Below are 57671 nucleotides of genomic sequence, written 5' to 3'. Positions count from 1 at the left end.
CCTTGGCTAGGTCCGTATGTATGAACAATACTTTTAATCGTTTGTACCTTTGCAAGGTCAGCTTTCCCAACAAACGCAGCGGTTAATACATCCCACAAATAGTAAGTAGAGTTCGTTGAAAAGTGAACGAGAGGAGGAACCATCGCATAGCATTGACCAAGGAAATCAACACCAATATATTTACGCTCTTTTGCCCACTGTTCACGTATGTCTATTGTTAACGGAACTTGATTTGTACTTTCTAGTGTTACTAAGTCGATTTCAATCTTCGCCTCCCATACACGATCTACTGCTTCAGGGTCCCAAAACGAATTCCACTCAGCCGTTCCATCGTGTTCCGGCTCATGTACATTGCCTGCAGTCCGAAATGTACCGCCCATCCAAACGAGACGTTCAATTTTATCTTCGATTATAGGAGCCTCATATAATGCACGGGCTAGGTCAGTTAGCGGCCCTGTAAATAATAAAGTTGTTTTTCCTTCCGTTTGTAGAAGAGTTTCTATTAAATGATGATGCGCAGGTTTGGCTGCTGCAGGTGTTGCAACTTTTCCATACTCATTTAAAATGGGTAAAGCATCTACATAAAATGCATGCATTCGCCAGTCTTTCGGAAATGGATTTTTTCCACGAGAGTTTGACGCTGCTACTTCGATATTACCTTTGCCGAAGCGATCAATAATTTTACGACTTGCAGACATTGCGGGTTCTAAATAACAATCTGCAGGGATAACTGAAACACCTGTAAGTTCGACATTACCCATCTGGAGTAATAAAAATAGTGAAATTAGATCATCTACACCACCATCATGATTGAAGTACACCTTTTTCATCATTGTAATCTCCATTCTCTAATATTTAGCCAAGAATTAAATTTTAATTTTGGAAAAATCATCGATAATTTCCACCACATGAATTTTCCCATTAATCAGTAGCTCAGGTAATTCGCTTTTGCTATTTCCTTTCCAATAGTCTCTAGCCTGTTCAATTTTTCTGGAGAAAGAAATACCATCTTCTTTTGGTAAAAGATTTCCGTCGCTTTCAAAAGAATTCCCACTCACTAGTAGCTTAACAATCTGTAAAACATCTCGGTTGTAAGAATCAAATAACGCTTTCCATTTCAAAGCATCTTCATAGCTTTTAGAAGCATATAAGCAAGACAACCTTGAAGGGTATTCAGGATATTCTTGCAGCCTAACCATTTCGACAATCGTTTCCCTAACAGCTCTAATTGTTTGATCTGTATAATTCATAACTACTTGAGCATTTTCATTATTTATATGTAGTTCGTTATTTATATAATTGCTTTTTAAAATTTGAATAGAATCTTCGCCAGTAGCATTTAATTGTTCTCTTTCAAAAAAGAAGTGATATAAAGTATTAGTTTGATTTTTATCAAAATGAATGATTTGTCCGGTATTCATTTTTTTCTTTGTAACGATGTGATATGCGTAAAATTCTGCTTCATTCATAGTTATCCTCCTAGTAGTAATATATTTCAATGTTAAATTTAGTAATTCAACATTGAAATATATAAAACCTTTATAAGCATACAGTTATAGAATGGGAAGATTTGAGTGAAGAGTGAAAGAAATACACGTAACCGCTTTCGAAATGTTCACAAAATGTTCACTTACGAAGGAGTTTCCAATATCGATATAATGGCAAAGACTCAAAGAGAAGGGATGATGAAAGTTGCCAACAACAAGAAAGGAAAGCCTCCAATTCGGTATGATGATGTGCCTAGGGATGGTTATCGTAATGACGTTTTACAATTTATTATTGAACGGAGCAGGAGGGCCAATTCATATTAAGGAGATCGCATTAGAACTACTAATTGGATTTATGATTGCGTTATTAATTGAGATATGTATCGTTGGACCTTGTGCGAAAAAAATTGTATTCGCGATACCGTTTAATAAATCGAAGAAAATAAATATTATAGTAGCGATGGCTACAGCTATGGTAATCGGAATGGTTTTCTTTATGTCATTTTACGGAATGGCTATGATGTATTTACATGGTGGACTACAAGGGGAATCATTTGTTTCAAGTTATTTTTCAATTTTTATTAAAAATTTCATTATGGCTTATCCATTACAATTAATTATTATGGGGCCGCTTGTGCGTTTCTTATTTGCAAAGTTTGTTATGAAGAAGACTGTTAATGTAGCGTAGTTATAATATGTGAAAAATTATATATTAATAAAAATATAAAAACACATCTCAAATTTTTGAGATGTGTTTTTTGTTCATTTCTAATTATTTTCATAGTGATGTGACATTTGTCCTTTTGCCTTTTAGGGTCATAGCTTTTAATTAAATTAGAAATAAAAAAATTAGGAGATGATTTTTTGAAAGGCATTGTATTTGCTGTTTTTGCTGGTGTATGTATAACACTTCAAGGAACCTTTAATGCGAAACTTAGTTCACATATCGGCATATGGTCAACGAGTATTATAACGCATTTAATTGGGTTCCTTATTGCAGTAACTATATTTTTGTTAAAGAAAGAAGAGAAAGTAACGGATTTAAAGGGTGTGAAAAAAATATATTTAGTAGCCGGTGCATTTGGTGGATTCATTATTTGTGCAGAAACTATGGCGATATATTCAATAGGGGTTACATTGACAGCTGGCACACTTATGGTTGCTCAATTGTTAACAGCAACTTTCATTGAAATAAAAGGACTGTTCCATATAAAAAAGATACAGATGGAGAGATATCATATTGTGGGAACAATAGTAATGATTATAGGGATTGTAATATTTAATATGTAAATAGAAGGAGGAAATGAGAATGGAGAATAGATCAGATTTAATTATTCATTATTTGAAAACTAATAAAATATTTGAGATTTTTTCAGAAATAGATACAGCTTATTTTCAAATAAATCATTTTGAAAAAGGCAAGTTTATTTGCAATATAGATGACGAAATGGATCGTTTATATTTTGTAGTGAAAGGTAAAGTAAAAGTTTATACGATTACACCAGAAGGAAAGAAACTAATTCTTCGCTTTATCAATCCATTGGCGGTTGTTGGTGATCTTGAATTAATACAAAAAAGCAAGACTCATAATGTCGTTGAAGCTTGTTCAGATGTTGTAGTTATCTCCCTTTCTAATACGGTTATTAGAAACAAGTTATTACATGATCCTATATTTATGAACTTCTTGCTTGAAAACATTGCGAACACGTTAAAAATATCGACCCGTTTTACAGCTCTAAATTTACTTTATCCAGTAGAAGTGCGTGTAGCTAGTTATTTACTATCAATTTCAACCGATAGTAACGGAAATATGTATAAAGAGGATTTAGATGCAACTTCCATATCAAGTATTGCTGATTTTATAGGAGTAAGTTATAGGCACGTAATTCGGGTGTTACAAAAATTAAATAAAGAAAAATTAATTGAAAAGAAAAATGGAGTTATCGTAATTAAAGATTTTTCTAGAATGAAGGAAGTTGCTAAAGATAATATATATGAGCAATGAAAGGGAGAGGAATATTTTGATTGGATTTAGTTTAGCTATATTTGCTGGAGTATTAATTAGCTTACAATCTGTTTTTAACACAAAGGTCAATGAATGTGTAGGACAGTGGTTAACAACTGCATGTGTTCTTGGAATAGGTCTCATAAGTTCTGGTCTATTTTATATCATAACAGAGAAAAGTATTAGCATTAATTTTTACACTACAAATTATTTGTTTTATATAAGCGGATTGTTTGGCATTGGATTAATTATTTGTATAATGGGTGCAATAAAGAGTTTAGGTCCAGCGTATACGGTGTTAATTAGTCTTATTACACAATTAGTTGTTGCATTATGTATTGATACATTCGGATTGTTTGGAATGGAGAGCGTTCCAATACAAATAAATAAATTAGTTGGAATAGGTGTATTAATTGTAGGGGTAGGAATTTTTAAAAATCTATTTTCGAATAAGAAAGCTATTCATATAAACAAGGATAGGGTTTAAAGAATTTAAAGGGAAAAGGTGTTAATGATTAGAATAATTACACTTAGCTCGAATGGCTGAGGAACAATTAACTGGCCAATATAGATTAGACTAAGTTAAAGAAATGAAAAAAGAAACTATATATATAACGGGTTCTTTTTACATAAATTTCAAGATTTTTGATGGTGAACTAGAAAAATGGCTTCTCAAATTCTTTTAAAATGATCCTTTAAAGTGGAGTTAATACCATAGGTATCATTAGAGAAAAAACCTCATATGAGTAGTCAAAGGGTGTTTAAATGGCATTTTGTTTTTATTTATAGTATTTAATAAACTATAATACAACTTCATTTAAAGGTATTTTGATTCTTAATTAAAAATAAAGTGGAAAATTAAGAATATGTTGATGTGTTGCGGTATGAAAGCTAGGTAGCATAAAGATTAATAATACAAAGATGAACAACATATAAATAAAGTTTATTCATATGTTCTATCTCCTCTGCAATTCCTAGTATTTTTGAAATCTATATATTTCTTCCTCATTTGTGGAAAATAAAACTAATGTTGGGACCAGTAATATTGTGGGGATTAGATAAAAATAGTTGTCCCTATATCGCCAGAATTTTAAATATTCCATTCGTTTTTTATGTTTTCTTTTTTTTTTTGTACTGATGATAAGATTCTTCTCTCAATTAGATCTTTAAATAATGTAGACCTATTTGGTGCTTGAATTTCTTCCAACGTGTACTTTCCGAAGCATAGTGGTTCATAAATAGTCTTATCATTGTCCTCTGTTGTTAATTTCCCGACTTTTTGTTATCTTTGTCTAAAATTTGAAACACAGTAGGTTTTCAATTTTACATTTAAATTAGCATTATCTATTTTTGGAATTCAATTTGTACAAGTAATTGAATTGAAATTTTGATTGTTGGTTCTTGCGGTGGTACAGTATCTCCTGTTACTTTCGCTGTATTTTGAATCTTTTTTCCAGCTTGGTCCTCGCATTGAGTACCACTGTATTTTGTATGTTCTTCACTGTTTTCTCAAGTGTAATGATTAGATCTTGTAGAATTAAGAAATGACCTTCGTTCATTTCATTTTCTTATCTACTCTGATATTTAGATGCTAATTACAATTAAATAATATATGATTTTCATAAAAAAGATATAGTAATATTTTGTCGTTAATTGTACTAATTTGATATTTTATAGTATTATTTGTCGTGAATTATACCTAGCAGAATATATTTTATGAAACTATAAAAGGAACAATGCGGAAATTTATCAAATAATTTACTTAAAAGGAGAATGTAATGAATACTTCTATCGATATACAACACTTGTGTGATCTTGCACATAAAGCATTTAATGCCCCTGTACATATTTTATCTACAGACAAAAAAATTTTATATCATTCTACATCTGATGATGTTTATAGTCCTTTTTATTCTTCAAAAGAAGAACATCTTAGTGATATTTATCAAGAAAACGATCCCTTTAACTTACCACTTTTCAGATGTAACAGCTATCTTGAAAATTTTGTTCTAATACATATAGAAAATCATGATCACATTAAAGGGACTATTATTATCGGTCCCACTATACATCCAAAAGGTTCAGATGATATGACCATAAAACTTCAAAAAGAATTTAAATCAAATGATAAAATTCAAGAAAGACTAGCCTATTATCAGTGTTTATCTGAGATTAAAAAAACTACATTAATTGATATGGGAATTTTATTACATTACATGATTTTCAATGAAAAATTAGATGTGGGTATTGTTTTAGAAAAAAATAAAGTACTAGAGGAAGTTCCTAATAAAAATGTGAAACCTGATTTATATATTTTAAAACGCCGACAAAACAAACCTAAAACTCACAACATGGCATTAGTAAATGATTTCTTTTTGACTATCAAAGAAGGAAATAAAAAAAAGTTAATACAGTATATGTATGCAGTTTCACAAGAGGATGTTGAACTGATGTTAATAGAGGATCCGCTCAGGAACCAAAAAAACCTTGGAATTATTGCGATTACATTAGCTACTCGATATGCGATAGAAGGAAACCTGCCACCAGATATTGCTTTTGCTCATAGTATTTTATATATACAAACTCTGGAACAATTAGATAACGTAGAATCTGCAAAGCGATTGTCAGGAGACGCTTTACGTACCTTTGCAGATCGTGTGAAAGAATTCAATGCACAAAAGTATTCATACGCGGTTACTACATGTATGAAACATATTAATAAAAATGTTTACGATGGAATAACTCTCAATGAACTTGCTAATCATTTGGAAATTACCCCTACTTATCTGTCTAAACTATTTAAAAAAGAAATGGGAATTACTTTAAGCGAATATATTCAAAGGGAACGAGTGGAAGAAGCAAAAAAATTATTAACTCTAACTACTTATTCGTTATCAGATATCTGTGCTTGGCTTAACTTTAATGACCAAAGTTATTTTACGAGGGTTTTCAAAAAAATTACTAGCATGACCCCTAGACAGTACCGTGAAAAATATACAATAATATAGGCTTGTTATCTGGTTTCAATGTAAAAACTTAAACATAGGTGTAAGTAATCTCTAAAACTTGAAAATACTGAGCTTATTACTCTAGAAAAAGTGTGTGATTTGTTTAGATAAGGAACTTGTATTCAAATAGACGTATGATCAACCTGATATTATCTTGTTAGCGGAACAGTTTCAATTTTCAGGAGTTGGCAAAAATAATGGAGAAACGAAGCTTATCTATTTTTTAAATAATAATTATGCGCTGGATTTATCAGTATAGTTCTGAATTAGACAAACGAGTCTGACGTCAGCTCAAACAAATAGCTTTTGAAGAGTCCATGAAACATATATCCAAGCAAAAGCACAATGGAAATGTTTATACCATATTGTTAACTTGAAACACTATTTTTCTAAAGAAAACAAAAAAACAGAAGGCTGCAAAGGATTTTTAAGAAAGCTTTGCAGCTATTTTATATTTTAAAATCTATGGTTATAACGATGGATAAGTTTATAGATTAATATCTCCATTTTATATATTTATTAATATTAATATTAGGGTATATTTCGTAAAAATTAATAATGTAACATATATCACATGATATATCTATGTTTTATGCAATTATACATAACTAAATAAAGGTAAAAAAGTATAAAAAAACCTATTATATTATTCTATAAGTATTTTTTCTAAAATATAATTTCTTGGTTAAGCTAAAATAGTTATTTTTTAACCTTATATATATTAATTTGTAATCATTACAATTACAGAGGTGAAATTTTTAATTAATTATATTTGTATAATGTTTTCGGCTCGTGTTTTTACTTAACAGTTAAATTATTGAGTACAATCGACAAAATTTTGCTATTTACGCATTAAAAATTTAATGTTTTAATGAACAACATAACTGGTATGACCAGAGAGAAAGGAGAAGATTACGCTAATAGGAGTATAGCGTAGTTGTAAGTAACATTATGTCGAAAATAATTTTCCTAATAATCAGTTAATTAATGAGAGACCTAGAATCTCAAAATGATCAAGTTTGTAATAAAAGTGTTCTAAGTTTTTGCATAACAAAAGTGAATTTATTCCGCAATAAAAGTATAAGCAATGTACAGTATAAGTTCATCTTTTGTAGTCTTGTAAGGCTGTTGCTGACAAAACTAAGAGACATATTATGTAATTGATATTAAACAAGGTCAAAACAGGATTAACTGTAAGCATTGGTTTATCTATCCTCGCGGCTCTGTAAGTTAAACCGCAACTCTCTGGGAGAATTAATATTTTACTACCCATTGGGTTTCTAATTCAAATATAGCTGATGAATTTTTATTGTTTATTTTTGAAAAATAGAGTATCTAAATGAGAGATGAGTAAAATTCTTACATCCTATTAGAAGTAAAAAATAAGGATAACACCCTATCTGAAAGACTTCTCTTTCCTCATCCGTGTACAAAGAGAGAGCCTAGCGCTAGGTCGTACAAGTTATATGAATCAATTTATAGAAAAAAATGGTAAAGGAGTGTACGGAATGAAGAATAAAATAATGACAGGATTTTTAATAACATCCATTGTAACTGGAGCGACTATTCCTATCAATACTCTCGCAACACCAATCGTTCAAGCAGAAACTCAACAGGAAAACATGGATATTTCTTCATCATTACGAAAATTAGGTGCGCAATCTAAATTAATCCAAACGTATATTGATCAATCTTTAATGAGTCCTAATGTACAGCTAGAGGAAGTCCCAGCTTTAAATACAAATCAATTCCTAATCAAACAAGATATGAAGGAATGGTCATCGGAACTCTATCCACAGTTAATTCTATTAAATTCAAAAAGCAAAGGATTTGTAACAAAATTTAATAGCTATTATCCGACATTAAAATCGTATGTAGACAATAAAGAAGATAGAGAAGGTTTTTTGGATAGACTTGAAGTACTTCAAGAAATGGCTATGACGAATCAAGAAAATGCGCAACGACAAATTAATGAGTTAACTGATCTTAAATTACAGCTTGATAAAAAATTAAAAGATTTCGATACTGATGTGGCAACTGCGCAAGGCATATTAGGTACAGATGGAACGGGAAAAATAGATCAGTTAAAAAATGAAATATTAAATACAAAAAAAGCAATTCAAAATGATTTACAACAAATTGCATTAATACCAGGAGCTTTAAATGAGCAGGGATTTGCTATATTCAAAGAAGTTTATAGTCTTTCAAAAGAAATTATTGAACCGGCTGCTCAAGCGGGGATGGCAGCGTATAACAAAGGAAAAGAAATTAACAACTCTATTCTAGAAGCGGAGAAAAAAGCAGCGCAAGAAGCGACAGAACAAGGTAAAACTGCTCTAGAGATTGAATCGGCCAAAAAAGCAGCTCGTGAAGCAATTGAGAAAAGCAAACAAGGTGAAATAGCTGCAGCTGCAGCTGCAAAAACGCAAGAATATGACCTGATGAAAGCCATTGATACTGAAAAGATTAAGAAAACATTTGGTGTCTTCGCAGAAGTAAATAAACTAACAGCAGAGCAGCGATCATATTTAGATGACTTAGAGAAACAAAACCAAAAAATATATGATTTAACAACGAAACTATCAATAGCAGATTTGCAAAAATCAATGCTTCTTCTTTCACAAAATGATTTGCATACGTTTGCAAATCAAGTAGATGTAGAACTTGACCTACTAAAGCGCTATAAAGAAGATTTGGATCTAATAAAAAATAATATTACAAAATTATCTACTAATGTTGATGCAACTAACGAGCAGTCTCAAAAAGATACATTAAGACAATTAAAAAATGTAATAAGTTACCTTGAAGAACAGGTATATAAATTTTGATATTACGTTTTTGGAAAAACTATGAAAATTCTAGGAATCTAGCGAAAAAAGGAGAAAAGTGATGAAAAAATTCCCATTCAAAGTGCTAACTTTAGCCACTCTGGCAACGGTTATAACTGCTACTACTGGTAACACTATTCATGCATTTGCACAAGAAACGACCGCTCAAGAACAAAAAGTAGGCAATTATGTTTTAGGTCCTGAGGGACTGAAGAAAGCATTGGCTGAAACAGGGTCTCATATTCTTGTAATGGATTTGTACGCAAAAACAATGATTAAGCAACCGAATGTAAATTTATCTAATATCGATTTAGGATCAGAAGGAGGAGAGTTACTCAAAAATATTCACCTTAATCAAGAACTGTCACGAATCAATGCGAATTATTGGTTAGATACAGCGAAGCCACAGATTCAAAAAACAGCTCGTAATATTGTAAATTACGATGAACAATTTCAAAATTATTACGACACATTAGTAGATACTGTACAAAAGAAAGATAAGGCAGGTCTAAAAGAGGGCATAAATGATTTAATTACAACAATTAATACAAATTCAAAAGAGGTAACAGATGTAATTAAGATACTACAAGACTTCAAAGGGAAACTATATCAAAATTCTACAGATTTTAAAAATAATGTTGGTGGTCCAGATGGGAAAGGTGGATTAACTGCAATATTAGCAGGTCAACAAGCAACGATTCCACAACTTCAAGCTGAAATTGAGCAACTTCGTTCTACTCAGAAAAAACATTTTGATGATGTATTAGCATGGTCAATTGGTGGTGGATTGGGAGCAGCTATTTTAGTTATTGCAGCTATTGGAGGAGCAGTTGTAATTGTTGTAACTGGTGGTACAGCAACACCGGCTGTTGTTGGTGGACTTTCAGCTCTTGGAGCAGCTGGTATCGGTCTAGGAACTGCGGCTGGTGTCACGGCATCTAAGCATATGGACTCCTATAACGAAATTTCTAACAAAATCGGGGAATTAAGTATGAAAGCAGATCGTGCTAATCAAGCAGTTCTTTCGCTTACTAACGCGAAAGAAACATTGGCATATCTATACCAGACTGTAGATCAAGCGATATTGTCTCTAACAAATATTCAAAAGCAATGGAATACAATGGGCGCAAATTATACAGATTTACTGGATAATATCGATTCTATGCAAGACCACAAATTCTCTTTAATACCAGATGATTTAAAAGCTGCTAAAGAAAGTTGGAATGATATTCATAAAGATGCAGAATTCATTTCAAAAGACATCGCTTTTAAACAGGAATAGAACTGAAAATGAAAACTTATATTGGAGGAATATAAAATGATGAAAAATATGCCGTACAAACTAATCGTCGCATCGGCTCTTTTAACTATGACAGCAACTTCTGTAGTCTCACCAGTAGCAACTTTTGCAAGTGAAATTGAACAAACGAACAATGGAGATACGGCTCTTTCTGCAAATGAAGCGAGAATGAAAGAGACCTTGCAAAAGGCTGGATTATTTGCAAAATCTATGAATGCCTATTCTTATATGCTAATTAAGAATCCTGATGTAAATTTTGAAGGAATTACTATTAATGGATATGTAGATTTACCTGGTAGAATCGTACAAGATCAAAAGAATGCAAGAGCACATGCTGTTACTTGGGACACGAAAGTAAAAAAACAGCTTTTAGATACATTGACTGGTATTGTTGAATATGATACAACGTTCGACAATTATTATGAAACATTGGTTGAGGCGATTAATACAGGGGATGGAGAAACTTTAAAAGAAGGAATTACAGATTTACGAGGTGAAATTCAACAAAACCAAAAGTACGCACAACAATTAATAGAAGAATTAACTAAATTAAGAGACTCTATTGGACAAGATGTTAGAGCATTTGGAGGCAATAAAGATCTTTTGCAGTCGATTCTAAAAAACCAAGGTGCAGATGTTGATGCAGATCAAAAGCGTCTAGAAGAAGTATTAGGATCAGTAAACTATTATAAACAATTAGAATCTGATGGGTTTAATGTAATGAAGGGTGCTATTTTGGGTCTACCAATAATTGGCGGTATTATAGTGGGAGTAGCAAGAGACAACTTAGGTAAGTTAGAGCCTTTATTAGCAGAATTACGTCAGACCGTGGATTATAAAGTAACATTAAATCGTGTAGTTGGAGTTGCTTATAGTAATATTAATGAAATGCACAAGGCACTTGATGATGCTATTAACGCTCTTACTTATATGTCAACGCAGTGGCATGATTTAGATTCTCAATATTCGGGCGTTCTAGGCCATATTGAGAATGCAGCTCAAAAAGCGGATCAAAATAAATTTAAATTCTTAAAACCTAATTTAAATGCAGCGAAAGATAGTTGGAAAACATTACGAACAGATGCTGTTACATTAAAAGAAGGGATAAAGGAATTAAAAGTGGAAACTGTTACTCCACAAAAATAGGGAAATATTTATTCTGTTGCAAAGTGACCCATAACATAGAGAGTCTATGATTACACTGATAAACAGTAAAGCGGTAATTAATAAATCCTTATATATTAAAAAGGCGGAGTCTCATTAAAGACTTCGCCTTTCACTTATATATAAGTTGTATCCAAATAAAAAGATAGTCATGTAGTTTACTTGTTTTTAAAAATTTGTAACAGAATCGATCAATAGGAGACAGGTTATATAGATTTGCTTAATAATATCGAATCTATGCAACAACATCTTCTTTTAATAAGAATAGGACTTGAAATCATACTCTATACAGGAGGAATAAGAAAAGATGAAAAAAAAACCTTATAAAATACTGGCTGTATCAGCATTTTTAATTATGACAACTACCTATGCACTCACACCAATAGCAACCTTTGCAATTGAAACTGAACAAACGAACACTGGAGATATGTCTCTTTCAGCAAATGAAGAAAAGATGAAAAAAACTGTACAAGATGCTGGGTTATTTGCAAAGGCTATGAATGAATATTCTTATTTGCTAATTAATAATCCGGATGTGAGTTTTGAAGGGATTTCTATTAATGGGTATGCAGATTTACCTAGTAAAATTGTACAGGATCAAAAGAATGCAAGAGCACATGCTGTTACATGGAATACAAAAGTAAAAAAACAGCTTTTAGATACATTGACCGGCATTATTGAATACGATACAAAGTTTGAAAATTATTATGAAACATTAGTAGAGGCAATCAATAATGGAAATGGGGATACTTTAAAAAAGGGGATTACAGATTTAAGGGTGGGGATTCAACGAAACCAAAAGTCTGCAAAGGCATTAATAGAAGAATTAACTAAATTTAAAAACGCTATTGGAGAAGATGTTAGAGTATTTGGAAGCCATAAAGAGACCTTGCAATCGATTTTAAAAAACCAAGGAGCTGATGTAGAGACTGATCAAAAGCGTTTAGATGAAGTTTTAGGACAAGTAAACTATTATAAGAAATTAGAATCTGATGGGTTAATAATGGTGAAAGTCCCTTTTATCCCCACGCTTATTTCTGGTGGCATAATGATAGGTACTGCTAGAGATAATTTAGGTCGATTAGAGCCTGCTTTAGCAGAATTACGTAAAACTGTAGATTATAAAATTACATTAAATCGTGTAGTCGGAGTTGCATTTCATAATATTAGTGATATGCATAGTACGATTGATAGTGCTATTACTGCTCTTACTTATATGTCCACACAATGGGATGATTTAGACTCTCAATATTCGGGCGTAATGGGGCATATTGATAAAGCTGATGAAAAAGCTGATCAAAATAGATATAAATTTTTAAAGCCTAACTTGAATTCAGCTAAAGACAGTTGGAAAACATTAAGAGCAGATGTTGTCACATTACTAGAAGGCATAAAAATTGCAGAGAAGAAAGAACAAGATTTTATGAATCTACTTCGTCCATCAAACGTTTTTTACTTTTATAAAAAAATCCATAACGCATACACTTTTGAAATAAAGACTGGAACAAATGCACCAAATGCGTCTTATAAAGTTATGAATTTAACTAAAAACACTGTTCATCATATGTGGAGTGGAGGTGCTAATACAAGCATGTGGGCTGACTGGCTTTCATTCAATCCAAATGATGAATTTGCGGTGGTAGCAGTAGTGGATGGAAAAGAATATGTTGTATATAAAGACAAAGTAGAAAATATAATGAACTGAACCCGAAAAAATGCATTAATTGGAGATGGTACACTAAACTAGACACCAAGTTAATTGAAAAATTGACCGGCATATGGCTCCTTATTTCCTAGAACACCTAGCTAAAGCAAAGGAATTCGTACATAGATTAGTTGACATTTATGTAGGTTTCATCCATTTTTAAAGATAGTTTTTCTTTTTTGTTTTATTTTTCAAAAATCACGAATGAAATTTCCGCATTTACGAACTCAGCACATAATGGTTGTTAGATGAATTGACATACCACGTCCCTTTAGAATTTCAGGCATATTATGATAACTTAAAGAAAAAATAATAGTAGCAAATGGCTACTATTATTTTTCTTAAACTATTTTTCTTTAAAATATCACATCTGTCATGTTCCTTATTTGCTTTCCCAGAATTTATTCTAGTTAAAAAAACCTTGCACCAGAACACATATTGTTCTGATGCAAGGTTCGCTGCAATATAAAATACACGACAGTAAGGGCAAGACATAAAATGTGATTTCAAATGAAACATATGTATATGTGAAGTAAGGTAAAAGAGGGGCTGCTCATAACCAGTAGCCCTTCTTTATAACGTTATTTTGCAGGGAAATGTTCAAATATACGTTATATATCATATTCCTCTTTTTCGGAAGAGCAACAAGAACATCTAGCTTAAAAATTTTCACAACAGAGCCAGATAACGTGTTAAAGTATTAATTACTGTGCATGTAAAGATAAAAAAAAGAGCCTTACAAAAAGATGTTTGTAATAGTTTAGCTTATACGATTTTAGGGGATTAATAGTACTTTGTGCCGTTATTATTAACCTAATTTCCAAGAAAAAGAGGTGAATGTAGGATGACTAAACCTTTTAAAAAAAATAGTCGTTATATGGTTGGATTGGACAGTCTAAGGGGCCTAGCTATACTAGGTGTTATTTTGTATCATATTAATTTTAATTGGATGCCTGGAGGATTTTTAGGAGTTACTGTATTTTTTGTACTTTCAGGTTATTTAATTACAGATATTCTAGCCATAGAGTGGAAGAGAAATAAGAGAATTGATTTAAAAAAATTCTGGCTTAGTAGGGCAAGGAGATTGCTTCCAGGAATGCTAGTTATGCTCGTTATAACGTTGGCATGGATTACGGTTTTTCATAGCTCTTTACTTGAAAAAATGCGCGGAGATTCATTAGCGGCATTATTTTATGTTAGTAACTGGTGGTATATTTATCATAAATTATCGTACTTTGATAATTTTAACCAGCTTTCTCCATTGAATCATTTTTGGTCGTTAGCAGTTGAGGAACAATTCTATGTTGTTTGGCCGTTTATCATTAGTTTAGGGCTTTACTACATAAAAAAACAATCCCGTATGATTTTATTAATTTGTCTGGGAGCCGTTGCTTCAGCTTTAGCGATGGCAATTTTGTATGAACCTGGAGCTGATCCGAGCAGAATATATTATGGTACAGATACGAGGGCCTTTTCCTTACTTATCGGAGCGGTACTTGCCTTAGTTTGGCCAAGCAATAGGCTAGCAAATAAAATTATCCCAAAGGCGCGTTTCATTCTTGATGTAGTGGGGGGCATTGCCCTTATTATTATTTTGGTTATGTTTTGGAAGACCAATCAATATGATCCATTTCTATACAAGGGAGGAATGGTTCTCTTATCAATTGCAACAGCATTGTTAGTGGCAAATCTAGCTCATCCAGCTAGTCGTATTGCTCAATTTTTACGATTTAGACCTTTACGTTGGATAGGGATAAGATCGTATGGCATATACCTATGGCATTATCCAATTCTTACATTGACGACTCCAAAGGTAAATGCTGGGGATTTTTCATTAATAAGAGCAATCCTTCAATTTCTTTTGATTATATTGATTGCGCAAATTTCATGGAAGTTTATTGAAAAACCAATCCGACAAGGAGCGCTCCGGAACATTCAGTTTAAGAATTTAAGAATTCAAAATGTCACTTTAGGTGTTAAGTTAGCTTTAATTTGTACATTATTCGTTTCGTCGATAGCAGTCGTAGGGGTATCAAAAGCTAGTAAGGCTAAGGAGAACTCTCAACAAGATAAGGTGGAAGCAGCACAAACACAACCGGCGCCACATCCAGTTGCAGTTTGGGAAAATCAAAATCAAGAGACGCCTCAAAAACAAGGGGAATCAAGAGAAGTAAATTCAGCGCAATCTAAAAATTCACTCACGGTTACTGCGATAGGCGATTCCGTTATGATTGATATTACTCCGTATTTAAAAAATACTTTTCCTGATATTAGGATTGATGCGCAAATTGGTCGCCAGCTGTCAAAAGCGATTCCGGTAGTTGAACAGTTAAAGTATGAAGGGAATTTAGGAAACTATGTCATTATTGGATTAGGTACAAATGGAGCCTTTACTACTGAGCAACTTGTTTCATTAATAAAAGTAATTGGAAACGAACGTAAAATCATATTTATTAATACGAGAGTACCACGTCCGTGGGAATCAATCGTGAATGAGAGACTGAAAGTAACGGCATCTGAATATCCAAATGTAACTCTAGTTGATTGGTATGCAGCAAGTGCTGGAAAGAAAGACTACTTTGCACCTGACGGTGTGCATTTGACCAAAGTAGGTGCAGAAGCATACGCAGCACTTGTAGCCAAAGCGGTGAAGCAATAATTAAATATGTTTTATTAACTTCTGTTGGGTAAGGAAATGGTTCTGAGTATGAGGTGCCACTCTGAGGTTTAATTACAATTCAAAAAAGAATATTATTCATGTTCTTCTAATCTAAGATTTAGAGTGGCCTGACTCACTTCTGTAATTTGACATGAAATATATGCAAACCTGAAAAGAAAGAAAAGGAACTAGAAGAGGCTACAAAGAATACAAAATATGAAGTTGAAATATTAGGAAAAGACTCCGCAGGTAGAAGCACTGCAAATACATTAAAAGAGCAACAAGTAATAAAAAAATTAATTCAAATCCATAAAGTATAGTTCTAAGGAGAATACCAATGACAGATCCTCGTTGGCCCAAAGAAGGCGACTGGGTGAAAATGAAAACTTGCCTTCATGGTAGCCAGCTGAATTATTTGAAGTATCTAACCCTTTACAACCTTTAGAATGGTATTTTACGGATCATAAACATAGTAAAGCGACAACAATAGAATTATATATGGGGTTATAAATAATTGGTTTTAAATGATAGACATGCTCTTGGTTTAATAGAAAGGGAGAATAAGGATATTGCAATATTTTTAAAGCGAAAAGCCGAAATTGAGGAATTAGAAGAATCGTAATAGTGAAGGAATTGATTAATTTATAAAAAACGTAGGAATTAAATATTCCTACGTTTTTTTGTACATAACATTTAAATAAACACCTTATTTTTGGGGGATTTACAGGTTCAAATGGAAGATTCCCTGATTTTCGATTTGAATCAATATGATACTATTTACATGTATTGTCATGTACGGAATTATATTTTTTGCACCTGAACTGTGTATATTATTTGTAGGATTTTCTGTTTTTTTGTCGAATATATCTTTAATGCAAGGAGGGACATTACATGATTATTAAAGACTATTTCATCAATCTTTCTATTTTTTCTTTATTAGTTAGCGCAGCGATATTTATTCAAGTGTTTTTGGTTCATTCCAGGCGATATTTCGAAAAATTCTATGGAGGGATTATTGCAGTTACTTTGATGCTCTTTTCTTTTCCATACATGGGATTTTCCTACGATCTTCGAGTTGTTCCTCTTATTCTATCTTTTATTTACTTTGGTCGCATTGCTGGTTGGATTACACTAATTAGCATAATTATAATGCGTATCTTTTTCATTGGTGGGTATTGGGAGCCACCTGTGATTGCATATTTAAGTATGAGTGTTCTATTTTTTACTTTTAAAACATATTTTAAAAACCTTCATCCTTTTAAAAGTGCATCTTTATATTTTTCTATTTTTGTCGGAATAAAGTGGTTAGTTGGTGTATTCTTTAATACTACGTTACTTTACTCTGGAGGTTTATTATATATAGCGTTAGGACTTTTAATTGGGCTATTTCTTATGGAAGCCTACCAGAGATTGTATTATTTAACACAGGACTTATCTAAAATGAACCGGGAATTAAAAAAATCCAAGCAAGAACTTACAGATACCGTACATGAGCTTCAAGGAGGGATTTTTAAATTTAAAAAAGTGGGTAAGCACTTTATACACACTTTATGTGATGGACAGTTTTATTATCAAAAAGGATTTTACTCTGAACAGGTGGTAGGGAAAAGCTTACGGACTATTGATGCCTCTATTGTTCCACCACATTTAGTTTCACAATTGATGAAGTATTATCTTCAGGCATGGGAAGGGAAAGAAATTATATTCGAATTACCCTGGCCAGATGATAAAACAATTATTCTTATTGCACTTAGGCCGATTAAACGAAATGGACAAGTTATTGAAGTTGTTGGTTCTACAGTCGATATAACCGAAAGGAAAAAGGTAGAATCAGAATTAAGAGCTACCAAAGAATTACTAGAATCATTTATAAAGCATAATGTAGATGCTATTACCATTTCTGATCGAGAAGGGCATATTTTACAAGCAAATAAAGCTTATGAAAAGATATTTGGATGGTCATTAGAAGAAATCATAGGTAAGAGATTACCTTGTGTACCAGATTTCTTAATGGAAGAATCACTCAAAAATATTCAGAAAATTCTAACAGGAGAATCCGTAGTTACTAGATTAGAAACTGTTAGACGACGTAACGATGGAAGTCTTCTTGATGTCAGTCTGACAGTTTCTCCTATATTAGACGTAAGAGGAAATGTGATAGCTTTATCTGCAATATGTAGAGACATCTCTGAAAGAAAACAAGCAGAAAGAGAGCGACATCAATTACATCAGCAATTAAAAGATAGTGAAATGAAGTACCGTGCACTAATCGAACAAGCAACTGATGCAGTATATGTAGTAGAGCTGAATGAAAATTATGTTCCCAGTCGATTCATTGAGGTAAACCCTGTTGGTTGTAAAAGATTTGGATATAGTAGAGAAGAGCTGCTCTCGTTACCATTTCCAAATGTAGTACCACAAGATTCTAAAATGATTGTAAGGTTGTTAGAAAAAATTAGAGAGGGACAAACTTCCTTCACTTTACAAGATGAATATGCTTTTCCAACAGGAAAAATAATAACAACTGAGTTTAGTGTCCGTGTTTTTAACTTAAATGGTAAAAAGGTTTTCCTGAGTATTTCGCGTGATATCACTGAACGGCTAAAAACAGAAGAATTACTACGGAAATCTGAAAAACTTGCTGTCGTAGGACAATTAGCGACTGCAATGGCTCATGAAATTAATAATCCATTAACCGCAATGAAAGGGTTTATGCAATTACTAAAATCAACGGAAACTGAGAATAATCAGGGGTATATAAATATAGTATCATCAGAGATTGAGCGTATAGAAAGTATTACTAATGAATTTATGGCGGTAGCCAAACCACAGGTGTTAAAGATACAACCTAATGATATTAGTGTGCTAATGGATCAAGTTTTAATGCTACTGCAACCTCAAGCAATGATGAATAATATAAAAATTAGAATTGATTTTACACCTGGTATTCCATTGATTCCATGTGAAGGAAATCAATTAAAACAAGTATTTGTTAATATTATAAAAAATGCAATTGAATCCATGCCAACAGGAGGAGAAATTTTGATTCAATTTGATAAACTTGATAATAATCAAATAAGGATTCGCTTTATCGATCAAGGATGTGGGATTCCAAAAGAACGTATACCATATTTAGGAGAACCTTTTTACAGTATTAAGGAAGAGGGAATCGGCTTAGGATTAATGGTATGTTATAAAATTATTGAAACACACCAGGGGAAGGTATTTATTGAGAGTGAAGTGAATAAGGGAACTATAGTTGAAGTCACTCTTCCAATTTGCACACTTCAAAATTAATACATTCTTTTACTGAAATTTTATAAATTAGTAAGCAGTTAGCTTTGGCTAGCTGCTTTTTTGTATATATTGTAATCGATTCTTCATATTACGGCTTTTAATGTTTCATATATAGATTTTAAAAACTCTGTAAGTGTTTTGTAACATTTACGAGAGACTTTTTTAACAGTTATGAGAGAGAAAAGAAAGATTTGTTATATATGATGAAATTAATCTTACTAGTAGGTGTTCTAATTGACCTAGAAACCAAGGAGGAAAAATAACAATGAAACAATTGAAGCCAGCAATTAGTGTATTAGGTAGTGTATCGATGGCACTGACTTTAGCATCTCCTGCTTTAGCAGATGTAAAACAACCGAATCCAGGAGGTACAGTTGAAATATTCAAAGAGAATGCAAATGTAAAAAAAGAAGATAAGAATTTCACGCTCGGATCTGATGGGGAAATAGGTTCACTCATTACACAAAACATTGAAATGGCAAACAACGATTGGGATAAAGATGGTATTTCTAACGACTTAGAGATGAATGGATATAAAATTGAATTCAATTCACAAACTGGAAAAAATGAAGCGAAAGCATGGGATCCCGAGAAGGATAAAGGGAAACCAAAATTTATATCGAATCCTATGAATGCAAATACGGATGGTGATCCTTTTACTGATATGTATGAGGTTGAGAATTATAACAACGATTCTGATACTAATTTCAATCCGATAGTTGCCAACATGCCGAATTTGCAAATTGGTGCCAAACGAATTGAAGTAATTCCTATTGCAACCATTACGGATAATAATGGCGGATCAGTTAGCAGAGGATGGGAAAAAAGTGTATCTACACAACATTCATTTAATGTAGGTTTAAGTGGTTCAGGTGGTGTAGAAGGCTCAGCAGCCGGCCCTGTTCCTTCCGGAAGTATTTCAGCAAATGTGGGATACGGATATTCAAAAACAACTACGGAAACGGAGAGTTATACAAATAATTTTGATTGGTCTACTGCAACAACTGTGGATACAGCGAACGCAGCAAAATTACGGATACATTTGGAATATAAGAATGTAGGAACAGCATCCGCTGAAAATGTTTCGCCTCATTTTAATATTCGTTTAGGAAACAAAATTATTAATACTGTAAAGGCAACACAAGATCGTTATAAAGCAAACTATTTAAGTACAGAAAAAGGTGGACGGAATAAAACAGAAGTAGTAATTGACAGTTTAGAAGGACAAGCAGATGCGAATATTGTCTTATCTTTGGATGAATTGAAAGCTGTTGAACAAGGGGAACTTCTTTCGATTGAAGTTTTACCTACAAGTACAATGGATTTATCTATTGAAAAAGGTGAAGAAATTATGCATTTGGGGGATTCAGGGAGATATGAGTCTAGAGTAAATGCAGCTACTGAACAATTAGAAACAGATATAGGAAATATACCAAAGTTTAGGGTATATACTCCTAAAGACAAATCCCTTGCTGATAAGCCAGTTTTATCCTATAACGAAGTTTTTCAACATGTAAATATAGATACGAAAAAAGTAAATCATATTGTAAACAAGGCTAAAAGTACTAATAACGTATCAGTAGTTTCAGCTAATAATGGAACTGATGCATTGAACGATTTAAAAGCGGGACAGGGAGATCGCGGTTATTTACATAAAGACTCTGTACACGGTGCTTTTGCAAAACTACAGCAACCAACATTAGTAGAAGGTAGTTATGATTCTGTGACGCAAAAGATTAGGGCAACAATTTTACCTGGTTTATTTGGTGTGAGTAAAGAGATTCCTACTACTTATAGTAAGAAATGGAATGCTCCGTCACAAACAGTAACACTAGTTAAACGTGAGAATGGATTTACATATGAGTCTAGAGAAAATATACACCCTATTAAATCTGAAATTGCTGCGCACAGAAAAGTTACATTTGAAATCAATGACGCACACAATCTAACCCCTACACAAAAGATTGATACTGAAATTAAAGCTAATAAAGAATTTGAAGATTATGTAGTAGATAATTCAGGTGAATTTGTTACAGAAGGGGTTCCTTATACCGTAGCTTCATATGGAAATACAGCTTATTGGGGAAGTCATCATGCCGGGAATAAATGGGAGTATCTTTGGGCTGAAAAATCTAGCGATGAAAAAGTGAATGTAATTATTGAAAGAGTAGGTCAACCTAAACCTGGAAAACCAATTAAAAAGGATGAAGAGGTATTAATTAAATTTCGAAATCCTATTTATTCAGATTATGCATATTTAAAACTTCAAGATAGTTATATCCATTTAGATCAAAAACAGAATGCAAGTACTTTTAAATTTAATCATGCATATCCAAAGAATTTCACTGGATACCATAAGCAATGGAACATACTATCTAATGGTAACAAGTTAAAGGTAGGATATTTAATCGATTATATGAAATATGGTAATGGAGAGAATGGGACTGATACTATAGCATGGAATCTATCAAGAGTTCAGTAATAGGTAACAGTTCTGTTGCTAAGTTTGAAAAGAGAACCGGAAATGAATTGAATCCGAAAAGTTAGATGCAATAATTTAAGTTACTAATAAGGAATGAGTTCGATGTTGAATCGGACTCATTCCTTTTAATTTATATAATTTAGTAACTACTATTTTAAATACCTATCTAGTCATATAAGTAATCAAATGTTAAGATTACTATCTGTATTACAAAATTTATTTTCTGAATTTTCATTGGATAATAGAAAAAATAAATTTTGCGTTATTGGTGAAAAAGAAGTGAGGATAGTATATGAAGAAAAGAATTTTAATCGTAGAAGATGAAGAAAATATTCGAGAAGTATGCAAACGGTATTTAGAAAGAGAAGAATATGAAGTTTATACCGCTGTAAATGGTAGAGAAGGTTGGGATTTATTTCTTACACATCAACCAGATTTAATTATATTAGATTTGATGATGCCAAAAAAAGATGGATGGGAATTATGCGAGGAAATTCGTCAACAGTCAAATGTCCCTATTATTATGTTAACTGCTAAGGGAGAGGAAAGGGATCGAATTTTAGGCTTAACAATGGGGGCAGATGATTATTTAACAAAGCCATTTTCCCCTCGTGAATTAGTATTAAGGGTTCAAATTATACTAAGAAGAGGAAGCCATGTACCAATACAAGCGGAAGAATCTCTATTGGAAGTGATAGAGTTTCCAGATTTGAAAATATATCCAAAGACAAGATATGTACTTGTTTGTGATAAGGAAGTGGAGTTAACGGTGAAAGAGTTTGAGGTACTTTATCTCATGGCAAAGCATCCAAAACAAGTATTTTCTCGCTCGCAGCTTCTTGAATTAATTTGGGATTTTGGACATGAAGGAGCATCAAACACAGTTACCGTGTTAGTGAGTCGTTTACGTGAAAAGCTCGAAAAGCATACGATAAAGAATCGTTGGATTCATACGGTTTGGGGTATAGGATATCGCTTTGAGCCAAATGGAGGAAATGAAACATGAGATTACGTATTCAATTGTTACTCATGAATTTATTAAGTACTAGTATTATGGTAATTGCTATATGGTATAGTGAGACGAAAATGTTACTTGAACCGGAACAAACGCGGTTATTAACAGTAATTGCATTTGTGGCATTCATTATTTCAACGTTTATTTATTGGTTAATGACACGTCCTATCATGAAATCTATACAAAATTTAATAAAATTGACGAAACAATTTAGTGATAGACACTTTGAAACGATGTATATAATTGGGCAAGAACCACGTGAGTTTAAAGAATTGGCAACAGCCTTTCAACAGATGGCAAAAAAATTAGAAGAAGGGTTTACTAAGTTAGAGGAACAGGAAAACTCTCGTAAGGAGCTAATTACCAATATCTCACACGACTTACGAACACCTATGGCTAGCATGCAAATGATGATAGAAGCATTACAAGATAACCTGATTGAAGATCCTGAAATAAAAAAGCAATACTTGGCAACGGTTTTAAAAGAAATAGAAAGATTAAATGGATTAATTAACGACTTATTTGATCTTTCAAAGTTAGAGTTTGAGCAAGTAGATTTTCACCCAAGTTTCACACATTTAGATAAAGTTCTATTAGATGTATTAGAGTCACATTCTGTCTTATTAGGAGACAAACAAATCCATGTGCAATTGGATGTCCCTGATACATTACCTCGACTTTTGATTATGCCTTGTAAAATTGAAAGGGTCATAGGTAATTTATTACATAATGCAATTCGATATTCTCCTATCTCTGGAACAATTGAATTGACTGTAGTGGAAAATAAATCAACTCAACAGGTCCAATTCACTATGCGGGATGAAGGAATGGGAATTTCTCCAAATGATCAATTACGTGTATTTGAACGTTTTTTTAGAACAGATCGATCAAGAAGTTCACAATCTGGAGGTTCCGGACTTGGATTAGCTATTGCAAAATCATTAATTGAAATGCACAAAGGGGAAATTGGTGTAAGGAATCGCGCAGATGGTAAGCAGGGAAGTGAATTTTGGTTCACTCTTCCCATCACATCAGTAAAAAAATAAGATGGCTGAAAGACTTTTGTAACATTTACGTTAGAAAAATGAAAGACCTTCTTGTTAACATACTACTACACAGTATGTTACAGGAGGTTTTTTACTTTATGAAAAGAAAATATGTATGGCTTATAGGTGGTTTAATAATTGTATTGGGGATTTTATGGTCATTGTTCCGACCAGAGAAATTATTTATTGATAAGCACGTAAATGAATCATTGCCACAAGCAGAGATACAATCAACTGAAGTAAGGCAACAAAGTGATCGAGTAATAAGGGAAGGTCAGTTTCAAAACGGTGTCCATGAAACAACTGGAACGGCAAAAATTCACCAATTAGCGGATGGAAAACGTGTTTTACGACTTTCTAATTTTGCAACATCAAATGGGCCAGATGTACGAGTTGTATTAGTTCCTACAAATCGTTTGAAAAATAATGAAGACGTAAAAAACTATCAGTATATTGAATTAGGAAAATTAAAGGGAAATAAAGGAGACCAAAACTACGAAATTCCTGAAGGGATAGATGTAAATGAATATGGTTCGGTTTCTGTTTGGTGTAAAAGATTTAATGAAAACTTTGGTGCGGTTTATTTTAATAATTAAATATGAACTTAAAATTTCCTCTTACAGACGAAATTCATATGGGTTATGGTAAAAGCTGCAGCGGACTTAGTTGCTAAGAAGGGCACTCATAAGAGTGCCTTTTTCATATTTCTCAATTTTTGTATATTTTAGTGCAATTGGACGTTTACGAAGAGATTTTATTCGTGCATAAATAATTTTAAGAGTATGCCAGGAAATCTTTGATTTATCAAGAAAAATTAAATTTAAAATGTATTATATACAGAAGCCACTTGAGGGGTGTTAAGATGCTAAATTTCTCATTTTGGGGTAGTTGCTTTTCATAGCTATATGACTAAGTATCGGTACCCCATAAGAAAAAGGCAGGAACATATCAAATATGTTCCTGCCTTTTTCTTAAGTTTAACATGTATAACCTAAATATAAATGTATTGCGGCCTTCTTTATTTATTATTTTTCAAACCGCAAATGAACAAACTTCAACATCTTTATTACGTTTACAATTCGCATCATAATACGTGTACTACCATCCCAATCTTTATTTGTAGGTATACCTTTAAAGAAAGGGGAGCAACTTAATGCTTTTATGGAAGAAGACCATTTTTCTATTGATTTTGGATTGTTTACATAAAAATACATCATCGCGCCGTTATTACCAGATTTTTTTACGGTTGCATTCGAAAGGTTCAGTGCGAATTTTGATTCAGCATCAAAATATAGCTCTCCTCCAGGAAAACGTTTTGACATAGCAACTATGATCTCTTTTAAATCTTCTTCTTTAAAGTAATAAAATACACCTGCTGATATAAAAAGAATACCGTCGTTTGGATCATATCTTATATCGTCAAACCAAGAAGTATCAAAAAATGATTTAGTGATGCTAATATTCCTCGGTGTATCTTCAATTAAAGTCTTGCGAAAAGAGATTGCATCGGGTAAATCAAGGTTATACCAATGTATTGTACCGTTATCAATTCTTGAAAAAGTAGTATCTAGTCCTGAACCGATATTTACTATAGTGGCGTTCGGGTGTTTTGCTATAAATTGTTTTATCGTATCATCAATTTTTCGTGCACGAGTAATGTATGTGATACATCCGTATTCGCCAAATGTATTTGCTATTGTCGAGAAGTCAAAATCGCATTCTTTAATTATTCGAATAGCCTCTGTATCATCTAAAATATCCTTATTTTTCTCACTGCCATATGCTCGTCCCCATAGGGGAATAAGCATCGTACCTTGTACTGATTGTAAATCTAACTCTTTAACCATGAAACATCCTCCGTTGCATAATAAAACAATATAGTTAGTCGTTATTTAACATTTTTGAGAGCATTGTATTTGTTTTATATAGTCCGTAAGTTAAATCCCGCCTATCTTCTTCGGATAACTTTTCGAGGTTTACTGTGAAATTTTTATAAATTTGTTTCCATCTCTCATAATGTACCTTTTCAGCTTTTTCTGTCAGAGAAATTAATACAGCTCTTTTATCTACCGTATCTTGCTTTTTTACAATATATCCGTTTTGTTCTAAGTTACGTATAGTTACACTTAATTGTTGCTTAGGGATGTTTAAATAACTAGCAATCATCTTTGAATTTACAGGTACTTTTTGCTGGGCGATATACTCCACTACGTGTTGTTCTAAATGTGTAAATTCAGAGGACTTTTCTGATAGTAATTTGAAAGTACCTGACATATTTAATAATAAATTCATGTATTCGTTTAATAATTCTTTATGGGACATTATTTTCGCTTCCTTTTTTGATTTAGTCATTATTTTATTACTAATTTAGCTATAAATCAAATGTTTAAACTTATTATAGTAAATTAATATTTACTAATTTGTTATTTTGAAATTATATGAACTAAAGAAGAGGAGGATGAGAAGTGATTTTAGAAAAGACGAATATGGCCAAAAATAAAATATTACTAAATATACATAACTAATGAATGCAATGTCTTTTTCAGTTATTATGTTGTAAATAATTTTATGATAAAATTTTTTACATAATGAAATAAAGGGGTAGTATTCTATGGGTTATTTCTCAAACAGTTTATTAGTTTTGTTCGTTCTTATCGTATGTAGCTGCATAATTTTTGGGTGATAATATAGTGGTAGATATATATATAAGAAGTTATCTCAGGTGAGGTAACTTCTTTTTATTTTATGTTGAGAAGGAATTCTATTTTTCTTATTGAAGTTTGTTCAAGTTAAGTTGATGATGGTTTAAAAATTTTAATAGAGCAATGTAAAAGAGGATACAAATAAATAGGAGAATAGGGAGGCGTTTATGAAAACTAAAATAAGCTACACAATTGAACATCCAACAAATTTCAATGAATTAGTAGCTTTATATGAATCTTTAGGATGGAATTCTCTAAAATTAACGGTTAATGAATTGGAACAAATGTGTAAACAAAGTTGGTATGTGATATATGCTTTTAAAGAGCAACAATTAATTGGCATGGGGCGTGTTATATCTGATGGTGTAATAACAGGCGTTATTTGTGGTGTATGTGTATTGCCAAAATATCAGTCCATTGGCATTGGAAAAGAAATAGTAGAACGATTAATCCAGCACTGTGAACAAAAAAAGGTTATTCCCCAACTTATGTGTGTGGAAAAATTGCAACCTTACTATGAATCTATAGGGTTTGAGGTATTCTCTATTGGGATGACAAAACATATTAAAAGATAGTGGCGATTTATATTTTCAGTTTACTCGTACATATTTTCAAACTTCAGTATAAAGGAGAATTGCTGTATGGAGATTGCTAAAGGGGTAGAAATGTTGCAACTTGAATTTCAAGAATTTATTATTCACCCAATTCTTTTATGGAATGATGAAATGGCAGTATTAATAGACACTGGCTTCCCTAGACAAATTGAAGATATACAAGTAGAGATGGAGAGAGTTGACGTATCGTTTGATAAATTAAAAGCCGTGATTTTAACGCATCAGGATATAGATCATATAGGTAGTCTTCCAGAGTTGTTGCAGAACTGTGGAAGTAATATTAAAGTTTATGCGCACGAGCTAGATAAGCCGTATATTGAAGGGGATTTACCTTTATTGAAAGGTGGAAATGTGGAGAATCTACCAAAAGGAAAAGTGAGTGATACTGTGATTGATGGACAAGAACTTCCGTATTGCGGTGGCATACTAATTCTCCATACGCCAGGACACACGCCGGGTCATATTAGTTTATATTTGAAACAAAGTAAAACTCTTATCGCTGGGGATTCAATGTATAGTGTAAATGGAATGTTAGGAGGAATTCATGCTCCAACTACTTTGGATGTTCAGGAAGCACAACAGTCTTTGAAGAAGTATTTAAATCTAGATATTGAATCCGTAGTTTGTTACCATGGGGGATTAAGTAAAGGGAATATAAATGCACAAATTCAAAATTTGTAAATAATAATTTTTTGCTAATTGGTGCTAAAGAATAATCTAATTGTAAGTATATAAATACAACACGTAATTGATAAAAGAGCATGTTTGAGAAAAATTCAAATATGCTCTTTTATTAAAGGAAATCTATTTAATACGAATGACCTAACCCGTTCCAATAAAAAGAAACGATTTCTTGTGCTAATTCATCTATATTTGCAAGAATAGGATTGTGATTTTCATCCTTAAAATTCCCAATTGATAATAAAGATACGAAAGCATGGGCAGCAAATTTAGGATTGCCTTTACTTATTTCTCCAAGTTGCATCGCGTTATGAAGTGCTGTTTCCAACACTTCATACATGTTATCTTCGGCATTTTTTAATTCTTTCAACTGCTCTTCAGATAAAGAGTGTTTTGCATCTTTCATAAAGTTCTTCATGTCAATATCCATCGTTGCGTGTAAGTATACTGTAGCGAAGTCTAACAACCTTTCTTCCAAAGTTTTATTCGTGGAAAGTATTTGATCCATAATCTCTCTTATACGTATCATCATTTGAATCATAGTAGCGGTAAATAAATCAGCTTTTGTAGAATAGTAATAGTAGACGGTTGCTTTCGTAACACCGCATTCTTTCGCGACCTCATCCATAGAAACGACTTGATAATTTTGAGTAAGAAATAATCGAGTTGCAACTTCTAAAATTATTTCTTTTGTAGATTTTGTATTTTTATTTTGACGAGGTCTTCCGAGAGGACGTTGTTTTTGTTCCAAATACATTCGCTCCTGACATTTATTATTGAGATAATTATAACATAATTTTTAATCTTTCTTGATTAATTAACTGACCAGTATATATAATTAATATTGTAGGAAAAAAGGAAGGTGGGTTTTTATGAAAAAGCACCCGTTACATATGTTAGGGAGGATTGTAGCAGGGAAGAATACGCAATGGATAACTTTATCGGTTTGGATCCTTATTACATTAGTACTTTCATTTACGTTGCCACAAGTAAATAGTACGAAAGAACCGAATCCGAAAAATTTACCTGAAACAGCTATGTCACAGCAAGCGGAAGAACTTATGAAAAAAGAGTTTCCTAATAATGCAGGAAATCCGTTGTTAGTAGTATGGCATAGAGATGGTGGATTACAGTCAAAAGACTATAAACTTATACAGGACGTTTATAAAGAGTTAAAAGCTAGCCCTTTAAAAGAACAATCAATGTTACCACCATTTGATACAATTCCAGAGCAAGTATTATCAAAAAGTGCATCAAAAGATGGTACATCATTTGTCACATCGATATTCTTTAATAAATCAGCTGGTACGGATATATTAAAGGGAAATCTTGAAGATGTAAGAAAACTGGTGAATAGTAAGGTGGATGTTGATCCATTTAAACAAAAAATAACGGACTCTGGTTTACATGTTCGATTATCTGGCCCTGTAGGTATTCAAACAGATGCGGTTAGTTTATTTAGTCAAGCTGATGTGAAATTATTAGTCGCTACTGTACTATTAGTATTGGTTTTATTAATTTTACTTTACCGTTCACCAATTTTAGCAATTTTACCTTTACTTGTTGTTGGCTTTGCATACGGTATTATTAGTCCTACACTTGGTTTTTTAGCTGATCATGGGTGGATTAAAGTAGATGCCCAAGCGATATCAATCATGACCGTATTATTGTTTGGCGCGGGTACAGACTATTGTCTATTTTTAATTTCAAGATATAGAGAGTACTTGTTAGAAGAAGAAAGTAAATATAAAGCGCTGCAACTTGCGATTAAAGCATCTGGCGGGGCAATTATAATGAGTGCATTAACTGTCGTACTTGGATTAGGAACATTATTACTTGCTCATTACGGCGCCTTTCATCGATTTGCAGTACCATTTAGTGTTGCTGTATTCATAATGGGGGTTGCTGCTTTAACAATTCTTCCTGCATTTTTATTAATTTTCGGCAGAGTTGCATTCTTCCCGTTTATACCAAGAACAACTGCGATGAATGAGGAGTTTGCAAGAAAGAAACAGAAAGTAATAGAAGTTAAAAAATCAAAAGGCTCCTTTAGTAATAAACTTGGAGATATTGTCGTACGAAGACCGTGGACAATAATTATGCTAACTATGTTTGTATTAGGTGGATTAGCTTCATTCGTACCACGTATTCAATACACATATGACCTTTTAGAATCGTTTCCGAAGGATATGCCTTCACGTGAAGGGTTTACGTTAATTAGTGATCATTTTTCAGCTGGAGAACTAGCGCCAGTAAAAGTTGTTGTTAATACGAAAGGAAAAGAGCTTCCTATTAAACAAGAGATAGAGAAATTTTCTTTTGTAAATACAGTGAAAGAGCCAAAAGAGGGAAAAGAAAATAAACAAATACAAATGTATGAAGTTTCTTTAGCGGAAAATCCGTACGCAATTGAAGCGCTAGATCAAATCCCTAAATTGAAAAATAGTGTAGAAAAAGTATTAAAAGATGCGGGGATTAATGATGTTGAAGGTCAATTGTGGATTGGTGGAGAAACAGCGTCACTATATGACACAAAACAAATTACGGAACGTGATGAAGCAGTTATTATTCCAGTAATGATTAGTATAATAGCTTTACTATTACTTGTCTACTTACGATCAATTGTAGCGATGATTTATTTAATAGTAACAGTTGTTTTATCATTCTTCTCTGCATTAGGAGCAGGATGGATATTACTTCACTTTGGTATGGGAGCGCCGGCAATACAAGGGGCGATACCGCTATACGCATTCGTATTTTTAGTTGCTTTAGGTGAAGATTATAATATCTTTATGGTTTCAGAAATATGGAAAAACAGAAAGACACAAAATCACTTGGATGCAGTAAAAAATGGTGTTATACAAACAGGAAGTGTCATTACATCCGCAGGTTTAATTTTAGCAGGAACTTTTGCGGTGTTAGGTACGTTACCAATTCAAGTTTTAGTTCAATTTGGTATTGTGACGGCAATTGGAGTTTTACTTGATACGTTTATTGTAAGACCGTTACTTGTACCGGCAATTACAGTTGTTTTAGGTCGCTTTGCTTTTTGGCCAGGGAAACTTTCAAAAAAGAGTGAAGAAATACAAAAAGTGGATGCATAGTTAAAAAAGCCGAGGATATTTTCCTTGGCTTTTTTCTATGTAGTTCATTAATTTTTTGAAGTCAAATCATCAGTTACAGCGTGATCAGCATCTTCAATGGTTGTTTCGGGCATTCCGTATAAGCCGTTCATTGCTTGTTCTTCGCTAGTTAGATTTGCAGTATTATTATTGTGAATAGATGTAGTGTTTTCGATAACATTTACTTTTTTATTTTCATTTTTATCATGCATGTTTGAATCCTCCAAACGTCATTTGATTTATCCCGCATTAACGGGCAGTAAGACCTCCACCTCAAAATTCGGCAAAAACAAAGAAGGTTAGGTGGGGGATCAACTGCCCCCCACTGATTAAAGTTTCACATTATTAATAGTATGTGGATGGATTGCAAGAAATATGTGAATGGATTTTTGCAAATGTTATATAATTAAATAAAAACGTGAGTATAAATGTAAACTATAAGGAGTGAACAAGTGTGGTGAAAACAAGGAAATTAGCCTTCTAAAATAAAAATGAAATTTTAGGAGGCTAATGAAATGAAGTTTCATGTAATTGACAGAGAAAATTGGAATAGAGAGCAGTATTTTGAACATTATTTAAAATTAAAGTGTTCGTTTAGTATGACAGCGAATGTTGATATTACGATGATGCTAGAGAAAATACATCAAAAGGAAATAAAATTTTATCCGACTTTTATTTATATAATTTCTAGAATGATAAATAAACATAAAGAATTTCGAACATGTTTTAATGATGAAGGAGTTTTAGGGTATTGGGAGGAAATGATACCTAGTTATACAATCTTTCATAAAGGTGATAAATCTTTTTCAAGTATATGGACGGATTATTCTAGTGATTTCCACATTTTCTATAAAAACTATGAAGAGGATATGAAATGTTTTGCTAATGTTCATGGTCTCTTCCCGAAAGAAAATATTCCGCCAAATGTTTATCCGATTTCTGGGATACCTTGGACTAGTTTTACAGGATTTAATTTAAATATTAATAATGATGGTGATTTTCTATTACCAATTATAACTTGCGGAAAATATTTCAATGATGGAAGCAAGGTAATGCTACCTTTTTCATTGCAAGTACATCATGCGGTTTGTGATGGATATCATGCGAGTCGTTTTATAGAGGATTTACAGGAACTAGTTAATACATGTAACGAATGGCTTTAAGTAATATCAAATTTTTAATTATATAAAATTGAAAATGAATAAGCGTAAAATAAAAAGAAGAGAACATGTGTATATTACATGTTCTCTTCTTTTTATTCATTCATACTAAGTAACAGTGGAAAATATAGGTTGATTTGTAGTTTAATAGTAAAGAGAGTGATTGATTTTAATTTTCTTTATTTTATAACTATATAGATTACAAAAGTTATGAGATTGTAACAATGAAGGGGAACACAAAAATGACAATAATATCTATAGAAAAAGCTACAATTTTAGATGCTGAAAAGTTAACAGAAATAATGAAAAGAACATTTGACGAAGAAGCGAAGCGGTGGTTATGCGGCCAATATGATGTAATTGATTATAACATTCAACCGCCAGGATATTCTTCAGTTGAAATGATGAAATATTCAATTGAAGAATTGGATTCTTACAAAGTGATAATGGATGAAAAAATAATCGGGGGAATTATAGTTACGATCTCTGGTAAATCGTACGGAAGAATCGATCGTATTTTTGTAGAGCCTTTTCTTCAAGGAAAAGGAATTGGATCAAGGATTATTAAGTTAATAGAAGAAAAATTTCCGAACATAAGGATTTGGGATCTTGAAACATCTAGTAGACAAGTTAATAATCATCATTTTTATAAAAAAATGGGCTATGAAATCATTTTTAAATCTGAAGATGAGTATTGCTATGTAAAAAGAAAAAATGTAGGTGCAGGTGAAGAGAACCTAATTAAAAATAAAGATATGAAAAATGGTCAATACGAAAACTGTAATTTGGTTCATACAGAATATTATCAAGTAAATTTAAAAAATAGTGCATTTGTTGGTAGTAATATAATGCATATGAATATGAGTAATTGTAATGTAAGTCAATCAAAGTTTAGGAATATAAACTTTAGAAGGTCTTCATATGCAGATTTAAATCTTTCTAGTAGTACATTTAATTTGGTGACATTAGGTGGAGTGCAATTCAAAAATACAAGTCTTGGAGATGAGAAGGAACCTCTTTCATTTGAAAACTGTGATTTGGAAGGTAGTACAATGCATAATAGTAACCTGAAAAATATTGAAATAGTAAATTGTGATGTAACTGGTATGAAAATAAATGGTATTCCAATAGAGAATTTGCTTGAGCTATATAATAAGGTGAAAATTTAAAGTATAGGGTTATTAGGTTGTTAGGATAAGGTGTTTGGAAACTAAGTGTTATACCAAAATAATTATGTAGAAATAACATAAAGAAATACAGGTGGGGAATGATTTAATATAGGTTTCTAGAATGATAATAATTCTATTTATATGGAGGGTGAGGAATATGGAAATCAACATACGAGCAGTAGAAATACAAGATGCTAGAGCAATTCATCGTATATGTATACAGGATGAGGTTTTACCTTATATGGTTTTCTTACCTAGCATGCGTGTAGACGCTATGGAAAATAGAATTCGAAACTTAGCACCAAATCAATTTGAATTTGTTGCAGAGTATGACGGGGAAGTAGTAGGGTTTATTGGCTTAACACAAAGTCCGGGACGAAGATCTCATTCAGGCGATTTATTTATTGGGGTAGACAGTGAATATCATAATAAAGGTATTGGCAAAGCACTTCTTACAAAAATGCTTGATTTAGCTGATAATTGGTTAATGTTAGAGAGAGTAGAACTTGGTGTATTAGAAACGAATCCGAAAGCAAAAGATCTATATGAAAAATTTGGGTTTGTAGTAGAAGGGGTAAAGGTAGGGAATTTAAAGGCTCACGGAAAGTTTATAAATGAAATTATGATGAGTCGTTTTAGACCTGATGGTTTAATTGTACATAATTAATATGTAAAAGCATGACAAATCAATGTCATGCTTTTTTAATTGTCATTTGCGATTCGCTAGTTTCGGTTGTAATAAAAATAATGTTAATCCAATGAAAATAATTGAAATTCCTAGTGCTTGTTGTAAAGTAATGGTTTCACTCAAAATAAAATATGCTAGAACACAAGTACCAATTGTTTCACCTAAAATACTCATTGAAATAACAGTAGCGCTCATCCATTTTAATAACCAATTGAATATCGTTTGTCCTAAAATCGTTGCAATGAAAGCTAGTCCAATAAAGGACAACCAAGTTTGTGTAGCGTAATGAATGAAAGATTGTTGCTGCATATAAGCAAATATACCGAGAAAGCATGCGCTACTTCCATAACTAATTACCGAATATGGTATAAGAGATAAATCTTTACGAATGTGTTGACTAATGAAAAAGTAAGCTGTAATAATGCCGGCCGCCATAAATGCTAAAATATCTCCGTATAAAGCGTCGCCACTAATTTGGAAATCTTGCCAACCGATGACGATACTTCCTGAAATGGCAATGAGGCAACCGATAACCGCTCCTTTCGTAAATCTCTCTTTAAATAAAAAGTAACCACCAATCATTGAAAATAAAGGTTGTAACGTTACGATAACTGTAGAACTTGCTACGGAAGTATATTGTAAGGATTCAAACCATAGTACATAATGTGCAGCTAAAAATAGCCCGGATAGAAATCCGAATCCCCATTGTTTTTTCGATAATGTTTTTAGTTCGTTTCGATTCCTTTTATTAAATAGTAATAACGGTAACAGAATTACTGTAGCAAATAATAATCGATAAAAAGCAATAATTGCCGCAGGAGCATCTGCCAATTTCACAAAAATTGCTGAAGTTGATAAGGCGAATACACCGAAAAATAAGATGAAATATGAAAAAATAGATGATTTCAAAGTCTGTCCCTCCGATAGAATGTTTATTATAATATACTTAATGCGATATAATGCACAAAGGTAAGTATATAAGTCTCGGAGACGATAGAAAAGGATTATTTGCCCTTGTTTAGTAAGTCAGCACAAAGGGAATGAAACATACATTATGATGGACGAAAGGGAGTAGTTATTTTGATTCACTATCGACTTGGACAAACTGTTTTAAGTTATCGTAAGAAAAATAATATGACAATTCGTGAGTTTGCTGAGTATGCAGGGATCAGCACGTCACTGATTAGCCAAATTGAAAGAGGACATGCTAATCCTTCTTTAAATGTATTGGAATTAATTGCGAAAGCATTAAATGTGCCGCTATTTACACTTTTTATTAATGATATTGATACAGACTCACTCATTTCTAAGAAAAAAGATCGAAAAAAAGTATATCGGGAAAATAATGATCACATTGTATATGATGTATTAACACCTGATTTTATGAAAGCACGTATTGAAATGTTAATGATGGATTTAAATAAAAAAGCAAACACAACGGAAAGTCACTATTCACATGAAGATAAGGAAGAGATTGCGGTTGTCATGAAAGGGGAAGTGTATGTGGAATTAGAAGGAAAAGAATATTTTTTAGAAGAAGGTGATGTTGTACGTATCCCACCAAACGTGAAGCATCGATTTTTGAATAAAAGTGATGAATCGAATCATATTTTATTTGTATTAACGCCATCTTTAGGATGAATATAAAGTGAGTTTTATTATGGGGGATAGAAAATGGAAAATAAAAGTGTGTTAAAAGGCGGCCTTTCAATTATTTCTCAATGCAAAAAACAAACAAAGGATATTTGGCATGCACATTACGGGGCAGCTGCAATTGCTAGTTATTTTTTCATGAAGGATAATAATATTGAAGAAGAGATAGCTCGTAATATGCATTCTCATACAAAAATGATGCTGAACAAGAAAAACTTAGATGAAATCATCGATAGTAAAGAAGAAATTGATTTTCAAAGTGCTGAAAAAAAGATAATAAAATCATTGGAATATACAATTGATGAACTTCATTGGGTCGGGCATAACGTCATTTATGCGGCATTAAGTTTATTAGCTATGAAAGAGCTACAAAAATGGGGAAATAATCAAGCGATAGAAGGGATAACTGATCTTATATTATCATTTCAAAAAACAATTCCTGGTAGATCGTGGATTGGTTTTACGACGAAAGAAGTTAAACAATTAAGTATATATGACGAGATACAAAGTGAATTAAGAAATCCAAAACAATTATCTAAGTTTATTTTAAATGAACTATCGGAGTTTAAGGTTATTTATAGAGCAGAATCACATCATGATTTAATTGGCCATATGCTTACTTTTTCCCACGCAATTAATATAATGTATGATTTAGGACATAAAGATGTATTTCAACGAGGGATACGTCCGCTTTTAAAACTAGTATACGTACTGCGTGCTAGTAAAAAACTTATGCTGAATACTGAAATAAATCTACATTCTCCTATAGATCATTTGCCTTTAATTGAATCTAAACGTGCTCACGTATTACCAACTGAAAATCAATTTTGGCTAAAGGACTATAGTGAATTTGATTGGGATTTTGGACATGTTTTCAAATTCTCTTATAGTTATTTTGATCATATAAAGAGAGCTCCGGAATATAAAGGTATAACCTTAGAACAATTCCGGTATGTTATTCATTCGTAATGAATTTTAATAATCTGTAAAAAGGGAGGATATAAGTTTCTTTTTTTGTTAGTAGTATATTGTTTTTTCAAATATGTAAGATTTTACATACGTATTTTACTTTTACTAATTATGTAAGTAGGCTATACTAAATAACATACATTTTATGTTTGGAGAGAAGTAAATCGACATGGAACTAGTAAAATTGGAAAAGGTAATTGAAATAAAAAAAGAAGAACTTTTATATTTAGTATCGGATTATGGAATTCAACATGAAAAAGTACTGGCATTAAGTCAAGAAATAGACAAACTGATCAATTACTTTATGTTTTTAAAATAGAGAGAGCTATGACGTGATTTGTAAATGTTATAGTTCTTTTTTATATATTCATTTACAATGATGGTTATGTACGGATTAAATGTATATAAATGTATTCGTATATAGTGTCAAATTTTTTACAGAATGCGCAAGCCGCTAGTCGAATGTAAGGAGTATTGGGTATAATAATAAAAGAATGATTAATTGTATCGGTTAGGAGCGCAGCACATATGAAAACAGTTGTTGTTATCGGTGGAGGTATAACGGGACTTTCTACTATGTTTTATTTAGAAAAATTAAAAAAGGATTATAATATCGATTTACATTTAATCCTTGTCGAGAAAGAAGAGTCTTTAGGTGGTAAAATCCATAGTGTTGAAGAACAGGATTTTATTATGGAATCAGGAGCGGATTCTATCGTTGCTCGCAATGAACATGTTATGCCGCTTGTAAAAGATTTAAACTTAGAAGAAGAAATGGTATATAACGAAACGGGTATTTCATACATATATTCTGATAATATTTTACACCCAATTCCTTCTGACAGTATATTTGGTATTCCGATGAGTGTCGAGTCGTTGTTTAGCAGTACGCTAGTCTCAACGAAAGGGAAAATTGTTGCTTTAAAAGATTTCATAACGAAAAATAAAGAGTTTACGAAAGATACATCACTTGCTCTATTTTTAGAAAGCTTTTTAGGAAAAGAGTTAGTGGAAAGACAAATTGCGCCGGTACTTTCAGGTGTGTATTCTGGTAAATTGAATGAGCTTACAATGGCATCAACATTACCGTATTTACTTGATTATAAAAATAAATATGGAAGTATTATGAAAGGTTTTGAAGAGAATAAAAAGCAATTTCAATCAGCAGGAAATAAAAAGTTTGTATCATTTAAAAGTGGACTATCTACGATAATTAATCGCTTAGAAGACAAGTTAACTGAAACTGTCATAAAAAAAGGTGCTGTAACGACGGCTGTAAGTAAACGAGGAAATCAATATGAGATTTCTATTGCAAATCAGGAATCAATCCAAGCTGATTATGTTGTTTTAGCAGCTCCGCATGATATAGCACAAACTTTATTACAATCTAATGAGTTAAACGAGCATTTTAATAAATTTAAAAATTCATCACTTATTAGTATTTATTTAGGTTTTGACATTCCAGATGAACAACTACCGGCGGACGGTACAGGGTTTATCGTAACAGAAAACAGTGATTTACATTGTGATGCTTGTACATGGACAAGCCAGAAGTGGAAACATACATCGGGTACACAAAAGCTTTTAGTAAGAATGTTTTATAAGAGTACCAATCCGATATATGAAACGATCAAAAATTATAGTGAAGAAGAATTAGTACGAGTCGCTTTATATGATATTGAAAAGAGTCTTGGAATTAAAGGCGAACCAGAAGTAGTTGAAGTTACAAATTGGAAAGATTTAATGCCGAAATATCATTTAGAACATAATCAAGCGGTTCAAGCATTAAATGAAAAATTGACTGCTCTATATCCTAATATATATTTAGCTGGCGCTTCATATTACGGTGTTGGAATTGGTGCATGTATTGGAAACGGGAAGCATACGGCCAAAGAAATAATGACTACATTAAGTGAAGAGTTAAAATAATGATATAGAATACATATGTAAAAACTGTCCCTTCAGTCTACTGGAGGGACAGTTTTTTATTTATTTCACTTGAATGGAAACTTTTTTAGTTCTTCCATTATTCTCTTTTATTGTTAATGTAATATTTCCAGACTCTTTAAATGAGTATGGTGAGAGTTGATAAATTTCTTTTATGTTGTGTTTTTCTTTTAGTTTATTTGTGGATATTGATACTATACTTGCCCTCCAAAATTCTTGTTTGCCTGAAGGATAATCTATGAATATTTCTGGATTTTTAAACTGTAGTGTTTCCCAAGAGGCGAAATACAGTTCAACTTCTACATCTTTTTTCGGTAAGTTCTCTGAGAAATAACCGAACTCGCCCATATTACCGAAAACGGTGTAGTTTTGGTTATGTAATTTAATATCTAAATAACTAGGTTGATATGTTGCTGCGTGATAGATTCCATATGATAGAGAGAGTGTGGCAGCGATTAATATACCAATTGAAAATGTCTTAAAGCTATTTCCTTTAAAGTTAGTCATCATGAATGAGTTTGGTGTGAATTTTTTTGCGAATAAAAAAATAAGCAAAATGAGTAAGAGGGCTAAGCCGATGAATATATACATAGAATTTTTACACCTCCATAATAGAATGGAATATTTTCTATATTTTAACATGAATGTATGAATTAGTATGTTGTTTTAGAATAGAAATTATTCTTATAATGAGCGAACGGATGTATCTGGAGGGGTATTAGTATTATGTAAAGCGAAATAAGCAAAATATAAATTACATTATATGACCAAGGCGGTAATCAACAAGTAAGAAGGTATACTCTTACTTGTTATAGAATAAAAAGGAAAAGAGTCATTAGAAATATTTGATTAGTGGGACATTGAGGACTTGCCTAATTATGAATATTTTTTCTGCTATAATAAATTAGTAGAGAGAAAGGAGTGATCCTGTGGTATTTCCTATATTAGAAACAGAGCGCTTGCGTTTAGTTGAAATAGAACAATCTTATTGTCAAAAAATATATGAAATCTTTTCATTGGATGAAGTTACATGTTATTACGGTATGAATTCTTTTACGGAATTTGGCCAAGCTTCACGTATGATTGAATCTTTTTCGAAAAATTACTTTGAGAAAAAGGCAATACGTTGGGGGATTGTGTTAAAAGAAACAAACACTTTAATTGGGACAATTGGGTTGAATAATTTACAATTATGGAGTAAACGATCTGAAATAGGGTATGATTTGCATCCGCGTTATTGGGGGCAGGGGTATGCTTCAGAAGCAGCTGGGGAAATCATTCATTATGGATTTCAAGATTTAGGTTTATATAGAATTGGGGCTATTACATATCCTGAAAACGTTACTTCTTGTAAAATGCTATCTAAAATAGGTTTTCAAAAGGAAGGTTTGTTACGTGGCTATATTCATCAAGGAAATAAGCAACACGATGCATTGTTATATTCTATAGTGCGAACAGATGTAGAGGACTTAAATATATAATAAAAAACCCCTCTTATTAAAAGAGGGGTTAAGTAAAATTAACCTAACTTAGGTAATAAACGTTCTCCGCTTTTCATGCTACTTTTACATAAAGGGCATTTAGGTTCTTCTTCAAATGAAAAGTTCTTTCTCATCCATCCTAAACAATCCTCTGATTCACATTCCCAAACAGGTGTTTGTTCTGGTGGTACTTCTGCTACATCGTTCTTTCGATTGCGATACATGTAACCACTCCTTTTATGTAAAAAATTTTAGTTATATATTAAAAAGGTTGTTAACCGAGCTGGTAACAACCTTTTTATTGTTTGAATTATAGCTTTACAACGTTTTTAGCTTGAGGTCCACGGTTACCGTCTTCAACTTCGAAGCTAACTTCTTGACCTTCGTCAAGAGACTTGAAGCCGTCGCCAGTGATAGCTGAGAAGTGAACGAATACGTCGTTACCGTCTGCAACTTCGATGAAACCGAAACCTTTTTCGCTGTTAAACCATTTTACTTTACCTGTTAATGTCATGGTAATGCCTCCTAAAATTTAAAAAGATTACAATATGATCGGCCTTATTTGAATGAAAATAAAAGTTCACATATTATCAAAAACCCATAAGGAGTACGAAATGATCCTGATTGATACTTGATAATATGCAAAGAAAATATATTGTTAAATTGACCTTAATTACTATCTTACAACAAATGGTGTGAAATAGCAAGTGCTGGTAATACCAGTGAGTAATTTGGGCGATAATGGTAAAAGGCACAAAGACATCTCTTTTATTTATATATTATTCCTAATCTGAATGTATTCCAAACAGAAATCATTTATATAAAAAAGTATGTTTAAAGGAAACGGTATATTTTTTAAGAATAAAGATGATTACACTAATTAGGAGGATGAATATTGCAAAATAAACAATTTAAAATAATCGAAGCAGCAAAAGAAGGAAGAAGGAAAGTTCACCCTGTTTTTGCAGTTATACTTGCAATTGTATTTTTAACTTTAGGTGAATTATTTATGTTATTTATGCTGTTTTTACCGAAAACAGAAACAACCTTTATGAAGGCGATGTATAGCAATATTGAGATGATATTAACGTTTGGCGGGGCTATATTTTTTTTGTTTTTATGGATTAAATTTGTAGAGAAAAGGTCATTTTCATCTATTGGTTTTTGGAATGAGCAATGGATGAGAAAGTATTTGAGAGGGGCATTAATAGGGTTTATTTTCATTTCGATACCAGTAATTTCACTCATACTAACAGGAAATATAAAATTACAAATGCAAGAAATTACGATGACAGCTATATTTGGTATTGTAGGATCTTTAGTCGCATTTTTAATACAAGGGGCCACTGAAGAAATTGTTGTAAGAGGTTGGTTATTCCCAGTTCTTTCTGTTAGAAGCCGTATATGGATTGGAATTGTTGTGACGTCCTTTTTATTTGGTTTTCTTCATTTGCTTAATCCAGGAATTACAATTCTTTCAATATCGAATATAATATTAGTTGGCGTATTTGCAGCTTTTTACGTTTTAAAGGACAGTAGTCTTTGGGGGATTTGTGCATGGCATTCCATTTGGAATTGGGCACAATATAACGTTTATGGCTTTGCCGTTAGTGGAATGACGATATATTCAACACCACTATTTAAACCTGTAACAAATGGCAATGAAGTCCTTCATGGAGGCTCATTTGGGATTGAAGGTAGTATTATTACAACAATAATGCTTTCTATCGCTTCAATTGTTTTATGGGGACAGTTATGGGGGAGAAGAGCGAAACAACGAAATTTTAGTTAATGAAAGTGGGAGAAACTATGGGGATTATAGCGTTTGAGGGAGCGAGTGCTGTTGGGAAAAGTACAACATGCCGTGAACTAGAAAACAATTGATGAAGAACTTAGAAAACGAAAAGAATTTGATGAGACGAGAAGCAGAAGAAACTTTGAAAAACATGTACATATATCAAAACCGTTGCAGTGTTATTATGAAAATTTAAATACCGTCACAGACGGGTACTGTAAATTGATTGAAGCAAAAAGTATAAAGTCGAATGAATTAGAAATTGTGAAAAGTTTAAACAGCTTAAACGTATGTGAAAATAGACGTTTTGATGTTTCGAAGTTAGATGCTATTACGGAGTGGTTAAAAGAAAATCGTGCATAAAGTAAAAACAACGAGTGTTGTAGAAGGCGCTCGTTGTTTTTTGTTTCCATATAAATATAAAGGGAAATTTTGTAGAATATTTTTTGTTTTTGACGGAATAATCTTTCAATTTTACAAAAAAAGAAATACAATATAAGGAAATATATATGAATAATATGGTAGGGGATGGGATGAACTATTTTGAATGAAGGAACTGTTTTATATAAGAAATAATGAGGTAGTAAGAACAGAGATATTTGGGAGGAAATAAGCGAGATGAAAACACTATTTAAAATAATCGGTATTATAGCTGGTATGGCAGTAATCGGAGTAGGTTTAACATATGGTATGCTTTATTATTTGAATAATAGTAAACCGGTTGCGAAAAAGTCAACGCCAGCAGCTCCGGCAGTAGAAGTGCTAGCTGATAGTAATGTAAAAGCCGAAGATGCGAAGCTTTTAGAAAATGGCAATCATTCATTACCTAATAGTGGTTTTAATAAAAATTTTAAATGGACAGATGAGAACATACAGACAGCGTTACATGAAATGGCACACCAAAAAACGAAAGCTGAACAAAAATGGGGCTATATTTTTATCACACAAGAACGTATTGAAAGTTTGCTTGAAATTATAAATAGTAATGATGTTGCACAAAAAAATACATATGTGGATATTTTAGAACGATGGAAACAAGGGAAATATGAAAAGGTTGATGTGGATCATAATAAAATTTGGAAATTGCAAAGTGGGAATTTAGGAGAAGGAAAAGGAATAATGTCGCAAGCTGAACAAAAAGAATTAATTAATCAAGTGTTTATGCAAAAAGGTACATATTCAGGTAGTAAATTAATTGCAGGTGGGGGACAGGCTAATAAATAATATACGTATCAATGAAAAAGAGTAAGTGCTTTTTAGGCAGTTACTCTTTTTTTGTGCACATTTTTAATAATTTAGCCTTGCTCTAGTAAGGAAAGAAACGACTGTAGTACCGGGGAAATCCATCTAGATTTATGATAGATTACATGACTTTGAATAACGGCTGGAGTTTCGATAGGTTGAAAACGTATTTGTTCCTTTTGACAATTCTCTTGTACAACGATGTAAGGAAGAATTGAAATTCCTAACTCACACATAACAGCTTGTTTAATGACTTCAACATTAGAAGTTTCAAATGTTTTTTCTAGAATATTTCCGCTTTGACGCAAAAAACAATCGACCATTGGCCGATAACCGCAGCTTTGTTCTGTAAAAATAAACTGAGTATCCTGTAATAAACGAAATGGATTTTCCTGTACGGGGGAATGAATAGGTAAAATCCATCCGAATGTTTCATTACAAAAAGTACGTATAATAAAATCGTTATGTGCTATACTTTCACCAATTAAGAAGATAACATCTGTTTCTCCTTCATGTAGCTTTTTCATTGCATGTTCATTTGTAGTAGTCTCAAGAACGATATTTACTTTCGGATTTTGCTGTTTGTAAGTACGTAATAATTGTGGTAAACGGTACACTGCTAACGATTCGTTAGATGTAATACTTAACGTCCCTTCCAAATAATCATTATTTTGAGGGATTTCTTGTGCTTTTTCATAAATAGCAAGTAATTCTAATGCATAAGGATGAAATTGATGACCTGCTTTTGTAAGAAGTACTTTTTTCCCTAATCGATCGAAAAGAGGGATATGTAAGTCGTTTTCTAATGCTTTTATATGCCCTGTAACAGTAGATTGCGCATAACCTAACGCAAGAGCAGCTTTAGAAAAACCGCCATGCTTAACAATGGCACAAAATGTTTTAACATGTCTCATTTCCATAAGTGACCCCTCTTTTAATATCATGATTTGTGAATGATTATATCATGTATTTCAATTTTTCAAATGATTAAATTTCTTTTAATATTATGTTGTGGGGAAATTCATGTAAGCAGTATTGGAGGAGAAAAAATGAGTAAAAAGAGCTATCATGTAGCTGTTGTTGGAGCTACAGGTGCAGTAGGTCAGAAAATTATTGAACTGTTAGAACAAGAAACAAAGTTTAATATAGCTGAAGTTACATTCCTTTCGTCAAAACGATCTGCTGGTAAGAAAGTACAATTTAAAGGGCGAGAGATTACAATACAAGAGGCAAAAACAACTAGTTTTGAAAGTGTAGATATTGCCTTTTTCAGTGCTGGAGGAGAAGTGTCTAGACAATTTGTAAATCATGCAGTTTCTAGTGGTGCAATCGTAATTGATAACACAAGTGAGTACCGAATGGTGCACGATGTACCGCTCGTTGTTCCAGAGGTTAATGCACACACTTTAAAGGAGCATAACGGTATTATTGCAGTTCCGAATTGTTCAGCATTACAGATGGTAACAGCTCTTCAGCCAATCCGAAAATCATTCGGTTTAGAACGAATTATCGTTTCCACTTATCAAGCTGTATCAGGTTCTGGAATTCATGCGATTCATGAATTAAAAGAACAAGCTAAGTCGATGCTTACAGGTGAAGAAGTGGAGAGTGCTATATTACCAGCGAAAAAAGATAAAAAGCATTATCCAATTGCGTTTAATGTACTGCCTCAAGTAGATATATTCACTGATAATGATTTCACCTTCGAAGAAGTAAAGATGATTCAAGAGACGAAGAAAATTTTAGAAGATCCAAACCTGAAAATGGCAGCTACTTGTGTACGTGTTCCAGTTGTATCAGGGCATTCAGAATCAGTTTATATAGAACTTGAAAAAGAAACAACGGTTACAGAAATTAAAGAAGTACTGCTCGATGCACCAGGTGTTATTTTACAAGATAACCCTAGTGAACAGCTGTATCCAATGCCATTATATGCAGAAGGGAAAATAGATACGTTTGTCGGAAGAATTAGGAAAGACCCTGATACGCCAAAAGGATTCCATCTTTGGATCGTTTCCGATAATTTGTTAAAAGGTGCGGCTTGGAATTCAGTTCAAATCGCAGAGACGTTGGTGGAAAAGGGAATCATTTAGTATAGAGATACACAGAACTAGGAAACTATTGATTGTAAAAGTATCCTAGTTCTTATTTTAGTGAGAATTTAAAATAAATTAGTTTTTATAGTGTTTTTATAAATATCCATTAGTTTTGTAAAGAATGTACTGTTATTTTTAGTTGCTCAATAAATTCTCGAGTTGCAGCACACATATATTTATCTTTTCTATAAATCAGTCCTATATCTATAGTTGGAGTAGGATCTTCTATTTTAATAGCTTGAATGTTTTCGTTTTGCAAAAAGTCTATATACGGTTTGGGTAACACTGTAATTCCCATACCTTTTGAAACCATTTGAATTAAAGATTCCATCGTACTAATTTCTAAAATTGGTTTTGGTTTGAAGCTAAAGTTTTGACAATAGGTCGTAAGTAGTTCTGTTAAATAAAAGTTTTTTGGTAGAAGGATTAAAGGGTAGTTCTGTAATTCTTTAATAGACACGTGATCAAACTCACTTAAAGGATGACCGATTGGAATAACTAATGTAAGTTCACTTTTATATAGCGGGATAGAAACAATTTCTTTATCTTGTACCGGGAGAAATGTAATACCAATATCTAATTCGTTTTGTAACAATTTTTCGCGAATTTCTCCTGTGCGAAGTCCTAACACAGAAAGCTCAATGTTTGGATAAAGATTATTGAAATGTAAAAGGGTTGGCGGTAGTAAATAATTTACAACGGTTAACAATGAGCCGATTGTTAAGGATCCGTACTGTAATCCATTTAAGTCCTGGATAGCAGAACGGGCTTGTTCGACTTCATGAAAAATGGTTTTACTATGTGATAATAAAATCTTTCCTGCTTCAGTTAAAGATATTTTTTTACCAATTCGATCGAAAAGTGGCATTCCTACTTCATGTTCTAACGCACGTATTTGTTGACTTAGTGAAGGTTGGGAAATGTTTAATTTTTCGGCTGCTTTTGTGAAATGCAATTCTTTCGAAACAGCTAAAAAGTATTCTAATTGTCGTAATTCGATTGGAATCACCTCAAATTTAATCATAGGATATACCTATCATTATTATATAAATAATTGAATTGAACAATGGTTTTGTGCGATTTATAATCACTTTATTAGAAATAGATTGATGATAAAGATTAGATGAGGTGAAGAAGAATTGTTGAAATCGAGCGTATTACCAGGCAGTTATTCACAAGTACTTCAAAAAAGGTATGAGGAAGCTGTACCGACAGGAATATATCATTTAACGCCTTTATATGTAAAAAAAGCTAGCGGAGCGATCATTACAGATGTAGATGGGAATCAGTTTATTGATTTTGCTGGTGGTATTGGAATGCAAAATGTTGGTCATTGTCATCCGAAAGTTGTAAGAGCGGTACAAGAACAAGCAAAGTCATTTATTCATCCTTGTTTTCATGTAACTCCATATGAAAACTATATTGCTTTAGCAGAGAAAATTAATGAAAAAATACCAGGAACAAGTAAGAAAAAAACGATGTTTGCAAATAGTGGTGCGGAAGCGATTGAAAATGCTGTAAAAATCGCACGTAAAGTAACAGGGAGAAGTAAAGTAATTTCGTTTGAACGAGGATTTCATGGGAGAACATTAATGACGATGTCTTTATCAACGAAAGAAAACCCATATAAAGCAGGATTTGGCCCGTTCGTTTCAGACATGCATATATTGTCGTATCCGTACTATTACAGAGCTGCAGAAGGAGTTTCTTCTGAAGAAGTGGATTCTCAAGTCATCTATCAGTTTGAAAAATTTTTAGAGGGAGTATCACCTGAAAAAGTAGCGGCAATCGTAATGGAACCAGTACAAGGAGAAGGGGGATTTATTGTTCCTTCCATTTTATTTGTAAAACGAATCCGGGAAATTTGTGATCAATATGGAATTTTAATGATCATGGATGAAGTGCAAACTGGATTTGGCAGAACTGGAAAATGGTTTGCAACGGAACATTTTAATATAGAACCTGACATTATTGCATTATCAAAATCAATAGCTGGAGGCTTACCATTAAGTGCGATTGTTGGGCGCGCTGAGTTTATGGATGTTCCTGGAAGGGGTCAAATCGGTGGGACCTTTGCAGGAAGTCCGTTATCATGCGCAGCCGGTCTTGCTGTATTTGAAATTATGGAAGAAGAAAATCTAGTTGAAAGAGCTCAACAAATTGGAAATAGAATAATGTCACATTTACATGCAATGCAATTAAAATACGAAGTCATAGGTGACGTTCGTGGAATTGGTGCAATGGTTGCAATGGAACTTGTAACGGATCGCATAACAAAAGAACCAGCAAAAGAACTAACAGTACAATTAATTGATGAATTCTGGAAGAATGGGCTTATAAGTATTGGGGCAGGGATATTTGATAATGTACTACGTTTTTTACCGCCTCTTGTTATTTCAAATGAAGAAATTGATAAAGGTTTTGAAATAATAAATCAATCTTTTAAAAAATTGTGCGGAAAGTGAGAGAGGCAATTATGATGGATAAATTATATGAGGTACTATCACTAAATATAGGATTCCCAAAAGAAGTTATGTATGGAGGAAAATTAATTCATACGGGTATAAATAAAACGAAAACAAAGGAACCTATATATTTATCATTTTTAAAATTTAAAGGTGATGGTCAGGCGGATTTAGTTCATCATGGAGGGGTGGATAAAGCGGTTTGTGTGTATTCGGGTGAACATTATAGTTATTGGGAAGAAACATTGAATCAAGACCTTGAATATGGAGCATTCGGAGAAAATATAACAGTAAGTGGTATGCGTGAAGAGGATGTTTGTATCGGTGATACGTTTGAGCTCGGAGAAGCGATAGTACAAGTAACGCAACCAAGGCAACCTTGTTTTAAGTTAGCTAAGAAATACAATATTCCAAAGTTACCACTGTATTTTCAAGAAACAGGATATACAGGATTTTATTTTCGTGTATTAAAAGAAGGGTGGGTATCGCCAGTTGATACGTTAAAGTTGCTGAAGTCTGATCCAATAAGTATTACAGTAGCGTTTGCTAATCGTATTATGCATAAGGAAAAACAAAATATAGAAGGGATAAAGAGAATTTTAGAAGTACATGCACTTTCTACTAGTTGGAGAAAGACATTTGAAAAGCGACTGAGGGGAGAAGAAATAAATACGAAGGAGAGGCTTGAAGGAATAAAAGAATAAAAAAATATTTTTATAAATAGTGCATTTCTATTAGTAAAAACTAACTAGAAAGCACTGTTTTTATATAATAACCTTATTAATATACAAAAATCTTAATATTGTTTTATTCGACTTTTTTTCTAATTGTGAAAACATAAAATTAATTGGATTATTTTTTTATATTTTATGATAGTATATTGATTTGTAAGACCTATTATTTTAAGGGCAGGTCATATAACCATATATAATTTTATGGAATTGAAGTATGGAGGGACAACATGGGGAATGTTGAAAAATTTGCAAATCTTCTAATAGAAGAACCGAAAAGAGAGCAGTTATTTCCTTTATTTGAAGAAGTGTTTGGTATTGAAAGTCAAACATTACGTGATTTTACGGAGAAAGGATATTGGGATTATACATATAAAGCTTTATCATTTTTACAAGATAACAAAGTGATTGCGAATGTTGCTGCATTTTCACTTCCGCTTTTAATGAATGGTGAAAAAATAAATGCAGTGGGTATTCAATCGGTAATGACACATCCGAATCATCGTCGACAAGGGTTAATGAAACAATTGTTTAGTAAGATGATAGAAGAAATTGATGAGCAATGTGAGTGTGCGCTTTTATTTACTGAAAATCCAGAACTATATAAACCATTTGGTTTTCAAATTGTGCAAGAATATTTGATGAAAGTATCATACGAAAACAAGAGTGATAAAGATTCTCAACTTAAAAAGTTAGATTTTTATAATGAAGAGGATAGACAATTAATACATGAGATGATTGAAAATGGCCAAAGGCTTTCTAATACATTTTCAACGTTAAATTACCGCTCTTCGTTTTATTTAAATATGTATGATTCAACATGGAATGAAAACCTATATTATTCAGAGAAATTAGATACGTTGATTGTTTTTACAATAGAAAATCAAAAACTAAAATTATATGGAGTGTTTGCTCCGGTACTTCCGATTTTAGATGAATTATGTGAGGAAATCTCTGGGGAATTTAAGGAGATTGAATTTTATTTTTGCCCAGATCAATTAGGAATTGATGATGTACAATATACAGAATTACAGACTAGTAAGTATTTAATGGTTCGAAGTAATAAGGAATTAGATTTTAAAGGTTATAAATTCCCGGTGTTAACCGAGTTTTAAATATTAATTTAATTGCTTTTTTATGGAGGAATTATGAAAACATCATATATACCAAATCATATTGAGCAACTTACCGTAATGAATGTACCTGAATATTACAAACTGGAAGAAAATCATACATTCATTGTCCATTCGAAGGCAGAAACAGATTTTTGGCTGAAAACACATTATGGCTTTGAAATAATGAATGGTCATGTATTTTATAATGAGATTATGACAGATTTTCAGGCTGAAGTTCAGTTACGTATGAATCCAAATGCGACATACGATCAAGCAGGTCTTTTTGTTATGATTTCGGAGAACTGTTGGTTAAAAACTTCTTTAGAATATATCCCTGAGGGGCCATCTCATTTAGGTGCTGTCGTAACGAATAATAGATATTCTGACTGGTCAACGCAAGATTATCCAACTGAAGCAGCTAAGCAACAACTTCGTTTTCGAATTATTCGAAAACGCGGTGATTATTCAATATATGTGAAAATAAGTCAGCGATGGGAACAAATAAGAATCGCTCATTTAATGGAGGATATAGGGAATGAGCCTGTTAAAATAGGCTTTTACACGTGTAGTCCTTCTAAAAATAAAGGATTTGAGACTGAGTTTTTCGATTTTACAATTGAAGAAATATAGATAAAAAACCGCATTCTTTTCATTAAGAATGCGGTTTTTGTATTTGTATATTTATAAAGCACATTTATTGACCGAAAAGTCATTAATGCTTATCATTTAATAATGTTAAATATTAATTTGCATAATATAATAAAAGTAAAGAAGAAATTACAAACTATAGGGTTTAAATAAGGAGGGATATGAATTACTCAGTGGTAATTTCATGGAAAAAGGAGATTATGTATGAAATCATTTCGCAAGCTATTACAGTATTTAAAACCATACATGTTCTTCGCTATTATTGGACCACTATTTATGGTACTTGAGGTTGCGATGGACTTAATTCAACCGACTATTATGCAACATATTATTGATGTTGGGATTGCAAATAGGGATTTGAATTATGTAATAAAAATGGGGCTTCTTATGTTAGGAGCAGCGGCACTTGGGTTAGTTGGAGGACTTGGGTGTATGATGTATTCTACAAAAGCAGCTGTAAATTTCGCTACAGACATACGAAAAGATGTGTTTACAAAAATAGAAACATTTTCTAGTAAAAATCGGGATGCATTTGGAACCGGAAAATTATTAACGATTGTGACAAATGATATTACATCAATTCAATCGGCGATGACGATGACATTACGTGTTCTCGTTCGTGGCCCTTTGTTATTTATCGGAAGTATAATTATTGTTTTTGTAACAGCGCGAGAGTTATTTCCAATATTACTTGTAGTTGTACCAATTTTATTACTGGCGATTATTTTAATTGCAAGTAAAGCGAGTGGAACGTTTAAAAAGGTGCAAGAAGCATTAGATAAAGTGAATACAAAGTTACAAGAAAATTTATCTGGTGTACGTGTTATAAAAGCGTATGTAAGACAAAAATATGAAATTTCTCAGTTTGGAAATGTAAATACTAATTTAACGAAGATAAATATTCGAGCTGTGCAGCTTATTTCCTTAATGATGCCAATTATTATGCTAGTTGTCAGTGGTGGGATTGTCGCAACACTATGGATTGGTGGAGAAAAAGTATTTAATGGAACTCTTCAAGTAGGTGCGATTTTAGCATTTATTAACTATTTGAATATCATTTTAATGGCACTTATGTCTATTAGTATGGTATTTATTCAAATTGCTCGAGCTTTTCCATCTGCGGATCGTGTACAACAAGTCTTAAATACTGAAGTTGATATTATGAACGAAGCTAATGCAATTGAACCTGAGAAAATCGAAGGGAATATTGATTTTAAAGATGTTAGTTATAGTTATACGAAAAATAATGAATACGTTTTAAAAGATATTTCATTCAGCATACGTAAAGGTGAAAAAGTAGGGATTATCGGTTCTACAGGGAGTGGTAAGTCTACTTTAGCTAAACTGTTACCACGTTTATATGATATTGAGCAAGGTGAAATATGTATTGATGGAATAAATGTTAAGATGTACGATTTACAAAAATTGCGTGCTTCAATAGGTTTTGTACCTCAAAAGGCATTGTTGTTCTCAGGAAGTATAGAAGAGAATTTACGTTACGGTAAAGAAGATGCAACACACGATGAATTGGAAACAGCAGCTTCATCTGCGTGTGCGACTGAGTTTATAAACAAGTTGGAAGAATCGTATCATTATAATTTAACACAAGGTGCGACGAATTTATCAGGTGGACAAAAACAACGTGTATCCATTGCGAGAGCGCTTGTGAGAAAACCATCTATTCTTATATTAGATGATTCTACATCAGCAGTTGATGCGAAATCAGAAGCCAACATTCAATCGGCATTAAGAACAGAATATAAAGGAACAACGACATTATTAATTGCTTCTAAAATCTCATCTATAATAGATGCTGATAAAATTCTAGTATTAGATAATGGTGAATTAGTTGGTGATGGTACACATGAACAACTATTAGGACAATGTGAGGTATATCAGGAAATTTATCTTTCCCAAGGTGGTAATTTGCATAAAGAAGGTGGGAAAGAACATGCGTAATTTTCAAGGACAATTTGCTAATAAAGGTGGACGTAACTCGTCTAAGAGTGGAAAAGTTAAAAATACTAAAGGAACTGTAAAACGGATTTGGAACTATATGGGGTATGAAAAGGCTGCTCTAATGTTCGTTATATTTCTAGTATTTGTTACGACATTACTTGGGTTATTAGGTCCATATTTTATGGGAGTAATTATAGATCAATATATTGTACCGAAAGATTTAAACGGTACGGCAAGAATGTGTATGTTACTTATTGCAATTTACGGTGTAACGGTGCTTTTAACATGGTTACAAACGTATGTCATGATTAATGTTGCATTAAAGACAATTCAAAAAATACGACAAGATATATTTGAGAAAATCCAAACGCTTTCTTTACGGTTCTTTGATGTACGTTCTCAAGGTGATTTAATGAGCCGTGTGACAAATGATATTGACAATTTAAATCAAGCGTTGACGCAAAGTGTCGTACAGATTATTTCATCAGCTTTAACCTTTATAGGTGTGACGATTGCGATGTTCTCATTAAATTGGATTTTGGCACTTGTAACTTTAATTACAGTACCTATTATGTTTTTCGTTACAAAAAAACTTGTTGCATATAGTGGTAAAAACTTTGCAAAGCGTCAAAAAGATTTAGGAGAATTAAATGGTTTTATTGAAGAAGCTATAACAGGCGCGGATGTTACAACGTTATACGGGAAAGAAAAAGAAACCGTACAAAATTTCAATAAAATTAATGAACAACTAAGAATTTCAGCAACGAAGGCTGATACATTTTCAGCTTTTATTTTTCCGAGTATGAACTTTATTAATAACTTAGGAATGGGGCTTGTAATTGGGACTGGATCCGTTATGGTATTAAACGGTATGACAACAGTAGGTGTCATTGCGGCGTTTATTAATTATTCTCGTCAATTCTCAAGACCACTAAGTCAATTTGCAACGTTAATGAATACGATTCAAGCGGCAGTTGCGGGTGGAGAACGTGTTTTTGAAATTATGGATGAGGTACCAGAAATTCAAAATAAAAAAGACGCATTCATTGTACAAAATATACAAGGGCATGTTGAACTTGAGAATGTTTCGTTTGGTTATGTGGAAAATAAAACAATTTTAAAAGAAGTAAGTCTTAAGGCACGGCCTGGAGAGACAATTGCTTTAGTTGGTCCAACGGGATCGGGAAAAACAACAATCATAAACTTATTAACTCGATTTTATGATATACAGCAAGGGCAAATTCATATTGATGGAAAAGATATAAAAGATTATGATATCAATTCTTTACGAAGTAAAATAGGAGTAGTTTTACAAGATACGTATTTATTTGCTGGGACAATTATGGATAATATCCGTTATGGACGATTACATGCAAGTGATGAAGAAGTAATCAATGCAGCAAAGGCTGCATCGGCACATTCTTTTATTAAACATTTACCGAAACAATATGAAACAGAGATTGCTTCAGAAGGATCGAATTTAAGTCAAGGACAAAAACAACTTCTTGCAATTGCAAGGGCAATTTTAGCAGATGCAGACATATTAATTCTTGATGAAGCAACATCTAATATTGATACGAGAACAGAATTGCAAATTCAAGCAGGATTAAACAATTTAATGAGAGGTAGAACAAGTTTCGTAATCGCTCATCGACTCAAAACGATTGAAAAGGCAGATCAAATCCTCGTTATAAAGGATGGGAGTATTTTAGAAAGAGGGAATCATGAATCACTCATGGAAGATCGAGGGTTTTACTTTGAATTGTATACGAGTCAGTTTAAAATTTAATAATAATATTTATGTGGTGCGGTTTCTTTAGAAAAGAGAAACCGCATTTTTAATGATTGTAAACATTGCTAAACCCAATGGTCTTTCATTAAATACTTTGACAGTATCACCTTGAATCTCTGGTAAAACATATGAATAGCGTTTTAGGTTGCAAAAATGCAGATTAAACATAGTTAAGTCACAAAAAGGGTAGAATATACAGTTGTTCAGGTATGTAATTTATGTGTTTTTTTAGAATTACGAGTTGTTAGTAAAAACTAGCGGCCTCAGTGACAGATGGTAGAAATAGTTTACGTGGTATTGTAATAATCTCAAGCGCTATCTGAGTTGAATATAGAAGTATTTGAGTTAAATCTAAAGCGAGTGTTAAAAGTATTATGAAGCTTGTAAGAATTACAAAACTACCCCAAAAGAAACTTTTTGAAGTGTTGCGGAAATCTTTTATTAAAGAAAAGAAAGAAAAAAATGCGGTAAAAATGAGAATGAAAACTTTATACTTATCAGCCATTATAAACCTCCAAAAGAACAGTAATTTATATTATACCGTATTTTTCAGTATTATTATAAATAGATTTTAAAGTGAGTATTACAAAAAAGAAAACCACAACTAATGTTTTAAGTTGTGGTTTTCTTTTTGAGTACTTTGTTTTAGAAGATAGATAATCTAGAATTGAAAAAACTTTAAAGGGATTACCATACTTTATTTTCAATCCAGCATCAGGTGCTCAATGAAACGGTATGAAAGGTTATAGGCTGGTAATACGAGAATAAATAAGGGCAGATCTGTGTGCAGCAATATTCCCATATCAAAGTTCTACTAGAGAAAAGTAGTTAGTTAAGGGCAGTATGTGAATAAAAAAAGATGGGTGTGGAAACTAAATATTTATGACATTAAGGACAAAAATCAGGAAATATAGATTGGTATGAAAAAGTACAAAAATCTAAAATTAGAATGAGCATTGAACTAGTGTATAACGATTGAAACGGCACTGAAGACTAATAAAACGGCCATAATGATGTTAAATAATTGGTTATGTTTTATTAATAGTTTTTGGAATATTGAACCAAATAAACTCCAACTGCATGTACTCATTAAACCGACTATACCTAGAAATAATGAAAAAAGTAGAAAACTTGAATATGAATTGTAGTAAGGGAGTATGAAAGTCGATACTACAGTCAGTCCGAATAATATCCCTTTAGGGTTAACGAATTGAAGAGAAATCCCCACTGTAAATAAGTTTTTATTATCTTTTTCACTGGGATTCGTACTCCCTTTACTAGTGAGTATTTTAAAAGCTAAATATAACATGTATGTTACACCTAAAACTTTTAAAGGGAATTCGATTATGGGTAAGATATTAAGTAGTACTACATTAAAGAAACTACATAAAAAAGTGAGGATGAAAAAGCCGAAAGCTACTCCATAGCAAAATTGCATACTCCTCTTTAACCCGTGTTGATTGGCGTATGTCATAGCTAAAAAATTGTTAGGTCCGGGTGTGAAGCTACTTATAAAAACAAATAATAAAAAAGAAAATATAGGCATTTCAAAACCCCCTCATTATTTTTTGTGTGTTATAATGACCGAAAAGAACAATATAACGTGTGCTTTTTATTATACATAACGGTCGTTATACTGTATATAGTGTGGGGGTGTTTTTTATGGAAGAAATTCAACTTATTCTAGCGAAAAATTTAAAAACAATACGAGAAAAAGAAAAATTAAGTTTAGAAAAGGTTTCTCAATTAACAGGAGTGAGTAAAACGATGATTGGACAAATTGAAAGAGGAGAATCAAGTCCGACACTAACAACAATATGGAAAATTGCTAATGGATTGAAAGTGTCTTTTACTTCTTTAATCAATAATCCACAACCTGATACAAAAGTTGTTTTACGGGATGATGTTCAAGTATTGTCTGAAGATAATGGGAAATATAAAGTGTATCCATCTTTTCCTTTTCAAGATGATAGACATTTTGAAATGTATACAGTTGAAATAGAAACAGAAGGGGAACTAAGTTCAGAAGGGCATAAAGAAGGAGCAGAGGAATTTATAACGGTATTTGAAGGAGAATTGACAATAAAAGTGAATAATTGTCAGTATAAATTAAATAGTGGAGATTCCATTCGTTTTAAGGCCGATAGATCACACTCTTATCATAATTTAGGGGAATCGTTGACTCGGTTAAGCATGACAATTTATTACCCAGCTACATAAGTGTGCATTTATATATATAAGATAAAAGATAAAACCATCTATACAAGGTGGTTTTTATTTTGTGTTAAATTACAAAAAAAAGACACTCGTTTGAGTGTCAACATAGTATTGCTCTCGCGTATAGGATTGGAGTACGTTTCTCAAATACGTATTGAGAGATGGTTCGTAAAGGAGAAACTGTCTTCTTATTTAATGTAACATCGGTAAGGGTGAGTGTAAATTGATAATATATATACGGAAAATTTAGTATAGATAGTTTCTACTATTAATATAGTGCAATTTGTTCTGTGTTACGTAATCAACGCCATGAAATAATTGGTGGCTCTTATTATTATGACAGACTTGGTATTTAATAATGTGTATTAGAAAAAGAATGAATCATTTTTTAATCGATTCGTATAATTGTTAGAGAGGCACCTGTTGAACCACCTCCAACTAAATTAACAATGGATAATATACCGAATAATTGAAGTGAAATTGTATTACCAGCAATTAAATTAGTAATTAAATTATTATTATAATTTGAAGTTGATATAGCGGGAGAAAAAACAGAGCCAGAAAGTGGAGTAGAAGCGTTTAATAGTAACCTTGTTCCAGCAAGTAGAGAAGTTGTCGTATTAACTTGATAGGCTAAATGATATCTTCCGGTTACAGGAATTGTAAATACATCGTTTGAAGCGTTAACTGTAAAATTACTGAGGCTTTGGTTATTAGAAAGTGGAATATTAGTTCCACCTAATATAACTGAGATGGGACCACCTAATGTATTATTAGCGAACATAGAGTTTGTTGTAACTACTGACCCAGTACTGCCGGTAGGTCCAGTACTGCCAGTAAGTCCAGTACTGCCGGTAGGCCCAGTATTCCCAGTAGGCCCTGTAAGTCTGTATGGAAGAATTATTTCAAGAGCCATTGATAGTAGTTCTTCTTTTATTTTTTCATTTTTATCTTGCATATAAATCACCTCATTTTTAAATTAGAACCGAATAAGTGTAGTATTTTTAGAATGGAACTATCATTTTATTCTATTAATAGAAGTAGTTTATAGTAACGGTAAAATGTTTAATAAATATATGAATCATTTGGAAAGAAAAAGAGTAGTTATGAAGTTATTCCTTAATAATAGAGCCATAATAATGTATGTTAGTTAAAAATATGTGGAATGAGGTTTTGAATTGAAGCGGAATGATAAATTATCAATGAATAAAGGTAGGATAGGACCTGAGAATATTGGCCCTACATTTCCAGCTCTTCCACCAATTTATGTTCCGACTGGAAGTACAGGGCCAACAGGAGCAACAGGAGCAACAGGAGCAACAGGAGCAACAGGAGGAACAGGAGCAACAGGAGCAACAGGAGCAACAGGAGCAACAGGAGCAACAGGAGGAAGAGGAGCAACAGGCGGAACAGCAGGCACGGGGCAAGC

The 57671-nt window shown here is 32.5% G+C and carries 52 protein-coding genes and 2 pseudogenes (1 of these 54 running past the window's edge); 39 read left to right on the top strand and 15 right to left on the bottom strand.

The genetic code is table 11. The features are described 5' to 3' along the window. Window positions 1-833: the 5' portion of a nucleoside hydrolase gene (locus tag JDS95_RS24665; protein WP_033660544.1), read on the bottom strand. 109 nt of this gene lie to the left of the window's left edge; 833 of the gene's 942 nt are visible here — the first part of the coding sequence; it begins with the start codon at window positions 831-833; the stop codon falls past the left edge of the window. 33 nt (window positions 834-866) lie between these two features. Further along, the gene (locus JDS95_RS24660) at window positions 867-1469 is read right to left on the bottom strand and encodes a DUF2441 domain-containing protein (RefSeq protein ID WP_001001043.1); all 603 of its coding nucleotides are present in this window, start codon (window positions 1467-1469) and stop codon (window positions 867-869) included. A 223-nt stretch (window positions 1470-1692) separates the two neighbouring features. Here JDS95_RS24660 and JDS95_RS24655 point away from each other — a divergent pair, with 223 nt between their 5' ends. The 16 genes and pseudogenes from JDS95_RS24655 (at window position 1693) to JDS95_RS24580 (ending at window position 24592) form a co-directional block, all read left to right on the top strand. Then, window positions 1693-2175: a DUF2798 domain-containing protein gene (locus JDS95_RS24655; protein WP_001143433.1), complete on the top strand. Its 483-nt coding sequence runs from the start codon at window positions 1693-1695 to the stop codon at window positions 2173-2175. Window positions 2176-2351: 176 nt separating this feature from the next. After that, window positions 2352-2777, top strand: a complete 426-nt coding sequence (locus tag JDS95_RS24650; RefSeq protein WP_000676420.1) for a DMT family transporter — start codon at window positions 2352-2354, stop codon at window positions 2775-2777. Window positions 2778-2796: 19 nt separating this feature from the next. Further along, complete coding sequence (locus JDS95_RS24645) at window positions 2797-3492, top strand: Crp/Fnr family transcriptional regulator (protein ID WP_000431588.1); 696 nt, start codon at window positions 2797-2799, stop codon at window positions 3490-3492. A gap of 16 nt (window positions 3493-3508) precedes the next feature. Next, complete coding sequence (locus JDS95_RS24640) at window positions 3509-3979, top strand: DMT family transporter (protein WP_000579002.1); 471 nt, start codon at window positions 3509-3511, stop codon at window positions 3977-3979. Window positions 3980-5270: 1291 nt separating this feature from the next. Further along, window positions 5271-6500, top strand: a complete 1230-nt coding sequence (locus JDS95_RS24635; protein ID WP_001097925.1) for a helix-turn-helix domain-containing protein — start codon at window positions 5271-5273, stop codon at window positions 6498-6500. Window positions 6501-8008: 1508 nt separating this feature from the next. After that, window positions 8009-9328: a hemolytic enterotoxin HBL lytic component L2 gene (gene hblC, locus JDS95_RS24630; protein ID WP_033661292.1), complete on the top strand. Its 1320-nt coding sequence runs from the start codon at window positions 8009-8011 to the stop codon at window positions 9326-9328. A gap of 61 nt (window positions 9329-9389) precedes the next feature. Then, window positions 9390-10610, top strand: a complete 1221-nt coding sequence (gene hblD / locus JDS95_RS24625) for a hemolytic enterotoxin HBL lytic component L1 (RefSeq protein WP_000714443.1) — start codon at window positions 9390-9392, stop codon at window positions 10608-10610. Window positions 10611-10646: 36 nt separating this feature from the next. Next, entirely contained in the window at window positions 10647-11774 is a 1128-nt protein-coding gene (gene hblA, locus JDS95_RS24620; protein ID WP_000977348.1) for a hemolysin BL binding component B, read from the top strand. 325 nt (window positions 11775-12099) lie between these two features. Continuing rightward, window positions 12100-13497, top strand: a complete 1398-nt coding sequence (gene hblB / locus JDS95_RS24615) for a hemolysin BL regulatory component HblB (protein ID WP_000730116.1) — start codon at window positions 12100-12102, stop codon at window positions 13495-13497. An 844-nt stretch (window positions 13498-14341) separates the two neighbouring features. Next, complete coding sequence (locus JDS95_RS24610; RefSeq protein WP_000165416.1) at window positions 14342-16156, top strand: acyltransferase family protein; 1815 nt, start codon at window positions 14342-14344, stop codon at window positions 16154-16156. Window positions 16157-16525: 369 nt separating this feature from the next. Next, window positions 16526-16778, top strand: a pseudogene (locus tag JDS95_RS24605) (hypothetical protein); the annotation flags it as partial. 269 nt (window positions 16779-17047) lie between these two features. Continuing rightward, the gene (locus tag JDS95_RS24600; RefSeq protein ID WP_199690844.1) at window positions 17048-19453 is read left to right on the top strand and encodes a PAS domain S-box protein; all 2406 of its coding nucleotides are present in this window, start codon (window positions 17048-17050) and stop codon (window positions 19451-19453) included. Between the two features lie 265 nt (window positions 19454-19718). Next, window positions 19719-21935, top strand: coding sequence for a binary toxin-like calcium binding domain-containing protein (locus tag JDS95_RS24595; protein ID WP_085450797.1), 2217 nt, complete (start codon window positions 19719-19721; stop codon window positions 21933-21935). Between the two features lie 292 nt (window positions 21936-22227). Next, window positions 22228-22941 carry a response regulator transcription factor gene (locus JDS95_RS24590; RefSeq protein ID WP_085450796.1) on the top strand — a complete coding sequence of 238 codons (714 nt, stop codon included), beginning with the start codon at window positions 22228-22230 and terminating at the stop codon, window positions 22939-22941. Further along, entirely contained in the window at window positions 22938-23996 is a 1059-nt protein-coding gene (locus JDS95_RS24585; protein WP_033660541.1) for a sensor histidine kinase, read from the top strand. The genes JDS95_RS24590 and JDS95_RS24585 overlap by 4 nt, the downstream gene beginning before the upstream one ends. Before the next feature lie 98 nt (window positions 23997-24094). Then, the gene (locus JDS95_RS24580; protein ID WP_000824731.1) at window positions 24095-24592 is read left to right on the top strand and encodes a DM13 domain-containing protein; all 498 of its coding nucleotides are present in this window, start codon (window positions 24095-24097) and stop codon (window positions 24590-24592) included. A gap of 429 nt (window positions 24593-25021) precedes the next feature. Here JDS95_RS24580 and JDS95_RS24575 read toward each other — a convergent pair whose 3' ends face one another. Both JDS95_RS24575 and JDS95_RS24570 read right to left on the bottom strand, forming a co-directional pair. Then, the gene (locus tag JDS95_RS24575) at window positions 25022-25843 is read right to left on the bottom strand and encodes a class I SAM-dependent methyltransferase (protein WP_085450795.1); all 822 of its coding nucleotides are present in this window, start codon (window positions 25841-25843) and stop codon (window positions 25022-25024) included. Between the two features lie 34 nt (window positions 25844-25877). After that, window positions 25878-26318, bottom strand: a complete 441-nt coding sequence (locus tag JDS95_RS24570) for a MarR family winged helix-turn-helix transcriptional regulator (protein WP_000018441.1) — start codon at window positions 26316-26318, stop codon at window positions 25878-25880. A gap of 547 nt (window positions 26319-26865) precedes the next feature. On the opposite strand from JDS95_RS24570, the gene JDS95_RS24565 reads away from it, so the two are divergent. Beyond that, window positions 26866-27273, top strand: a complete 408-nt coding sequence (locus JDS95_RS24565) for a GNAT family N-acetyltransferase (RefSeq protein WP_000850347.1) — start codon at window positions 26866-26868, stop codon at window positions 27271-27273. A gap of 66 nt (window positions 27274-27339) precedes the next feature. Further along, window positions 27340-27993 carry an MBL fold metallo-hydrolase gene (locus JDS95_RS24560; protein ID WP_000401498.1) on the top strand — a complete coding sequence of 218 codons (654 nt, stop codon included), beginning with the start codon at window positions 27340-27342 and terminating at the stop codon, window positions 27991-27993. Between the two features lie 127 nt (window positions 27994-28120). On the opposite strand, the gene JDS95_RS24555 is transcribed toward JDS95_RS24560, so the two are convergent. Continuing rightward, complete coding sequence (locus tag JDS95_RS24555; RefSeq protein WP_000435999.1) at window positions 28121-28744, bottom strand: TetR/AcrR family transcriptional regulator; 624 nt, start codon at window positions 28742-28744, stop codon at window positions 28121-28123. A 121-nt stretch (window positions 28745-28865) separates the two neighbouring features. Between JDS95_RS24555 and JDS95_RS24550 the strand changes: the two genes are divergently transcribed. Next, a complete protein-coding gene (locus tag JDS95_RS24550; RefSeq protein ID WP_000716534.1) occupies window positions 28866-31097 on the top strand; it encodes an MMPL family transporter in 2232 nt (743 codons plus the stop codon). 47 nt (window positions 31098-31144) lie between these two features. On the opposite strand, the gene JDS95_RS24545 is transcribed toward JDS95_RS24550, so the two are convergent. Beyond that, window positions 31145-31327 (bottom strand): DUF4021 domain-containing protein, encoded by a 183-nt coding sequence (locus tag JDS95_RS24545; protein WP_000543745.1) that lies wholly within the window; start codon window positions 31325-31327, stop codon window positions 31145-31147. 303 nt (window positions 31328-31630) lie between these two features. On the opposite strand from JDS95_RS24545, the gene catA reads away from it, so the two are divergent. From catA to JDS95_RS24530, 3 genes are all read left to right on the top strand, one after another. After that, window positions 31631-32278, top strand: a complete 648-nt coding sequence (gene catA, locus JDS95_RS24540; RefSeq protein WP_000668560.1) for a type A chloramphenicol O-acetyltransferase — start codon at window positions 31631-31633, stop codon at window positions 32276-32278. A gap of 221 nt (window positions 32279-32499) precedes the next feature. Beyond that, complete coding sequence (locus tag JDS95_RS24535) at window positions 32500-33444, top strand: GNAT family N-acetyltransferase (RefSeq protein WP_002043377.1); 945 nt, start codon at window positions 32500-32502, stop codon at window positions 33442-33444. A 157-nt stretch (window positions 33445-33601) separates the two neighbouring features. Beyond that, window positions 33602-34111, top strand: a complete 510-nt coding sequence (locus tag JDS95_RS24530; RefSeq protein ID WP_000405100.1) for a GNAT family N-acetyltransferase — start codon at window positions 33602-33604, stop codon at window positions 34109-34111. A gap of 42 nt (window positions 34112-34153) precedes the next feature. Here the strand turns inward: JDS95_RS24530 and JDS95_RS24525 are convergent, their stop codons facing one another. Next, window positions 34154-35041, bottom strand: coding sequence for a DMT family transporter (locus tag JDS95_RS24525; protein WP_000842527.1), 888 nt, complete (start codon window positions 35039-35041; stop codon window positions 34154-34156). A gap of 171 nt (window positions 35042-35212) precedes the next feature. On the opposite strand from JDS95_RS24525, the gene JDS95_RS24520 reads away from it, so the two are divergent. From JDS95_RS24520 to JDS95_RS24505, 4 genes are all read left to right on the top strand, one after another. Beyond that, window positions 35213-35773, top strand: coding sequence for a helix-turn-helix domain-containing protein (locus tag JDS95_RS24520; RefSeq protein WP_000582249.1), 561 nt, complete (start codon window positions 35213-35215; stop codon window positions 35771-35773). Window positions 35774-35806: 33 nt separating this feature from the next. Then, on the top strand, window positions 35807-36754 hold the full coding sequence (locus tag JDS95_RS24515) for a hypothetical protein (protein ID WP_085450792.1): 948 nt from the start codon (window positions 35807-35809) through the stop codon (window positions 36752-36754). Window positions 36755-36923: 169 nt separating this feature from the next. Then, window positions 36924-37073, top strand: coding sequence for an aspartyl-phosphate phosphatase Spo0E family protein (locus JDS95_RS24510; RefSeq protein WP_000424361.1), 150 nt, complete (start codon window positions 36924-36926; stop codon window positions 37071-37073). Between the two features lie 209 nt (window positions 37074-37282). Beyond that, the gene (locus tag JDS95_RS24505) at window positions 37283-38683 is read left to right on the top strand and encodes a protoporphyrinogen oxidase (protein WP_199690843.1); all 1401 of its coding nucleotides are present in this window, start codon (window positions 37283-37285) and stop codon (window positions 38681-38683) included. A 60-nt stretch (window positions 38684-38743) separates the two neighbouring features. Here JDS95_RS24505 and JDS95_RS24500 read toward each other — a convergent pair whose 3' ends face one another. Further along, window positions 38744-39292 carry a hypothetical protein gene (locus JDS95_RS24500; RefSeq protein ID WP_000275221.1) on the bottom strand — a complete coding sequence of 183 codons (549 nt, stop codon included), beginning with the start codon at window positions 39290-39292 and terminating at the stop codon, window positions 38744-38746. A 338-nt stretch (window positions 39293-39630) separates the two neighbouring features. Between JDS95_RS24500 and JDS95_RS24495 the strand changes: the two genes are divergently transcribed. Continuing rightward, the gene (locus tag JDS95_RS24495) at window positions 39631-40182 is read left to right on the top strand and encodes a GNAT family N-acetyltransferase (RefSeq protein ID WP_000231762.1); all 552 of its coding nucleotides are present in this window, start codon (window positions 39631-39633) and stop codon (window positions 40180-40182) included. Window positions 40183-40220: 38 nt separating this feature from the next. On the opposite strand, the gene JDS95_RS24490 is transcribed toward JDS95_RS24495, so the two are convergent. Further along, window positions 40221-40406 carry a cold-shock protein gene (locus tag JDS95_RS24490; RefSeq protein ID WP_000286203.1) on the bottom strand — a complete coding sequence of 62 codons (186 nt, stop codon included), beginning with the start codon at window positions 40404-40406 and terminating at the stop codon, window positions 40221-40223. Window positions 40407-40492: 86 nt separating this feature from the next. Beyond that, window positions 40493-40696, bottom strand: coding sequence for a cold-shock protein CspD (cspD, locus tag JDS95_RS24485; protein WP_000176365.1), 204 nt, complete (start codon window positions 40694-40696; stop codon window positions 40493-40495). Between the two features lie 381 nt (window positions 40697-41077). Between cspD and JDS95_RS24480 the strand changes: the two genes are divergently transcribed. The 3 genes and pseudogenes from JDS95_RS24480 to JDS95_RS24470 all read left to right on the top strand — a co-directional run bounded on the left by JDS95_RS24480 (window position 41078) and on the right by JDS95_RS24470 (window position 43201). Next, on the top strand, window positions 41078-41974 hold the full coding sequence (locus JDS95_RS24480) for a CPBP family intramembrane glutamic endopeptidase (RefSeq protein ID WP_199690842.1): 897 nt from the start codon (window positions 41078-41080) through the stop codon (window positions 41972-41974). A gap of 84 nt (window positions 41975-42058) precedes the next feature. Beyond that, window positions 42059-42340 (top strand): annotated as a pseudogene (locus JDS95_RS24475) (chloramphenicol acetyltransferase); the annotation flags it as partial. A 255-nt stretch (window positions 42341-42595) separates the two neighbouring features. Then, a complete protein-coding gene (locus JDS95_RS24470) occupies window positions 42596-43201 on the top strand; it encodes a PRK06770 family protein (protein ID WP_000853589.1) in 606 nt (201 codons plus the stop codon). 71 nt (window positions 43202-43272) lie between these two features. Here JDS95_RS24470 and JDS95_RS24465 read toward each other — a convergent pair whose 3' ends face one another. Then, window positions 43273-44163 carry a LysR family transcriptional regulator gene (locus JDS95_RS24465; protein WP_002043366.1) on the bottom strand — a complete coding sequence of 297 codons (891 nt, stop codon included), beginning with the start codon at window positions 44161-44163 and terminating at the stop codon, window positions 43273-43275. A 105-nt stretch (window positions 44164-44268) separates the two neighbouring features. Between JDS95_RS24465 and JDS95_RS24460 the strand changes: the two genes are divergently transcribed. Continuing rightward, window positions 44269-45312: an aspartate-semialdehyde dehydrogenase gene (locus JDS95_RS24460; protein ID WP_000039423.1), complete on the top strand. Its 1044-nt coding sequence runs from the start codon at window positions 44269-44271 to the stop codon at window positions 45310-45312. 109 nt (window positions 45313-45421) lie between these two features. On the opposite strand, the gene JDS95_RS24455 is transcribed toward JDS95_RS24460, so the two are convergent. After that, window positions 45422-46324: a LysR family transcriptional regulator gene (locus JDS95_RS24455; protein WP_085450818.1), complete on the bottom strand. Its 903-nt coding sequence runs from the start codon at window positions 46322-46324 to the stop codon at window positions 45422-45424. Between the two features lie 130 nt (window positions 46325-46454). Between JDS95_RS24455 and gabT the strand changes: the two genes are divergently transcribed. From gabT to JDS95_RS24425, 6 genes are all read left to right on the top strand, one after another. Continuing rightward, window positions 46455-47780 carry a 4-aminobutyrate--2-oxoglutarate transaminase gene (gene gabT / locus JDS95_RS24450; protein ID WP_000920472.1) on the top strand — a complete coding sequence of 442 codons (1326 nt, stop codon included), beginning with the start codon at window positions 46455-46457 and terminating at the stop codon, window positions 47778-47780. An 11-nt stretch (window positions 47781-47791) separates the two neighbouring features. Further along, entirely contained in the window at window positions 47792-48484 is a 693-nt protein-coding gene (locus tag JDS95_RS24445) for an MOSC domain-containing protein (RefSeq protein WP_002043360.1), read from the top strand. A gap of 257 nt (window positions 48485-48741) precedes the next feature. Continuing rightward, a complete protein-coding gene (locus tag JDS95_RS24440; RefSeq protein ID WP_000528657.1) occupies window positions 48742-49626 on the top strand; it encodes a GNAT family N-acetyltransferase in 885 nt (294 codons plus the stop codon). A 33-nt stretch (window positions 49627-49659) separates the two neighbouring features. After that, window positions 49660-50256: a DUF1349 domain-containing protein gene (locus tag JDS95_RS24435; protein ID WP_000858456.1), complete on the top strand. Its 597-nt coding sequence runs from the start codon at window positions 49660-49662 to the stop codon at window positions 50254-50256. A 222-nt stretch (window positions 50257-50478) separates the two neighbouring features. Next, the gene (locus tag JDS95_RS24430) at window positions 50479-52233 is read left to right on the top strand and encodes an ABC transporter ATP-binding protein (protein ID WP_000834802.1); all 1755 of its coding nucleotides are present in this window, start codon (window positions 50479-50481) and stop codon (window positions 52231-52233) included. After that, window positions 52226-54022, top strand: a complete 1797-nt coding sequence (locus tag JDS95_RS24425; protein WP_001243549.1) for an ABC transporter ATP-binding protein — start codon at window positions 52226-52228, stop codon at window positions 54020-54022. The genes JDS95_RS24430 and JDS95_RS24425 overlap by 8 nt, the downstream gene beginning before the upstream one ends. 247 nt (window positions 54023-54269) lie before the next feature. Here the strand turns inward: JDS95_RS24425 and JDS95_RS24420 are convergent, their stop codons facing one another. Next, on the bottom strand, window positions 54270-54530 hold the full coding sequence (locus JDS95_RS24420; RefSeq protein ID WP_085450787.1) for a hypothetical protein: 261 nt from the start codon (window positions 54528-54530) through the stop codon (window positions 54270-54272). Window positions 54531-54986: 456 nt separating this feature from the next. Beyond that, window positions 54987-55571 carry a LysE family transporter gene (locus JDS95_RS24415; protein WP_001121300.1) on the bottom strand — a complete coding sequence of 195 codons (585 nt, stop codon included), beginning with the start codon at window positions 55569-55571 and terminating at the stop codon, window positions 54987-54989. A gap of 59 nt (window positions 55572-55630) precedes the next feature. Here JDS95_RS24415 and JDS95_RS24410 point away from each other — a divergent pair, with 59 nt between their 5' ends. After that, window positions 55631-56245 (top strand): helix-turn-helix domain-containing protein, encoded by a 615-nt coding sequence (locus JDS95_RS24410; protein WP_134853379.1) that lies wholly within the window; start codon window positions 55631-55633, stop codon window positions 56243-56245. 385 nt (window positions 56246-56630) lie between these two features. Here the strand turns inward: JDS95_RS24410 and JDS95_RS24405 are convergent, their stop codons facing one another. Further along, window positions 56631-57200 carry a BclA C-terminal domain-containing protein gene (locus JDS95_RS24405; protein ID WP_001152962.1) on the bottom strand — a complete coding sequence of 190 codons (570 nt, stop codon included), beginning with the start codon at window positions 57198-57200 and terminating at the stop codon, window positions 56631-56633. Window positions 57201-57420: 220 nt separating this feature from the next. Here JDS95_RS24405 and JDS95_RS24400 point away from each other — a divergent pair. After that, on the top strand, window positions 57421-57671 hold a 251-nt coding region (locus tag JDS95_RS24400; protein WP_199690841.1), incomplete at its 3' end, for an exosporium leader peptide-containing protein.

The organism is Bacillus cereus group sp. N24, assembly GCF_016483345.1.
Lineage (GTDB): Bacteria > Bacillota > Bacilli > Bacillales > Bacillaceae_G > Bacillus_A > Bacillus_A toyonensis.
Note: the sequence above shows the minus strand (reverse complement) of the source record. Positions and strands in the feature narration are given on the sequence as shown.

What these genes read in the sequence shown, in the direction of transcription:
- JDS95_RS24660 (WP_001001043.1), bottom strand. Translation starts at nt 1,469, where the DNA reads ATGAATGAAGCAGAATTTTACGCATATCACATCGTTACAAAGAAAAAA.
- JDS95_RS24645 (WP_000431588.1), top strand. Translation starts at nt 2,797, where the DNA reads ATGGAGAATAGATCAGATTTAATTATTCATTATTTGAAAACTAATAAA.
- JDS95_RS24635 (WP_001097925.1), top strand. Translation starts at nt 5,271, where the DNA reads ATGAATACTTCTATCGATATACAACACTTGTGTGATCTTGCACATAAA.
- hblC (WP_033661292.1), top strand. Translation starts at nt 8,009, where the DNA reads ATGAAGAATAAAATAATGACAGGATTTTTAATAACATCCATTGTAACT.
- hblD (WP_000714443.1), top strand. Translation starts at nt 9,390, where the DNA reads ATGAAAAAATTCCCATTCAAAGTGCTAACTTTAGCCACTCTGGCAACG.
- hblA (WP_000977348.1), top strand. Translation starts at nt 10,647, where the DNA reads ATGATGAAAAATATGCCGTACAAACTAATCGTCGCATCGGCTCTTTTA.
- hblB (WP_000730116.1), top strand. Translation starts at nt 12,100, where the DNA reads ATGAAAAAAAAACCTTATAAAATACTGGCTGTATCAGCATTTTTAATT.
- JDS95_RS24610 (WP_000165416.1), top strand. Translation starts at nt 14,342, where the DNA reads ATGACTAAACCTTTTAAAAAAAATAGTCGTTATATGGTTGGATTGGAC.
- JDS95_RS24600 (WP_199690844.1), top strand. Translation starts at nt 17,048, where the DNA reads ATGATTATTAAAGACTATTTCATCAATCTTTCTATTTTTTCTTTATTA.
- JDS95_RS24595 (WP_085450797.1), top strand. Translation starts at nt 19,719, where the DNA reads ATGAAACAATTGAAGCCAGCAATTAGTGTATTAGGTAGTGTATCGATG.
- JDS95_RS24590 (WP_085450796.1), top strand. Translation starts at nt 22,228, where the DNA reads ATGAAGAAAAGAATTTTAATCGTAGAAGATGAAGAAAATATTCGAGAA.
- JDS95_RS24585 (WP_033660541.1), top strand. Translation starts at nt 22,938, where the DNA reads ATGAGATTACGTATTCAATTGTTACTCATGAATTTATTAAGTACTAGT.
- JDS95_RS24580 (WP_000824731.1), top strand. Translation starts at nt 24,095, where the DNA reads ATGAAAAGAAAATATGTATGGCTTATAGGTGGTTTAATAATTGTATTG.
- JDS95_RS24575 (WP_085450795.1), bottom strand. Translation starts at nt 25,843, where the DNA reads ATGGTTAAAGAGTTAGATTTACAATCAGTACAAGGTACGATGCTTATT.
- JDS95_RS24570 (WP_000018441.1), bottom strand. Translation starts at nt 26,318, where the DNA reads ATGTCCCATAAAGAATTATTAAACGAATACATGAATTTATTATTAAAT.
- JDS95_RS24565 (WP_000850347.1), top strand. Translation starts at nt 26,866, where the DNA reads ATGAAAACTAAAATAAGCTACACAATTGAACATCCAACAAATTTCAAT.
- JDS95_RS24560 (WP_000401498.1), top strand. Translation starts at nt 27,340, where the DNA reads ATGGAGATTGCTAAAGGGGTAGAAATGTTGCAACTTGAATTTCAAGAA.
- JDS95_RS24550 (WP_000716534.1), top strand. Translation starts at nt 28,866, where the DNA reads ATGAAAAAGCACCCGTTACATATGTTAGGGAGGATTGTAGCAGGGAAG.
- JDS95_RS24545 (WP_000543745.1), bottom strand. Translation starts at nt 31,327, where the DNA reads ATGCATGATAAAAATGAAAATAAAAAAGTAAATGTTATCGAAAACACT.
- catA (WP_000668560.1), top strand. Translation starts at nt 31,631, where the DNA reads ATGAAGTTTCATGTAATTGACAGAGAAAATTGGAATAGAGAGCAGTAT.
- JDS95_RS24535 (WP_002043377.1), top strand. Translation starts at nt 32,500, where the DNA reads ATGAAGGGGAACACAAAAATGACAATAATATCTATAGAAAAAGCTACA.
- JDS95_RS24530 (WP_000405100.1), top strand. Translation starts at nt 33,602, where the DNA reads ATGGAAATCAACATACGAGCAGTAGAAATACAAGATGCTAGAGCAATT.
- JDS95_RS24515 (WP_085450792.1), top strand. Translation starts at nt 35,807, where the DNA reads ATGGAAAATAAAAGTGTGTTAAAAGGCGGCCTTTCAATTATTTCTCAA.
- JDS95_RS24510 (WP_000424361.1), top strand. Translation starts at nt 36,924, where the DNA reads ATGGAACTAGTAAAATTGGAAAAGGTAATTGAAATAAAAAAAGAAGAA.
- JDS95_RS24505 (WP_199690843.1), top strand. Translation starts at nt 37,283, where the DNA reads ATGAAAACAGTTGTTGTTATCGGTGGAGGTATAACGGGACTTTCTACT.
- JDS95_RS24500 (WP_000275221.1), bottom strand. Translation starts at nt 39,292, where the DNA reads ATGTATATATTCATCGGCTTAGCCCTCTTACTCATTTTGCTTATTTTT.
- JDS95_RS24490 (WP_000286203.1), bottom strand. Translation starts at nt 40,406, where the DNA reads ATGTATCGCAATCGAAAGAACGATGTAGCAGAAGTACCACCAGAACAA.
- cspD (WP_000176365.1), bottom strand. Translation starts at nt 40,696, where the DNA reads ATGACATTAACAGGTAAAGTAAAATGGTTTAACAGCGAAAAAGGTTTC.
- JDS95_RS24470 (WP_000853589.1), top strand. Translation starts at nt 42,596, where the DNA reads ATGAAAACACTATTTAAAATAATCGGTATTATAGCTGGTATGGCAGTA.
- JDS95_RS24465 (WP_002043366.1), bottom strand. Translation starts at nt 44,163, where the DNA reads ATGATATTAAAAGAGGGGTCACTTATGGAAATGAGACATGTTAAAACA.
- JDS95_RS24460 (WP_000039423.1), top strand. Translation starts at nt 44,269, where the DNA reads ATGAGTAAAAAGAGCTATCATGTAGCTGTTGTTGGAGCTACAGGTGCA.
- JDS95_RS24445 (WP_002043360.1), top strand. Translation starts at nt 47,792, where the DNA reads ATGATGGATAAATTATATGAGGTACTATCACTAAATATAGGATTCCCA.
- JDS95_RS24440 (WP_000528657.1), top strand. Translation starts at nt 48,742, where the DNA reads ATGGGGAATGTTGAAAAATTTGCAAATCTTCTAATAGAAGAACCGAAA.
- JDS95_RS24435 (WP_000858456.1), top strand. Translation starts at nt 49,660, where the DNA reads ATGAAAACATCATATATACCAAATCATATTGAGCAACTTACCGTAATG.
- JDS95_RS24430 (WP_000834802.1), top strand. Translation starts at nt 50,479, where the DNA reads ATGAAATCATTTCGCAAGCTATTACAGTATTTAAAACCATACATGTTC.
- JDS95_RS24425 (WP_001243549.1), top strand. Translation starts at nt 52,226, where the DNA reads ATGCGTAATTTTCAAGGACAATTTGCTAATAAAGGTGGACGTAACTCG.
- JDS95_RS24420 (WP_085450787.1), bottom strand. Translation starts at nt 54,530, where the DNA reads ATGGCTGATAAGTATAAAGTTTTCATTCTCATTTTTACCGCATTTTTT.
- JDS95_RS24415 (WP_001121300.1), bottom strand. Translation starts at nt 55,571, where the DNA reads ATGCCTATATTTTCTTTTTTATTATTTGTTTTTATAAGTAGCTTCACA.
- JDS95_RS24405 (WP_001152962.1), bottom strand. Translation starts at nt 57,200, where the DNA reads ATGCAAGATAAAAATGAAAAAATAAAAGAAGAACTACTATCAATGGCT.